General features: G+C 56.3%; 51 protein-coding genes. 34 read left to right on the top strand and 17 right to left on the bottom strand.

The genetic code is table 11. The features are described from left to right. The first annotated feature begins 14 nt into the window (after positions 1 to 14). Genes narH through narI form a run of 3 tightly spaced genes read left to right on the top strand, consistent with a single transcriptional unit; the run spans position 15 to position 2974 of the window. A complete protein-coding gene (narH, locus tag HMPREF9098_RS10025) occupies positions 15 to 1574 on the top strand; it encodes a nitrate reductase subunit beta (protein ID WP_040564451.1) in 1560 nt (519 codons plus the stop codon). Positions 1575 to 1588: 14 nt separating this feature from the next. Then, on the top strand, positions 1589 to 2263 hold the full coding sequence (gene narJ, locus HMPREF9098_RS10030; protein WP_003784483.1) for a nitrate reductase molybdenum cofactor assembly chaperone: 675 nt from the start codon (positions 1589 to 1591) through the stop codon (positions 2261 to 2263). Between the two features lie 24 nt (positions 2264 to 2287). Then, the gene (gene narI, locus HMPREF9098_RS10035; protein ID WP_003784484.1) at positions 2288 to 2974 is read left to right on the top strand and encodes a respiratory nitrate reductase subunit gamma; all 687 of its coding nucleotides are present in this window, start codon (positions 2288 to 2290) and stop codon (positions 2972 to 2974) included. A gap of 75 nt (positions 2975 to 3049) precedes the next feature. Here narI and HMPREF9098_RS11855 read toward each other — a convergent pair whose 3' ends face one another. The 3 genes from HMPREF9098_RS11855 to cueR all read right to left on the bottom strand — a co-directional run bounded on the left by HMPREF9098_RS11855 (position 3050) and on the right by cueR (position 6275). After that, complete coding sequence (locus tag HMPREF9098_RS11855) at positions 3050 to 3901, bottom strand: hypothetical protein (protein WP_003784486.1); 852 nt, start codon at positions 3899 to 3901, stop codon at positions 3050 to 3052. 185 nt (positions 3902 to 4086) lie between these two features. Further along, positions 4087 to 5772 carry a glutamine--tRNA ligase/YqeY domain fusion protein gene (locus HMPREF9098_RS10045; protein ID WP_003784488.1) on the bottom strand — a complete coding sequence of 562 codons (1686 nt, stop codon included), beginning with the start codon at positions 5770 to 5772 and terminating at the stop codon, positions 4087 to 4089. Positions 5773 to 5882: 110 nt separating this feature from the next. Further along, positions 5883 to 6275 (bottom strand): Cu(I)-responsive transcriptional regulator, encoded by a 393-nt coding sequence (gene cueR / locus HMPREF9098_RS10050; protein WP_003784489.1) that lies wholly within the window; start codon positions 6273 to 6275, stop codon positions 5883 to 5885. Positions 6276 to 6393: 118 nt separating this feature from the next. Between cueR and HMPREF9098_RS10055 the strand changes: the two genes are divergently transcribed. From HMPREF9098_RS10055 to HMPREF9098_RS11580, 11 genes are all read left to right on the top strand, one after another. After that, positions 6394 to 6606, top strand: a complete 213-nt coding sequence (locus HMPREF9098_RS10055; RefSeq protein ID WP_003784491.1) for a heavy-metal-associated domain-containing protein — start codon at positions 6394 to 6396, stop codon at positions 6604 to 6606. A 90-nt stretch (positions 6607 to 6696) separates the two neighbouring features. After that, positions 6697 to 7218, top strand: a complete 522-nt coding sequence (locus HMPREF9098_RS10060; RefSeq protein ID WP_003784492.1) for a hypothetical protein — start codon at positions 6697 to 6699, stop codon at positions 7216 to 7218. 129 nt (positions 7219 to 7347) lie between these two features. Then, positions 7348 to 9486, top strand: coding sequence for a heavy metal translocating P-type ATPase (locus tag HMPREF9098_RS10065; protein WP_003784493.1), 2139 nt, complete (start codon positions 7348 to 7350; stop codon positions 9484 to 9486). A 110-nt stretch (positions 9487 to 9596) separates the two neighbouring features. Further along, positions 9597 to 9980 (top strand): hypothetical protein, encoded by a 384-nt coding sequence (locus tag HMPREF9098_RS10070; RefSeq protein ID WP_003784496.1) that lies wholly within the window; start codon positions 9597 to 9599, stop codon positions 9978 to 9980. 24 nt (positions 9981 to 10004) lie between these two features. Continuing rightward, a complete protein-coding gene (locus tag HMPREF9098_RS10075; RefSeq protein ID WP_003784498.1) occupies positions 10005 to 10616 on the top strand; it encodes a hypothetical protein in 612 nt (203 codons plus the stop codon). A gap of 176 nt (positions 10617 to 10792) precedes the next feature. After that, positions 10793 to 11671: a metal ABC transporter permease gene (locus HMPREF9098_RS10080; RefSeq protein ID WP_040564954.1), complete on the top strand. Its 879-nt coding sequence runs from the start codon at positions 10793 to 10795 to the stop codon at positions 11669 to 11671. A gap of 391 nt (positions 11672 to 12062) precedes the next feature. Then, entirely contained in the window at positions 12063 to 13469 is a 1407-nt protein-coding gene (leuC, locus tag HMPREF9098_RS10090) for a 3-isopropylmalate dehydratase large subunit (RefSeq protein ID WP_003784504.1), read from the top strand. Between the two features lie 144 nt (positions 13470 to 13613). Continuing rightward, positions 13614 to 14255: a hypothetical protein gene (locus tag HMPREF9098_RS10095; RefSeq protein WP_003784505.1), complete on the top strand. Its 642-nt coding sequence runs from the start codon at positions 13614 to 13616 to the stop codon at positions 14253 to 14255. Positions 14256 to 14298: 43 nt separating this feature from the next. Then, on the top strand, positions 14299 to 14610 hold the full coding sequence (locus HMPREF9098_RS10100; RefSeq protein WP_003784507.1) for a hypothetical protein: 312 nt from the start codon (positions 14299 to 14301) through the stop codon (positions 14608 to 14610). A gap of 147 nt (positions 14611 to 14757) precedes the next feature. Next, the gene (locus tag HMPREF9098_RS10105) at positions 14758 to 15240 is read left to right on the top strand and encodes a GAD-like domain-containing protein (RefSeq protein ID WP_003784509.1); all 483 of its coding nucleotides are present in this window, start codon (positions 14758 to 14760) and stop codon (positions 15238 to 15240) included. Further along, complete coding sequence (locus tag HMPREF9098_RS11580; protein ID WP_115324742.1) at positions 15141 to 15401, top strand: T6SS immunity protein Tdi1 domain-containing protein; 261 nt, start codon at positions 15141 to 15143, stop codon at positions 15399 to 15401. Before HMPREF9098_RS10105 ends, HMPREF9098_RS11580 begins: the two co-directional genes overlap by 100 nt. Positions 15402 to 15580: 179 nt before the next feature. Here HMPREF9098_RS11580 and HMPREF9098_RS10110 read toward each other — a convergent pair whose 3' ends face one another. The 4 genes from HMPREF9098_RS10110 to mltB form a co-directional block, all read right to left on the bottom strand. After that, positions 15581 to 19465: a translocation/assembly module TamB domain-containing protein gene (locus HMPREF9098_RS10110; RefSeq protein ID WP_003784512.1), complete on the bottom strand. Its 3885-nt coding sequence runs from the start codon at positions 19463 to 19465 to the stop codon at positions 15581 to 15583. Positions 19466 to 19486: 21 nt separating this feature from the next. Beyond that, positions 19487 to 21325 (bottom strand): autotransporter assembly complex protein TamA, encoded by a 1839-nt coding sequence (locus HMPREF9098_RS10115; RefSeq protein WP_003784513.1) that lies wholly within the window; start codon positions 21323 to 21325, stop codon positions 19487 to 19489. 375 nt (positions 21326 to 21700) lie between these two features. Further along, on the bottom strand, positions 21701 to 23860 hold the full coding sequence (locus HMPREF9098_RS10125) for a primosomal protein N' (RefSeq protein ID WP_040564452.1): 2160 nt from the start codon (positions 23858 to 23860) through the stop codon (positions 21701 to 21703). A 242-nt stretch (positions 23861 to 24102) separates the two neighbouring features. Continuing rightward, entirely contained in the window at positions 24103 to 25200 is a 1098-nt protein-coding gene (gene mltB / locus HMPREF9098_RS10130) for a lytic murein transglycosylase B (protein WP_003784516.1), read from the bottom strand. Between the two features lie 236 nt (positions 25201 to 25436). Between mltB and gshA the strand changes: the two genes are divergently transcribed. The 3 genes from gshA (at position 25437) to HMPREF9098_RS10145 (ending at position 28772) form a co-directional block, all read left to right on the top strand. Then, positions 25437 to 26783: a glutamate--cysteine ligase gene (gshA, locus tag HMPREF9098_RS10135; protein WP_040564454.1), complete on the top strand. Its 1347-nt coding sequence runs from the start codon at positions 25437 to 25439 to the stop codon at positions 26781 to 26783. 193 nt (positions 26784 to 26976) lie between these two features. Continuing rightward, on the top strand, positions 26977 to 27900 hold the full coding sequence (locus tag HMPREF9098_RS10140) for an SEL1-like repeat protein (protein WP_003784518.1): 924 nt from the start codon (positions 26977 to 26979) through the stop codon (positions 27898 to 27900). Beyond that, on the top strand, positions 27897 to 28772 hold the full coding sequence (locus HMPREF9098_RS10145; RefSeq protein WP_003784519.1) for a prephenate dehydrogenase: 876 nt from the start codon (positions 27897 to 27899) through the stop codon (positions 28770 to 28772). Before HMPREF9098_RS10140 ends, HMPREF9098_RS10145 begins: the two co-directional genes overlap by 4 nt. Before the next feature lie 64 nt (positions 28773 to 28836). Here the strand turns inward: HMPREF9098_RS10145 and lnt are convergent, their stop codons facing one another. Then, positions 28837 to 30402 (bottom strand): apolipoprotein N-acyltransferase, encoded by a 1566-nt coding sequence (gene lnt, locus HMPREF9098_RS10150; RefSeq protein ID WP_115324741.1) that lies wholly within the window; start codon positions 30400 to 30402, stop codon positions 28837 to 28839. A gap of 381 nt (positions 30403 to 30783) precedes the next feature. Here lnt and pyk point away from each other — a divergent pair, with 381 nt between their 5' ends. Then, positions 30784 to 32256 (top strand): pyruvate kinase, encoded by a 1473-nt coding sequence (gene pyk, locus HMPREF9098_RS10155; protein WP_003784522.1) that lies wholly within the window; start codon positions 30784 to 30786, stop codon positions 32254 to 32256. 390 nt (positions 32257 to 32646) lie between these two features. Here pyk and lpxK read toward each other — a convergent pair whose 3' ends face one another. The 5 genes from lpxK to rsmB all read right to left on the bottom strand — a co-directional run bounded on the left by lpxK (position 32647) and on the right by rsmB (position 39112). Next, on the bottom strand, positions 32647 to 33690 hold the full coding sequence (gene lpxK, locus HMPREF9098_RS10160; protein WP_040564957.1) for a tetraacyldisaccharide 4'-kinase: 1044 nt from the start codon (positions 33688 to 33690) through the stop codon (positions 32647 to 32649). Positions 33691 to 33744: 54 nt separating this feature from the next. Continuing rightward, on the bottom strand, positions 33745 to 35031 hold the full coding sequence (locus HMPREF9098_RS10165; RefSeq protein ID WP_003784528.1) for a sigma-54-dependent transcriptional regulator: 1287 nt from the start codon (positions 35029 to 35031) through the stop codon (positions 33745 to 33747). Next, positions 35028 to 37169 (bottom strand): sensor histidine kinase, encoded by a 2142-nt coding sequence (locus HMPREF9098_RS10170; protein WP_040564959.1) that lies wholly within the window; start codon positions 37167 to 37169, stop codon positions 35028 to 35030. Before HMPREF9098_RS10170 ends, HMPREF9098_RS10165 begins: the two co-directional genes overlap by 4 nt. Positions 37170 to 37260: 91 nt before the next feature. Beyond that, on the bottom strand, positions 37261 to 37878 hold the full coding sequence (locus HMPREF9098_RS10175; RefSeq protein WP_003784530.1) for a DUF4390 domain-containing protein: 618 nt from the start codon (positions 37876 to 37878) through the stop codon (positions 37261 to 37263). Continuing rightward, positions 37847 to 39112, bottom strand: a complete 1266-nt coding sequence (gene rsmB, locus HMPREF9098_RS10180) for a 16S rRNA (cytosine(967)-C(5))-methyltransferase RsmB (protein ID WP_003784531.1) — start codon at positions 39110 to 39112, stop codon at positions 37847 to 37849. The genes HMPREF9098_RS10175 and rsmB overlap by 32 nt, the downstream gene beginning before the upstream one ends. A gap of 168 nt (positions 39113 to 39280) precedes the next feature. On the opposite strand from rsmB, the gene HMPREF9098_RS10185 reads away from it, so the two are divergent. The 7 genes from HMPREF9098_RS10185 (at position 39281) to HMPREF9098_RS10215 (ending at position 46810) form a co-directional block, all read left to right on the top strand. Beyond that, complete coding sequence (locus HMPREF9098_RS10185; RefSeq protein ID WP_003784532.1) at positions 39281 to 39469, top strand: DUF3460 family protein; 189 nt, start codon at positions 39281 to 39283, stop codon at positions 39467 to 39469. Positions 39470 to 39487: 18 nt separating this feature from the next. Continuing rightward, a complete protein-coding gene (locus HMPREF9098_RS10190) occupies positions 39488 to 40156 on the top strand; it encodes an O-methyltransferase (protein WP_003784533.1) in 669 nt (222 codons plus the stop codon). Between the two features lie 150 nt (positions 40157 to 40306). Further along, complete coding sequence (tilS, locus tag HMPREF9098_RS10195; protein ID WP_003784534.1) at positions 40307 to 41605, top strand: tRNA lysidine(34) synthetase TilS; 1299 nt, start codon at positions 40307 to 40309, stop codon at positions 41603 to 41605. A 102-nt stretch (positions 41606 to 41707) separates the two neighbouring features. After that, on the top strand, positions 41708 to 42322 hold the full coding sequence (locus tag HMPREF9098_RS10200) for a hypothetical protein (protein ID WP_003784535.1): 615 nt from the start codon (positions 41708 to 41710) through the stop codon (positions 42320 to 42322). A gap of 53 nt (positions 42323 to 42375) precedes the next feature. Then, on the top strand, positions 42376 to 44997 hold the full coding sequence (alaS, locus tag HMPREF9098_RS10205; protein ID WP_003784536.1) for an alanine--tRNA ligase: 2622 nt from the start codon (positions 42376 to 42378) through the stop codon (positions 44995 to 44997). A gap of 103 nt (positions 44998 to 45100) precedes the next feature. Then, positions 45101 to 45451 carry a VOC family protein gene (locus tag HMPREF9098_RS10210; protein ID WP_003784537.1) on the top strand — a complete coding sequence of 117 codons (351 nt, stop codon included), beginning with the start codon at positions 45101 to 45103 and terminating at the stop codon, positions 45449 to 45451. A gap of 537 nt (positions 45452 to 45988) precedes the next feature. After that, positions 45989 to 46810, top strand: a complete 822-nt coding sequence (locus tag HMPREF9098_RS10215; protein ID WP_003784539.1) for a CPBP family intramembrane glutamic endopeptidase — start codon at positions 45989 to 45991, stop codon at positions 46808 to 46810. A gap of 257 nt (positions 46811 to 47067) precedes the next feature. Here HMPREF9098_RS10215 and HMPREF9098_RS10225 read toward each other — a convergent pair whose 3' ends face one another. After that, entirely contained in the window at positions 47068 to 48303 is a 1236-nt protein-coding gene (locus HMPREF9098_RS10225; RefSeq protein WP_003784542.1) for an esterase-like activity of phytase family protein, read from the bottom strand. 226 nt (positions 48304 to 48529) lie between these two features. Between HMPREF9098_RS10225 and HMPREF9098_RS10230 the strand changes: the two genes are divergently transcribed. From HMPREF9098_RS10230 to HMPREF9098_RS10260, 8 genes are all read left to right on the top strand, one after another. Continuing rightward, entirely contained in the window at positions 48530 to 49135 is a 606-nt protein-coding gene (locus HMPREF9098_RS10230) for a class I SAM-dependent methyltransferase (protein WP_003784543.1), read from the top strand. A gap of 285 nt (positions 49136 to 49420) precedes the next feature. Then, positions 49421 to 50428: a ubiquinone anaerobic biosynthesis protein UbiU gene (ubiU, locus tag HMPREF9098_RS10235; protein ID WP_040564456.1), complete on the top strand. Its 1008-nt coding sequence runs from the start codon at positions 49421 to 49423 to the stop codon at positions 50426 to 50428. A gap of 12 nt (positions 50429 to 50440) precedes the next feature. Next, complete coding sequence (locus HMPREF9098_RS10240) at positions 50441 to 51358, top strand: U32 family peptidase (protein WP_003784547.1); 918 nt, start codon at positions 50441 to 50443, stop codon at positions 51356 to 51358. Continuing rightward, a complete protein-coding gene (ubiT, locus tag HMPREF9098_RS10245) occupies positions 51345 to 51785 on the top strand; it encodes a ubiquinone anaerobic biosynthesis accessory factor UbiT (protein ID WP_003756427.1) in 441 nt (146 codons plus the stop codon). Before HMPREF9098_RS10240 ends, ubiT begins: the two co-directional genes overlap by 14 nt. Before the next feature lie 73 nt (positions 51786 to 51858). Further along, the gene (locus HMPREF9098_RS12345) at positions 51859 to 51981 is read left to right on the top strand and encodes a hypothetical protein (RefSeq protein ID WP_257004632.1); all 123 of its coding nucleotides are present in this window, start codon (positions 51859 to 51861) and stop codon (positions 51979 to 51981) included. A 77-nt stretch (positions 51982 to 52058) separates the two neighbouring features. After that, positions 52059 to 52709, top strand: a complete 651-nt coding sequence (locus tag HMPREF9098_RS10250; RefSeq protein ID WP_040564459.1) for a DUF533 domain-containing protein — start codon at positions 52059 to 52061, stop codon at positions 52707 to 52709. A gap of 67 nt (positions 52710 to 52776) precedes the next feature. Then, a complete protein-coding gene (locus HMPREF9098_RS10255) occupies positions 52777 to 53193 on the top strand; it encodes an RNA-binding S4 domain-containing protein (protein ID WP_003784553.1) in 417 nt (138 codons plus the stop codon). 129 nt (positions 53194 to 53322) lie between these two features. Next, entirely contained in the window at positions 53323 to 54207 is an 885-nt protein-coding gene (locus HMPREF9098_RS10260; protein WP_040564964.1) for a DMT family transporter, read from the top strand. Between the two features lie 56 nt (positions 54208 to 54263). Here the strand turns inward: HMPREF9098_RS10260 and HMPREF9098_RS11865 are convergent, their stop codons facing one another. From HMPREF9098_RS11865 to def, 3 genes are all read right to left on the bottom strand, one after another. After that, a complete protein-coding gene (locus HMPREF9098_RS11865; protein ID WP_155803291.1) occupies positions 54264 to 54422 on the bottom strand; it encodes a hypothetical protein in 159 nt (52 codons plus the stop codon). Next, on the bottom strand, positions 54412 to 55350 hold the full coding sequence (fmt, locus tag HMPREF9098_RS10265; RefSeq protein WP_040564462.1) for a methionyl-tRNA formyltransferase: 939 nt from the start codon (positions 55348 to 55350) through the stop codon (positions 54412 to 54414). The genes HMPREF9098_RS11865 and fmt overlap by 11 nt, the downstream gene beginning before the upstream one ends. Before the next feature lie 94 nt (positions 55351 to 55444). Continuing rightward, positions 55445 to 55948 carry a peptide deformylase gene (def, locus tag HMPREF9098_RS10270; protein WP_003784557.1) on the bottom strand — a complete coding sequence of 168 codons (504 nt, stop codon included), beginning with the start codon at positions 55946 to 55948 and terminating at the stop codon, positions 55445 to 55447. 159 nt (positions 55949 to 56107) lie between these two features. Here def and HMPREF9098_RS12350 point away from each other — a divergent pair. Continuing rightward, the coding region (locus HMPREF9098_RS12350) for a LysM peptidoglycan-binding domain-containing protein (RefSeq protein ID WP_040564464.1) at positions 56108 to 56331 on the top strand (224 nt) is incomplete at its 3' end.

The raw sequence follows: 56331 nt of genomic DNA on the forward strand, positions 1-56331 counted from the left end.
TCAAGGAACACATTATGAAAATCAGAGCGCAAGTCGGCATGGTGTTGAACCTGGACAAATGTATCGGTTGCCACACCTGCTCCGTTACCTGCAAAAACGTGTGGACTTCACGCGACGGTGTGGAATACGCATGGTTCAACAACGTAGAAACCAAGCCCGGCATCGGCTTCCCGAAAAACTGGGAAGACCAAGAAAAATGGAACGGCGGCTGGGTGCGCAAATCGGACGGCAAGCTCGTGCCCAAACAAGGCGGCAAGCTGAAAATCCTGTCCAATATTTTCGCCAACCCCAACATGCCGAAAATCGACGACTACTACGAGCCGTTCACCTACGATTACGAACACCTGCAAAACGCGCCCAAAATGAAAACGCCGCCCACCGCGCGTCCCATTTCCGTGATTACCGGCAAAAAAATGGACAAAGTGGAATGGGGTCCGAACTGGGAAGACGACTTGGCGGGCGAATTTGAAAAACGCGGCAAAGACGTGTTGTTCGAAGGCATTCAAAAAGAAATGCACGCCGCATTCGAGCAGACCTTCATGATGTATCTGCCCCGCCTGTGCGAACACTGCCTGAATCCGACCTGCGTGGCTTCCTGCCCGTCCGGCAGTATCTATAAACGCGAAGACGACGGCATTGTGTTGATTGACCAAGACAAATGCCGCGGCTGGCGTATGTGCGTGTCCGGCTGCCCATACAAAAAAATCTATTACAACTGGACCAGCGGCAAAGCCGAAAAATGCACGTTCTGCTATCCGCGTATCGAAGTGGGCGAGCCGACCGTCTGCTCCGAAACCTGCGTGGGCCGTATCCGCTATTTGGGCGTGCTGCTTTATGATGCCGACAAAATCGAAGCGGCGGCCAGCGTGGAAAACCCGCAAGACCTGTATGAAGCGCAACTGGGCCTGTTCCTGAATCCGAACGATCCTGAAATCGAAAAAGAAGCCTTGAAACAAGGAATCAGCCAAAGCTGGCTGGACGCGGCCAAACGCTCGCCCGTGTATAAAATGGCGATGGAATGGAAAGTGGCCTTCCCGCTGCATCCCGAATACCGCACCATGCCGATGGTTTGGTACATTCCGCCCCTTTCACCCATTCAGTCCGCCATCGAACGCGGCTTGGTCGGCGAAAACGGCATTATCCCGAGCGTGGACGAAATGCGTATTCCGTTGCGCTATTTGGCCAACCTGCTGACGGCAGGCAAAGTAGAGCCCATTAAAGCCGCGCTGGAACGTATGATTGCCATGCGCCGTTACAAACGCGGACAAGTGGTACACGGCGAAACGCTGGAACAAACGCTGGACGGCACAGGTTTGACACCGGCACAAGTGGAAGAAATGTATCAAGTGATGGCGATTGCCAACTACGAAGACCGCTTTGTGATTCCGACCAGCCACCGCGAAATGGTGGAAAACACGTTTGACGAAAAAGGCGCATGCGGCTTTACCTTCGGCAACGGCTGCTCCGGCGGTTCTTCCGAAGAAAGCCTGTTCGGCAAACGCAAAGGCACGCCGATTGTGTTCTTCGACCGCCGCAAAGACATTGAAGAAAACCGTGAAAACGGTGTGCGTTAATCGGGTGGCAGACTATGGAAATCAAACCTTTAACCTATAAATGGTTGTCGGCATTGATGTGTTATCCCGAAAGCGACTTGCTCGAAGCCCTGCCAGAGTTGCAGGCTGCTTTGAGCGAGCTGCCCGAGTTGAGAAACAATCCGCACCGTGCTGGTTTGGACAAATTCCTCGACCATTTGGCCAGCCACACCTTGCGCGAATTGCAGGAAGACTATGTGCTGGTGTTTGACCGTAGCCGCCATCATGCGCTGTATATCTTTGAACACGTGTATGGTGAAGACCGCGACCGCGGCAGCGCAATGGTGGATTTGCTGGAAGAATACCGCCGATACGGCTACGAATTGGGCGATGACGAATTGCCCGATTACCTGCCTGCGCTGTTGGAGTTCTTCTCACACATTCCCGCCGATGAAGCGCAGAAATTGCTGGGCGATGCCGTTCATGTGGTGGCGCACATTGCCAAAAAACTGGAATTGTACGGTTCGCCTTATGCCGCGCTGCTGAATGCAGTGGTGGCATTGAGTCCGGTGGAACCGCAGCCGCTGATTGAACCGCCGGTGCGCGACATGGACGAAGCCATGGAAACGTTCGGGCCCGACAATCAAGGATTGGAGCCGTTGTTGAAACCCAAAATGGGCGGCCTGCAAACCGTTCAATTCTATCCGACGGGTAACCGTCCCAATGCCTGACATTGGATTTTGGAGAGTGAAATTATGAATACCTTAAATCAATTCTTTTTCGGCATTTATCCGTATATCTGCTTGTCCGTCTTTTTCCTGGGCAGCCTGATGCGTTTTGAGCGCGAGCAGTATTCCTGGAAAAGCGATTCCAGCCAGCTGCTGTATGAAGGCCAGCTGCGCCTTGGCAATATCTTGTTCCACGTGGGCGTGCTGGCGGTGTTCTTCGGCCACTTGTTCGGTTTGCTGACCCCTTTGGCGTTTTGGGAATTTCTGGGCATTTCGCACGGTGCGAAACAGATTTTCGCCATGACGATGGGCGGCATTTTCGGTTCGATGGCGATGGTGGGTTTGGTGATGTTGATGAACCGCCGCTTTAAAATCGACCGTATCAACCTGAACAGCACTTGGCGCGACAAACTCGTGTTGGTGTGGATTTTCATCACATTGGCTTTGGGCTTGTCCACCATTTTCGTCAGCATGGGGCACTTGGACGGCCACGAAATGGTGAAACTGATGAAATGGGCGCAACACATCGTTACCTTCCGCGGCGCGGCGGCAGAATATTTGGAAGACGTGAGCATCCTGTTCAAAATGCACATTTTCATGGGCATGACCTTCTTCTTAATCTTCCCGTTTACACGGATGGTGCACGTTTGGAGCGGTTTTGGCGCATTGAGCTATATTCCGCGCGCATGGCAGCTGGTTCGCCGCCGCCGTTAATACCAATGAACGCATAGCCCGATAAAAAAGCAGCCTGCACTTTTTTGATGAACGTGCAGGCTGCTTTTTTGCTGTTTAACGCGGCTTGGGCGGGTTTTCAGCCAATAATTTGTCTAACCATTGTGCGGCGGTAGCTGCAGGCAGCGGATTTGGCGAGAAGCAGGCATCGCTTTGGTCGCGTCGTTTGTTTTCTTCGCTGACATAGTCATACACATCGGTTTCCAGCTTGGCCTGCCAGCCGTTACTGCTTCTGTGCACGGAAAAATACGTTACGGTGCTGAATTTGTCTTTACTGTATGTACAGCGGCCGAAGTTTTGCGGCTGGTCGGTATAAAAAGTGAAATCCGCCAGTTCGCCGCTTCGGTTGAGCCTGAGTATTTTCGGCACGCTGAAAGCGGTATTGTTCAATTCGACCACCCAGTCGCCGCCTTCCTTCATCACGGTGCGGTTGCCGAGTTCCCGTGCCTTGCCGTTAAAACGCATGGTGATGTTTTGCGCATCGCAGCCTGCAAACACGGCGTTGCGGCCGCTCCAATCGGGCGAATCGACGTAAATATGATAGGCGTTGCCGCTATATTGGCGGTTGCATTGGATGAAGCGCGGCGCGTTTTTGGGCGGGGTGGCGGTGAACAGCGAGATTTTGCCGGAATAAAAAGAGAGCGAATCGGTGTGGTAGCCGCCCCAAACCATGTTTTTGGGGAAGTAAATGCTGTGAATTTTTTCCGTTTGCAACACTTGTTGCCAGTCGGTTTTGGGTGCGTTGCGGTCGGTGTCGTAATGGATGCGGCTGCCGGCGGGGATGGTCAGCCCTTTGTGTTCGACATCGTGCGGCAGGGTAACGACTTCGGGCAACGGCTGGATAACCAGGGCGTTTGCGCCGATGGGCAGCGCGGCGGCCAGCAAAAGGGCGGATTGTGTGGTTTTCATGGGTTTCCTTGTTGTGAAAATATAGTGGATTAAAATAAAAATGAGACAAGGCGGCGAGCCGCAAGGCGTACAAGTAGTACGTCAAGGCGAGCCAACGCCGTATCATTGCGATTTTAATTCACTATAAAAGTGCAGGCTGCTTTTGAATGCCGTTTTCACATTCCCAAAAGCAGCCTGCACCTGATTTATGCGGCTTTCTGCCAAGTATCTTTCAAGCCCACCGTTTTATTGAACACGGGCTTGTCTGCCGCGTGGTCTTTGCGGTCGGTGACGAAATAGCCGATGCGCTCGAACTGCCAATGGCTTTCGGGCGGCAGGTTTTGCACGGCGGATTCGGCGTATGCGGTGATTTCGCGCACGGATTCGGGGTTCAGGAAATCGGTGAAGGGCAGGTATTCGCCGTCGTCGCCGCGCACCGCATCAGGACGTTCCACGGTGAACAGGCGGTCATACAGGCGCACGGTAATCGGGGCGGCGTGTTCGGCGGACACCCAATGGATCACGCCTTTCACTTTGCGGCCTTCGGGGTTTTTACCCAGCGTGTCGTGGTCGATGCTGCATTTCAGTTCCACCACGTTGCCTGCCGCGTCTTTCACCACTTCGTCGCATCGGATGACATAGCCGTGGCGCAGGCGCACTTCGCCGCCCGGCGTTAAGCGTTTGAAGCCTTTGGGCGGATTTTCGGCAAAGTCGTCGCGCTCAATGTAAATGGTTGGCGAAACAGGTACTTCGCGGCTACCCATTTCTTCGTGGTTCGGGTGGAACGCCGCGCTGCGGCTTTGCGTTTTGCCTGCTTCGAAATTGGTCAGGGTAACTTTCAGCGGGTCGAGCACCGCCATCAGGCGTGGCGCAGAGTTTTCCAGCTCTTCCCGAATCGCGCCTTCCAGCACGCTCATGTCCACAATGTTTTCCGATTTGGAAATGCCGACACGTTTGGCAAACAGGCGCAGGCCTTCGGGTGTGTAGCCGCGGCGGCGCATACCGGAAATGGTGGGCATACGCGGGTCATCCCAACCGCTGACGTGCCCTTCCGTTACCAGTTGGTTCAGCTTGCGTTTGGAGGTGATGGAATACAGCAGTTCCAGTCGCGAAAACTCGTATTGGCGCGGTTTGCCGGTAACGGGCGTGTTTTCCACCACCCAGTCATACAGCGGACGGTGCGATTCAAATTCCAGTGTGCAGAGCGAATGGGTAATGTTTTCAATGGCATCCGACAGGGCGTGCGTGTAGTCGTACATCGGGTAAATGCACCATTTGTCGCCCGTGTTGTGGTGGTGGGCGCGGCGGATGCGGTAAATCACGGGGTCGCGCAGATTGATGTTGCCCGATGCCATATCGATTTTCAGGCGCAGGGTTTTGCTGCCGTCGGGGAATGCGCCGTCACGCATTTTGTAAAACAAATCCAGGTTTTCTTCCACGCTGCGGTCGCGGTAGGGGCTGTTTTTGCCGGGTTCGGTGAGCGTGCCGCGGTATTCGCGCATTTCTTCGGGCGTTAAGTCGTCCACATAGGCTTTGCCTTCTTTGATAAGGCCGACGGCGTAGTCGAAAAGCTGGTCGAAATAATCGGAGGCGTAACGCGGTTCGCCGCTCCATTCGAAGCCGAGCCAGCGCACGTCTTCTTTAATGGAATCAACGTATTCTTGGTTTTCTTTTTCGGGATTGGTGTCGTCGAAACGCAGGTTGCATTGGCCGTCGTAAATATAGGCCAGGCCGAAGTTCAGGCAGATGGATTTGGCGTGGCCGATGTGCAGGTAGCCGTTGGGCTCGGGCGGGAAGCGGGTTTGGATGGCGGTGTGTTTGCCGCTTTTGAGGTCTTCTTCGATGATGGTGCGGATGAAATGGTTGTCGGCAAATTGGTCTTTGGTCAGCATAATGTTTCCAATGGGTGGTATTTCAATATAAAAACGGGGTGCAGGCTGCTTTGGGCAATGGCGGTGCAAGGGGGTGATTTTACCTGAAACCAGGCAGCCTGCACATGGGGTTACGGTTGTGCCAAGGCTTCTAAAATGCAGCATTCGGCCTGTTCGTCGCCGGCGCATTGCGCGTGCCATGTTTGCAGTGTGGCCAGCATGGCTTGCAGCGATTGGATTTTCTGCTCCAATTCGGCAATGTGCTGCGCGGTGAGGGTTTTGACATCGTGGCTGCGGCGGTCGGGGTTGTCTTGCAGGGCGAGCAGTTGCGCGGTTTGGGCAAGCGAAAAGCCGACATCGCGCGCGTGGCGGATGAAGTGCAGCCGCTGCAAATCGTTGTCGCCGTAATCGCGGTAGCCTGCGGCGGTGCGGGCGGCTTGGGGCAGCAGGCCTTGTTTTTCGTAATCGCGGATTTGTTTGGCGGACAGGCCGGTTTGCCGCGCGGCTTGGCTGATGTTCATCATGATTTCCTAATATGGATGGCGTGCCGGTGCAGGGTCGGCAAAAAAGCATTTGACTTTCACACCGGGTAAAGGTTTATAGTATCCCCTGTTTTCAACCCCTAAATCAAGGACAATCAAAATGGCAACAGTAACCCTGAACATTGACGGCATGACCTGCGGCGGCTGCGTGAAAAGCGTGACCAAAGTGTTGAACGGCTTGGACGGCGTGCGCAGCGCCACTGTGAGCCTGGAAAACAAAAACGCGCAAGTGGAATTTGACGAGGGCAAAATCCAAATCGCGCAGCTGGTGGAAGCGGTGGAAGACGCAGGTTTTGATGCCTGTGCCGCTTGAAAATGACTGAAATCCTTTGCAGGCTGCTTGTGGTGTCATGTGCAGGCTGCCTGCACACCCATTTATTATCATCATGCATTCATTACCATCATGCGTTTCTTAACCCACTTTATCCTGACCCTGTCTTCATGGGCCGCCCATTGCGCCTTTTTCGTGTGCTGCTTTATCGCTGCGTATTATGCGGTCGAATTCGGCCTCATGGAGCGTTACGGGCAGGGCGATACCGTTTCGCCCACGTTTTATGTTTTGATTCAAGATGAACACGGCATCCGTCCGACACGGTTGGAAAACTGGCGGAATACGCAAACCTTGGTGCGGCAGGAGCGACGTTTTTTCCGCGAGGACGGGCAGGGCGGCTACCGTTTGCGCCTAATCGCCCCCGATACCTACGAACTGTTCACCGATCTCGACACGGCAATGATCACGCAAACGTATCGGCTCACACCCGATAACCGTGTGATACCGTTAAGCTGGCGCGGTTTCAATGCCATTAGTTTTATTTTGATTTTGCCTGTGGGGCTGGTGTTTTTCACGCTCGGCAAATGGCTGGCGCGCCGAATGGTACACCGTTGGAAAAGGCGCGCCGTGCCGAAAGGGGCAGAAGCCGCGTAATCCTTTCAGGCAGCCTGCACTTCGCTATTTCTTAAAGTGCAGGCTGCTTTTTCATCCGCCAATCCCTTGACATTAACCGTACGTCAACGTTTATCCTGACGCTTATCCGATTTAATATGGAGTAATATCATGGCTATCCGACACATTAACTTCAACATTCAAGGCATGACCTGCCAAGCCTGCGCGAACCGCATTGAAAAAGTGCTGAACAAAAAAGATTTTGTGCAGAGCTGCGCAGTGAACTTTGCCGGCGAAACGGCGCAAATCGAGTTTGACGACACGAAAACCGATGCGGCAGGGCTGATGGAAATTATTGAGAAAACCGGCTATCAGGCCACCGTGCAGACATCATTGCAGCCTGCACAAGACAACGAAACGCATTGGCGCGTGTGGGTGCTGCTGGCTTTGTCCGTGCCGTTTTGGGTGGGCATGGCGGGCATGCTGTTCGGTTCGCACGCGCTGATGCCGCCGTTGTGGCTGCAAATTGCAATTGCCACGGTGGTGCAGGCCTATTTCGCGCTGCCGTTTTACCGCGGCGCAGCGGCCAGCATCCGCGGCGGTTTGGCCAACATGGACGTGCTGGTGTCGGTCGGCACGCTGGCGATTTACCTTTATTCGCTGGGCATGGTGTTGACGCACCGTTCGGCACACCATGTGTATTTCGAGGCGGGCGTGATGGTGCTGGCGTTTGTGTCGCTGGGCAAATATCTGGAAGCGAAAACCAAACGCGGCAGCCTGAACGCGCTCGGTTCGCTGCTGCAACTCACGCCGCGCGAAGTGTCCGTATTCAAAAACAATGCCTGGCAAACCGTGCCGCTGGGCCAAATCCAAATCGGCGACACGCTGCGTTGCGTGCAGGGCGGCCGGATTGCGGCGGACGGCACGGTGCTGGCGGGCGAAGGCTGGGCGGACGAAAGCCATCTCACGGGCGAAAGCCAGCCGGTACATAAAACGATTGGCAGCAAAGTGCTGGCGGGCGCGATTCTTTCCGGCAGCGTGGATTACCGCGCCGAGCAGCTTGGCAGCGATACGTTGCTGGGCGATATGGTGAGCGCGCTGGCCGACGCGCAAGGCAGCAAAGCCCCGATTGCGCGGCTGGCGGACAAAGTGGCGTCGGTGTTCGTGCCGTCCGTGTTGGGCATTGCGCTGCTGACTTTTGTGGCCAACGGATTCGCGCTGGGCGATTGGACCACCGCGCTTGTCCGTGCCGTGGCCGTGCTGGTGGTGGCCTGCCCCTGTGCTTTGGGCTTGGCGACACCGGCGGCGATTATGGCCGGCATGGGACAGGCGGTGCGGCACGGCGTGTGGTTTAAAAACGCCGCCGCGCTGGAAGCCGCTGGTTCGGTGGATACGGTGGTGCTGGACAAAACTGGCACGCTGACGGCAGGCAAGCCCGACATCGCCGCCGTGTGGACGGCCGAAGGCTTTACCGAAGAGCAGTTGTTTGAAATGGCAGCCGCCGTGGAACAGCACGCCGCGCATCCGTTGGCGAATGCCGTGGTGCAGGCTGCTTTGGCACGCGGCATCGCACCGCGCCCCGTTGAGAACGTGAATACCGTGGCCGGCGAAGGCATCAGCGCCAGCGTTGCAGATTGGGGCGAAGTGAAGGTGGGCAAGCCCGAATTTTGCGGGTGCAGGCTGCCTGAAGGCATGGACAATATTTGGTCGATTGCCAGCATTGCCGCCGTGTCGCTCAACGGGCAGGCCGTCGGCGCATTTGCCCTGGCCGACCCGCTCAAACCCGACAGCAAGGCCGCCATCGAACGGCTGGCCGACCACCGCATTGCCGTGCATATTTTGAGCGGCGATCATCCCGCCACCGTCGCCTATATTGCCGCGCAACTCGGATTGCCCGCCGAAAACGCCCACGGCAACCAGTCGCCGCGCCAAAAAGCCGAATTCATCCGCCAATTACAGCAGCAGGGCGCCAAAGTCGGCATGGCGGGCGACGGCATCAATGACGCACCCGCCCTTGCGCTGGCCGATTCGGGTTTCGCCGTGCGCGGCAACACCGACATCGCCGAACAAAGCGCCGATGCCGTGTTGGTGCGCCCGTCGGTCAATCGGCTGGCAGACGGCCTGATGATTGCCCGCGCCACCTTGCGCGCCATCCGCCAAAACCTGTTTTTCGCTTTTATTTACAACGCTCTGGGTATCCCGTTTGCCGCCGTGGGGCTGCTCACACCCGTGCTGGCGGGGGCGATGATGGCAATGAGTTCCGTGTCCGTTCTGGCGAATGCGCTGCGGCTGAAACGGATGAAATTTTAAAAGCAGCCTGCACTTTGAAAAACGGAGTGCAGGCTGCTTTCGGTCATTAGGAATGGGTAGTTAGGATACGTTAATGGGTAACTCGGCAGAATCAGGAACGGAGAGGTAATATGAACATCTATCATCTGGACGCGACTATATTGAAATCGAGTGAGCATAGGGACAAATGGCTAGCGGGAGATTTTCATGATTGCATGGCGCATTTAAAAAAACATTTGACTTATCGCCCCGATTGGGATGAGGGCGAAAATTGGTGCAGGTTTTACCTTCACGATAAATTGGCTGGCATGCTTTGCGCCAAGATTCCGTTTATGATATCCAATTCAGGCGCGGCCCTTGAATTTTTGCCCTCTTATCTTGAAGTTATCATGGTGGATGATTTTGATAATGATAAAATCATATTGTCCAAACTCCTTCAAGATTTCATAGAACCCATGTCGCCGGAATTGGAATGCCCTGCTTTTATACAGGATTTTTATGTGGCTACCGTATAAATTAAGCGGCATATAGGAAACCGTATGACCATATTGCAAAAACTCATCAACGCCATGTTGCAACGCATCAAAGCCGTACCCGTTCCCCAACAGGAGCTGGACGATTTTTTGGCGCAAAACCAAATACAACTCAGCCCCGAGCATTACCGCTTTTTATTGGATTACGGCAACAGCCCTTTTTTAACCAATGAAATGGCCTGCCTAAACTTTGATTATTTCAAAGGGTATTACTATGAATTAGAGTATGAGTTTTTAGAGGGGCTGATATTGCCGCCGAATAGCGGTTATTTGGGCACGGATTTCCTTTCGGAAGCAATTTGCTTGAATTATGAAGACCATAAAGTTTATTGTTACGATGCAGGCGAGACTTTTGGTGCCTATTACGGCGGTTTGTCGGAATTGTTGTTCTACTATTTGTTCCGGGAAACTTATCGAACCGAGTGCTTTGATATTGTCAAATACCGTATCCCAATTTCAGACATAGAGCAGTTCAAGCAAGAATATTTGGATTATGAAATTAAGGATATATTCATTTATAATCATTTTTTCTTTAAAGACGGACGGCTAATTACTTGCGGTAATAGATTTGATGGATACGATATTTATGCAGGCGGCGTATTAGACCAGTTGGCATAATTCTCTTTCGTGTAAATACAATCCAAAAAGCAGCTTGCACTTCATTTTCCAAAGTGCAGGCTGCTTTTGTATCGTCCGTGCCCGAATCATGCCGCTGCAAATTCCCCTGTTATGTTGTAACAAAATAGGGCAAAAACGTTATAATGCACGGTTTGTGTTCCTGTGTGCCGCACGCCATGACTTTCCACGAATTATTCATCGAACCCTTTACCGAATTTTCCTTTATGCGTTACGCGCTGGCATCGGTGGTGTTTTTGGCATTGTCTGCCGCGCCGGTGGGCGTGTTTTTGGTGATGCGCCGCATGAGCCTGATTGGCGATGCTTTGAGCCACGCGGTGCTGCCGGGCGCGGCGGTGGGCTATATGGTGGCGGGACTGAGCCTGCCGGCCATGGGGCTGGGCGGCTTTGCGGCCGGCGTGCTGATGGCATTTTTTGCCGGGTTGGTCAGCCGCTTCACTGAATTGAAGGAAGATGCGAATTTCGCCGCGTTTTATTTGAGCAGCCTGGCGATTGGCGTGATTTTGGTCAGCTTGGGCGGCAACAGCGTGGAATTGCTGCATTTGCTGTTCGGCTCGGTGCTGGCGGTGGATTTGCTGTCGCTGCAACTGATGGGCGCGGTGGCCAGCTGCACGATTGTGGCGCTGGCGGTGATGTTCCGCCCGCTGATGCTGGAAAGCATCGACCCTTTGTTTTTGCGCGCGGTGAACGGCAGGGGCGGGCTGTGGCATGTGGCATTCCTGATTTTGGTGGTGATGAACTTGGTGGCGGGCTTTCAGGCGCTGGGCACGCTGATGTCGGTCGGCCTGATGATGCTGCCCGCCATTTCGGCACGGCTTTGGGTGGAACGGATGGGCGCGCTGATGGCATTGGCGGCGGCGGGCGCGCTGGTGTGCGGTTATGCCGGCCTGCTGCTGTCATACCACCATCCGGCCGGCCTGCCATCCGGTCCGACCATCATCCTGTTTTGCGGCATTTGGTATGTGTTTTCCGTGCTGTTCGGCGCAAACAGCGGCATTTTGGTGAAATTGCTCCGCAAAAAGCATTTGAAGGTTTGACGGACAATGCAAAAGCAGCCTGCACCCATATTCCCAAAGTGCAGGCTGCTTTTTTTGTTCGGGGTCTTGATTCGGGTTGCCTATTTTTTCAGCATGGATAAAAAATCATTGCATATCAAATCCATCATTGGGTTATGCACAGTTTTTCCCAAGCGTTGTGCGGCGGATATCGGGGCAGTGAGGAAAGAAGATTTGCTGAATAATCATGTATCTTTTAAACTGGCAGGCGGCCACACAAAGTGCAGGCTGCTTTGCGTGTCAATTTAGACAAATAGTCTAAAAAAATAATGAGAATATTGAAAACAGCCAAGCAAATATTGCACGAAATGTCCAATAAGTCTAAAATCCAATTTTTATACGTTTAACCAATATATTAAGAAAGACGCAAACCATGAGCGCACAAACCCTCTACGACAAACTCTGGAACAGCCACATCGTCCGCGAAGAAGAAGACGGCACGGTGCTGCTGTATATCGACCGCCATCTGGTGCACGAAGTGACCAGCCCGCAGGCGTTTGAAGGCCTGAAAATGGCCGGCCGCAAGCTGTGGCGCATCGACAGCGTGGTCTCCACCGCCGACCACAACACGCCCACCGACCATTGGGACGAAGGCATCAAAGACCCGATTTCCAAGCTGCAAGTGGACACTTTGGACAAAAACATCAAAGAATTCGGCGCGCTAGCGTATTTCCCGTTTAAAGACAAAGGCCAAGGCATCGTGCACGTGATGGGCCCCGAGCAGGGTGCGACGCTGCCCGGCATGACTGTCGTCTGCGGCGACTCGCACACCAGTACCCACGGCGCGTTCGGCGCGCTGGCGCACGGCATCGGCACCAGCGAAGTGGAACACACCATGGCCACCCAGTGCATCACCGCCAAAAAGTCCAAATCCATGCTGATTGAAGTTTCAGGTAGCCTGAAACCGGGCGTAACCGCCAAAGACATCGCACTGTATATCATCGGCCAAATCGGCACGGCGGGCGGCACGGGCTATGCCATCGAATTTGGCGGCGAAGCCATCCGCAGCCTCTCCATGGAAGGCCGCATGACCCTGTGCAACATGGCGATTGAAGCCGGCGCGCGTAGCGGCTTGGTGGCCGTGGACGACACCACAATCAACTACATTCAAGGCCGCAAATTCGCCCCCAAAGGCGCGGATTGGGACAAAGCTGTGGCCTACTGGCGCACGCTGGTGTCCGATGACGGCGCGAAATTCGACAAAACGTACAGATTCCGCGCCGAAGACATCGAGCCGCAGGTAACATGGGGCACGTCGCCCGAAATGGTGCTGGGCGTGGACGGCAAAGTGCCGAACCCCGCCGACGAAGCCGACGCGGTGAAACGCGCGGGCATGGAACGCGCCTTGGAATACATGGGCTTGGCCGCCGGCACGCCGCTGAACGAAATCCCCGTGGACGTGGTGTTCATCGGCTCGTGCACCAACAGCCGCATCGAAGATTTGCGCGAAGCCGCCGCCGTGGCCAAAGGCCGCAAAAAGGCCGACAACGTGAACCGCGTGCTGGTCGTGCCCGGCTCCGGCTTGGTGAAAGAGCAGGCGGAAAAAGAAGGCTTGGACAAAATCTTCACCGACGCGGGCTTCGAATGGCGCGAACCCGGCTGCTCCATGTGCCTGGCCATGAACGCCGACCGCCTCGCACCGAAAGAGCGCTGCGCCTCCACCTCCAACCGCAACTTTGAAGGACGGCAGGGCAACGGCGGCCGCACCCACCTCGTCAGCCCGGCGATGGCGGCGGCGGCGGCGGTGGTCGGGCATTTTGTGGACGTGCGCGAGTTGTAATCTGTAAAAAGGAAGTGCAGGCTGCTTTGAAGTGCTTTTCGGCGTTTCAGGCAGCCTGCATTTACAGCGGTTTACACCCATCCGTTCAAGCGGGCATTGATGTTGCCCCTTCTTTAATAAACCTACCCGCGAAAGGAAACCGCCATGGGATTGGATATGCGCCCGTTGAACAAGCCGAAAGCAGGCCAAGAACAACGCTTTTACGAACTTTACCGCCTGATAACGTCAGACAATCTTCCGCCCGATCAATATGATGCGCTGTTGGAAGAATGGTTCGGCCTCGGCATACCCAGCTACGAAACCATCAACGCGCCGCAAGTAGGCAAAGACGCTCAGGCAGATGCCTGGCTGCGCGAACAATACGATGCCGACGACAGCCCGGACAAACCGCCGTTTGACGAAGTTTATGAAGATTATCGGGGCTATTACGTCATCGAACTGGCGCCCGAACGGGACAGCGTGCCGGTATACCGCGCCTTCGGGCAGGACGAAAACGTATTCCGCGGCCAGTTTTTGGCTGACTGCCAAGAGTTGATCGGCGAAGATTTGCTCAACGAAGCATGGTCGAACCACCTGGCCGAAGAAGCCGTGGACTATGCCCAACGCCTGATTGCCGCCGTTGCCCCCGCCGCGCGGCAGCACGGCTTGGAATATCTGAAAGACCAATACGAAGCGCCCGAAGCCGAGCCAGAAAGCTTGGAAAGCCAACTGCACATCGTCTATTCTTTGGCGCGCTGGCTGATGTTTTACGGCAGCCGCGGGCACGGTTACGAAGCCGATTTCTAACCCGCCCGCCGCAGGGGCTGCCTGAAAATAAAGGAGCGGGGCAATGGACAAACCCGTGCTGAAAAACGACATTATGGCCGACGGCTCGCGCCTGTTCCTGCAACTGCCGCAAACCTGCCCGCCATCACGCCTGCTGTGGCGGATTATCCGTTTCGGCGGGCTGCCCACCGCCTTTCGCCCAGATTTGGTTACAGATGAAACGTGGATGGATTTCCGCTATAAAGGCTGGAAATTCAGTATTCACAATCCGTATGGCGAATATTGGTTCTTTGCCGAAAACAGCGAATGCCCCGAAAACATATTGCACTGTTTGGCGGAATATTTTGCCCGCCTGTCCGGCCAAGACAGCGGTTGATACGGCGGCATCCGTTTTAGCTCCGCAGAAACTCGGCTTCCTTCGGAAACCTCGGTTTCAGGTAGGCTGAAAACTGAAGTGCAGGCTGCTTTGTTGTTGTTCGAAACACGCAAAAAGCAGCCTGCACCCGTTTTATAGGAACACAATATGACCTACACCCCCGATGAAGACTTTGCCGATTTTTTGACAAAATTCGGCCAACCGTTTGCCGCCAAGGCCGCAGAAGAAGCCGTGCTGCAAAAGTATCGCGGCATCCTGCCCGACCAGCTTTTGACCTATTGGCGGCAATACGGTTTCTGCGGTTTTGCAGACGGCCTGTTTTGGATAACCAATCCCGATGATTACGAAGACATCCTGCCCGACTGGCTGCCCGAAGCCGAACAGGTGCGGCACAAGCACTACGTTATCGCCCGCACGGGCTGGGGCGAGCTGCTGGTTTGGGAGCCGGCCTACGGGCACAAATACACCATCAATCCGCATTTCGGTTTTGTCGGTATGGAAGAGGATGTTTCCAGGGAAATCGCCAAAGGATGCGGCGATCAAGAAATGCGCTTGTTTTTTCCCTGCAAAAACCGAAATATTTTGACAGGGCAGACCATAAAAACCGCCCGTTGTTCCAACGCGCCGTGAAAAAACTCGGTGCATTGGCGGATGATGAAATGTTTTATTTCAGTCCCGCACTCGTCATTGGCGACCATAACAATTTGGCGCATGTGGAAAAGGGCAACCTGTTCGCGCAACTGGATATCTTGCGCGGCTTGGTGGAATTGCAGGTACTTGACCCGATTTAATAAACGAATCCGAGAGAAACAGGGTGCAGGCTGCTTTATTGTTGTCCGAAACACGCAAAAGCAGCCTGCAATCAATTTTATGGATCAACCGTAAAAGATTTATCCTATTCCCAACCAAAAGCAGCCTGCACTCCAATTTTGAAAAGTGCAGGCTGCTTTTTTTGCCGAATCTTTGGCGGTTAGTCGAAGCGGCGGATGTATTTCACTTCCACGCCGGACGAATTCGTGCCCATTTTGGCGATGATTTGGAACGAACGCGCCAGTTGGTAAATCAGCTTCACGGTTTGGCTTGATGTCTGCAAACCCGCTTCGTAGCTCAGCGACAGGTTGTGGGTGAGCTGTTTGCCGAAGGTGAGCACCTGCTGCGCGGGGTTCATTTCGCCGGTGGCGGCATTGCGCGTCTGCTCGCTGGTCAGGCCGAAGTTGTCGAGCAGGCCGGTGCGGTCGGCCACTTTGCCGGCCAAAAATGCGCTGGCGGCGGTGGCCAAGGCCGCATTGTCGCCGCTGTTGCCGCTGCTGGCGCGGTTCAGAATCAACCAGGACAATTTGTCTTTTTCGCTCATCGGCTCGTTGGTGACCAGGCGGATGCGCGGCTCGTTCAGGTTGCCCAGCACTTCCACACCTGCGCCGACGGGTGAATTGCGCCGCTCCGCACGGATGTTCAGGTTGGGCTGGCTGATGGGGCCGACAAACGAAATAATGCCTTTTTTCACCACCAAATCCTGACCGTAGGCTTTGTATTGGCCGCGGACCACGTGCACGCTGCCCACGGCCTGAATATCGCTGGTGGTGGACGATTTGAGCGCGAGCTGGCCGCCCAGCGTTACTTTCAGCCCTTCGCCGCTGAAATGGAATTTGTTGTTCAAATCAAAGACCAGATTCAGATTAAACGGCATGGGTTTGGCAGCTTCGGGTTTGGCTTCGCCCAAAACGACCACGTCGTCGTCCAGCGTGGGCGCATTGCTTTCTTGAAAGCCGAAGCGGCCTTCGTCGGTGACCAGTTTGCCGTCCAAAGTGAAGCCGTTGTTGCCGTACAGCACTTTGGTGGTGCCGGACAGGGTGAGCTGGCGGTTCACTTGGTCGAGCACGGGATAGCGTTCGAACACCACTTGCGCATCGACATTCGGCGTGCTGTTGGCGAGCGTGGCGCTGCCGGTAAGCGTTACCGTACCGTTTTTGCGCGCGAATTGCAGGCTGTCCACCAGCCAGCGGTCGCCGTCCAGATGCGATTTGAGCGTGCCGTTGTCGAGGATGATGCCGATTTGGCGGTGGCGGTAGCTCAAATTGTCGCCGGTCAGCGTGCCGCCGAGCTTCGGCTGGTTCACTTGACCGCCGATGGTGACGTTTGCGTGCAGGCGGCCGGTGACCGTTTGGCCGATGGGCATCACGTTGCGCAGCGAATCCAGGTTTTCGTTGGTCAGTTGCAGGCTGCCTGACACGGGTGCAGTCAGCAGGTTGCCCTGCCCGAACGAGCGCAGGATGTTGTATTGCCCCTGCAATTTGCCGTAGCGCGTGCCGGCCTGCACTTGGTTTTGAATGCCGCGGCCGTCCAGCGTGGTGTTCAGCACGAAGCCGCTCAGGTTCAGGGCTTGTTTGCGGGCGGTGGGCAGAATCACGTCGCCGCTGAGCTGTTTTAGCTGCAAAAAACCGCGCGGGCTGTGGCTGTATGACATATCCCAGTTGGCGGCAATCACCAAATCGTGCTCCACCGGCGGTTTGTAGAAATTGTGCAGTTGCGCCAAATGCAGCTGGTTGGCCGAGCCTTTGGTGTTCAGGCCGGATTGCGTGTCCCACGAAAATTGTTGCAGCTGCAATGTGCCGCCCAATGCCTGCCAGTTGGCGGCGCTGAGCACCACACGCTTGGCGCCGGCTTCCAGCTTCATGGCGTTTTGCAGGCGCAGTTGCAGCGCGCCGCCCACGTCCAGCGTGCTGACCGTGCCGTGCCATTGCTGCGCATCGTTCAGGCCGCCGGCTGCCGCAATATTCAGCGTGAGCGGTTTTTTGTCGATGTGCAGGCTGCTTTGCGCTTTGATTTGGTGTTGGCGCAGCGTGCCGTTCAGTTGCACGTCCGCCTGTTGGATTTGCGTGCCGCCGGCGCTGATGCCGTTGCCTTTGAGCGATACGTTCAGCGGACGGCTGGCATCGGGCGAGGCCTGCACGGTGAAATCGATATTTTGCGCTTTCACGGCATCGCCCACGGCAAATTGCCGTGCCTGTCCGGCGAGCTTGGCTTCCATTTGCGTGAAGCCGTCGGCGGTGCTGGTCAGCGAGCCTTTGGCGGTGAGCAGCCCTTGCAGTCCGAAGCCGAACAAATGCAGGTTCGGCGCGTGGATGTCCAAGGCCAGCGTGTCGCCGCGTTTGCCGAACGCGCCTTGCGTGCGGATGTGGTTACTGCCCAGTTGGATGTCGGTGTTTGCCTGGCTCAAATGTTGGTTTTCATAACGGATATCGCCTTTTCCGGACAAGGGCGCGCCCGATACGGTGGACGGCGAAAAGTGCAGGCTGCTTTGGAAGGATTGTTTGGCCAATTCGCCGCCGGCGGTGATTTTGCCGTTGATGTTGCCTTCGGGCAGGCCGGGATAGAGTTTGGCGGGATTGAAGCCTTGGCTTTCCGCCGTGGCGGAGAGTTTTTGGCTTTGGAACAGTTGCAGGCTGCCTGCAATCTTGAGTTTGCCGCCCTGGTTGGGCAGGATTTCGCCGTTTTCAATCAGCAGCGTGCGTTGCCCTTTGGCGGTGTCGGTGGCGATTTTGAGCGTGCCCGTGCTTTGGGCGCGCTCGGTTTTCAGCTGCCACGCAATATTCGGCTCGGTGAATGTGCCTTTGGCGTGCAGGCTACCGTTGAGCGTGCCTTGGATGGGGGTGGACAGCGTTGCCGCGTCGGCCGCCGTGAGCTGTTCGATTTTGGCTTGCAGGTTCAGCGTTTGTTTTTGCGCGTAAATGCCGCCGTTTAGCGTGATTTGGCCGTCTTTCATCAGCTGCGCGCGAAGGTCGGGAATTTCGATGGCGCCCGAATCGTTGATGTGGAAGGTGCCGGCAAGGGTGCGCACGGGAATGCCGCTTTGGTTGGCCGCTTGCGGTTTTTCGTTGCGCAAATCCAGCGAGCCGTCCAGCGCCATGTCTTTGTCTTTATCCAGATTCGGATGCACGCGCAGGTTGAACACCAAATCGGCCTGCGGCAGGTTCGGCATGAACGCGCGCGGGTTGATGTTTTGGCCTTGGATATCGACGTGTTCGATAAGCTGGCCCAGATGTTCGGCAAACGGGCGGATTTGGGTGCTGGCATGTAGGCCGACGCCGTTGCCCGTCAAATCGGTTTTCAGTTGGATTTGTTGCAGGCTGCCTGACGCGTTCAATGTGTTGTCCACCGCAATGCCGTCCAGCTCGCCTTTGGACAGCAGCTTGCCGTTCAGGGCAAAGGGCGACTGGGTTTGCAGGCTGGCCTGCCCTTTGGTGGCCGCCCAATAATTATCCAGCGCCTGCACGTCCAGCAAATGCTGCCGGTGGTCGTAATGGTAGGCCGCGCGGATGCGGTTCAGGATTTCGGTTTTGTTCTGCGTGATTTTGCCCACTTCAATCTGCTGCACGTCAATCTGCACGGGCAGGCTGATGCTTTGTGGCAGTTCGGGTGCAGGCTGCTTTGGTTTGGGCGGCGTGGGCTTGGTGGCAATGTGCAAATCGCCCAGCGCCAGCTTCTGCACCAGCAGGTGCCGCTGCCACAAGGCTTGCGGCTGCCATGCCAATTCCACGTGGCTGAATTTCAAATCCGCGCTTTCGGTCTGCACGCTGACCTGGTCGGCGGCAAAGCCGTGCCACACGCTGCCGGAGAGCGATTCGGTTTCAATCTGCACATTGGAAAAACGCGGCACCTGCTTCAAGGCGAAGCGCAGGCCGTCGGTGGTGGTCAAAAGCCAGACCACGCCTGCGCCCAAGCCTGTAACCAGCGTGAGCGAGCCGAACAGCGTGTATTTCAGCCAGCGGTAACGCGGACGCTTCGGCGGAACGGGTGCAGGCTGCTTTTGGCTTTCGTTTTCAGGCAGGGGGAGTGTGGAAGCGGAATCGGTCATAACGGAAATAATGCGGGAAAATTAAAAGCGGGTGCCGAGGCTGATGTGCCAGCGGATTTTGCGGTCGTGGTGGCCGTAGGCGATATCGAACGAGAACGGGGCGACCGGGCTGAACCAGCGCACGCCCAAACCCGTGCCGTGGCGCGGCGTGATGGTTTGGAAGGTTTGCGCCGTACCGCCGATGTCGTGGAAGACGGCCAGCGCGAAATCGTTTTTAATCGGGTATTGGTATTCCAGGCTGGCCACGAACATGGCGCGTTCCGGCAGGACCACGGAGCTGCCGGGCAGACGGCGGCCGATGCTGTCCAATTCGTAACCGCGCACGGACGATGCGCCGCCGGTACGGAACATGAGCGTGGAAGGCACGCCGTTGGTATTGAAATTGCCTTTGCTATAAACATAACCCAGTTCGCCGCGCACCACGAAAGTGCCCAACGCTTTGTTTTCCGGCGTGAAATAATAACCCGCGCTGCCTTTGACGCGCGCCATAAAGGAAGACGACATCAGGCGGCCCAGCGTGGTACCGATTTTGCCGTCGAAATAATAGCCGTTGGCGGGGCGCAGCGTGGTTTCGATGCTCTGTTTGCGCCATGATGCGGTGAGCATGGTGGCATAGCGGCGGTCCAGCTTGAGGTTTTGTTCGGGGATTCTGCCGTCTTCGGCAATAAATTCAATGCCGTATCGCGCGTCGATGCCGCTGCGGTCACGCACGCGCCAAATGCCGCTGGTCACGGAGCGTGTTTCCAGTTTTTGCGTGGTGTTGCGCTTGTAGGCCAGATTGCTCGTCCAATAATAGCCCGAGCTTTGGCGCGGCTGGCTGATGCCGACGCTGAAATTGGTCTGATAGCGGTCCATGGCGAACGAGGTGGAGCCGACATAGCCGCGGTTGAACAGGTTGTAGTGTTCGTAGCCCAGCGAGCCGCCCAGCCCGTATTCGGAATCGAAGCTCAAACCGGCTTCGATTTTTTGGCGTGGCAGTTCGATGACGGAGACTTTCACGGGCACGCGGTCGCCCTGCCGTTCGTCAAAAGCAGCCTGCACCGATGCGCCGGAATAATGGCTGTTGTTTTCTAGGGCTTGCTGGTAATCCAGCAGTTTGTCCAAATCGTACACGTCGCCCGGTTTGAATTGCGCCAAGCCTTCAACAACAGAAACGGGGTAACGCCGGTTGCCTTCGATTTGGAAATCGCCGAAGTAAATCGGCTGCTGGCTGTTGATTTGTACCGACAAATCGGCGCGGTGCGTTTGCGGATTGACGGTGGCTTGGGTTTGGGTGAGGGTGGCCAGCGGGTATTTGCGGCGGGTCACGGCGCTCAAGGCCGCCGTTTTGCTGGCCGACCAGTGTTCTTGACGGAAGGGCGTGCCCACGGGCAGCTGCCACGAACGCAGGGCGTTTTTATAGTAAGTGCCCAATTCGCGGTCTTTCAGGATGTCGCCCAAAATGGCCACATTGACTTGGTCGATGCGGGTGCGTTCGCCGGCGGCCACTTTCACCAACCAGCCTGCACCTTGGCGGCTCACGGAAACTTGCGCGTTGAAATAGCCTTCGGTTTTGAGCAGGTTTTGCGCTTCTTTCGGGGTGTCTTCGGCAAGGAAGTTGATTTGTTCGTCGTCCAGTTCTTCCCGACGCTGGTGGTCGATAATCGGCAGGTATTTTTCCAGAAGTTCCTGCAGTTCTTGATTATCGACTTGAACGGTGACGGGGTATTTGGGTTTGAGCGGTTTGTCCGATTCGGCGGTTTTGGCTGGGCCTTTGGTCGGTTCTTCGGCGGCCTGTGCGTCTTCTGCCCATGCGGCGGTGTGGGCGAACAGGCTCAGTGAACAGAGACAGGCGATGAGGCGGAGGCGGTGTTGTGCCATAAGGGTGCGTCTTAATGTGGGTGTTGTAAGGTTCCATGCAGCCTGCATGGGCAGCCAGCGGGAAAGCGGTATTGTAAGGGCTATGGGGGAACTTGCCAAATGCTGCGGTGTAAAAATCAGGGTGCAGGCTGCTTTTGCTACGGGCAGCCGCCCAAGCGCGGGTATGGCGGCGCAACGCCATGTTCACCGTTCCGATACGGCGGCCGCCATTTATAGTGAATTAAAATCGCAATGATACGGCGTTGGCTCGCCTTGACGTACTACTTGTACGCCTTGCGGCTCGCCGCCTTGTCTCATTTTTATTTTAATCCACTATAAAAAGCAGCCTGCACATGGGGTACGGAAGGTGCAGGCTGCTTTTGGGATGGGGCAGGCTCACATGTCCACGCAGTCCACATCGATATGCCAACGGATGCGGTGGTTGCGGGTTTGCTGTGCGTAATGCGCCCACAGGTGCAGGGCTTGGTGCAGGGCGTTGCGGTCGGTGCTTTCCACGAACACCTGCGCCCGTTCGCGTGCCGCCAGCCGCGCCATCGCCATCGGCACGGCGCCGAATTGGTAAACGTGTTCGGGCAGGTGCGCCGCCACGGTATCGCGCAGGCGGTTGAGCCATTCGGTGGCTTCCGACAGTTGGGGCGCATCGGCGCGGACGGCGGCCTGAAAACCGAACGGCGGCAGGTTCAGCAGTTCGCGCTGTGCCGATTCGTGGTTGGCAAAGAGGGCGTAATCCTGCGCTTTCACGGCGGCGAACACTGGATTGTCGGGCAGGCGCGTCTGAATCAACACGCGGCCTGCATGTTCGGCACGGCCTGCACGGCCTGCCACCTGCATCAGTTCGGCAAACAGGTGTTCGGGCGCGCGGAAATCACTGCTGAACAGCGCGCCGTCGGCATTCAGCACCACCACCAGGTTCAGCCGTGCGAAATCGTGCCCTTTGGCGAGCATTTGCGTGCCGACCAGGATATCGATTTGGCGGTTGTCGATTTGCGCATACAAATCCGCCCAGTCGTTTTTTCGGCCGGTGCTGTCTCTGTCCACGCGGGCAATGCGTGCTTGCGGCAGCAGGCTGCGCAGGGTTTCTTCCGCCCGCTGCGTGCCTTGTCCGACGGCGGTCAAATCCTGATTGCCGCATTCGCTGCATGCGTGCGGGATGGGCTGGCGGAAATCGCAATGGTGGCAGCGCAGTTGGCGGGCGCGCTGGTGCAGCACCATTTTGGCGGAGCAGTGCGGGCAGCCGAACGTGTGGCCGCAGTCGCCGCAAAACAGGGCGGGGGCGAATCCGCGGCGGTTCAGATACACCAACGACATGCCGCCGCGTTGCAGGTTGTCTTTCAGCAGCGACAGGGCTTGCGGCGAAAAGCCGTTTTCCAGCGGCAGGCGGCCGGTGTCGAGCAGGGTGATTTCGGGCAGTTTGGCGGCGGGATTGGCGCGGTGCGGCAGCGAAAGCAGGGTATATACGCCGGTTTTGGCTTTGTGCCAGCTTTCCAGGCTCGGCGTGGCGCTGCCCAGCACGATGGGGCAGCCGCTTTGTTTGGCGCGCCACACGGCCAGGTTGCGGGCGTTGTAACGCAAATCGCTGTCTTGCTTGAATGAGTCGTCGTGTTCTTCGTCCACAATCAGCAGCCCCAAATCGGCCATGGGCGTGAACACCGACAGCCGCGTGCCGACAATCAGCTTGGCGTGTCCGAGCAGGGCGCGCAGGTAGTCTTGGCTGCGCTGTGCGGCGGCGGTCTGGCTGTGCAGGACGGCGGTGGGGACGTTGGGAAAGCGTTGGGCGATGCGGTGCAACAGTTGCGGCGTTAAGTTGATTTCGGGCAGCAGAAACAGCACTTGCCGCCCTTCGGCCAGCACTTTGGCCATCACGTCGAAATACACTTCGGTTTTGCCGCTGCCGGTGATGCCGTGCAACAGGAATACGCCGAACCGCCCCAAGGATTGGGCGATAGTATCGGCGGCGCGGCGTTGTTCGTCATTCAGCGTGTGGGAGGACGGGGGGATGGGTGCAGGCTGCTTTTCGTGTTGGGCAATCCAGCCGTGTTCGGTGTATTTTTGCAGCAGCGTGGCAGCCTGCGCGTGGATGTGTTTCAAGGCGGCCATGTCGGCGCCGCCGTGTTGCAATGCCTGCCAGAAGGCGGCCTGCTTGGTGTGCCGTGCCGGCGGTGCAGGCTGCTTTTTGCCTTCTTCGGACAGCGCGTACACAATGGGCGGCGCAGGCAGCGCGGCGGATTTGTGCTCTTTCAGCGCGGAGGGCAGCGCGGTGAAGGCGGTTTGCCCGACAGGATAATGGTAATAACGCGCGGCAAAGCCCACCAGTTCGCGCCAGGCATCGGGCAGCAGGCCTTCGTCCAGCACGGCTTCGATGGGCAGGATTTTGTCGGGCGCAATATCGGGCTGTACGCCGGTTGCCCATACAATGCCGACCTGTTTCTGCCCGCGCAGCGAAACCAGCACGCGGCTGCCGGGGGGCAGGGCGGTGTCGTGGGTGTAGGTGAGCGGCGGCAGGGGGGAGTTGAGGGCGATGTGGTGGTAAATCATGATGACGCTGGGGTGCAGGCTGCTTTCTGTATTGTATAGTGGATTAAAATTGCAATGATACGTCGTTGGCTCGCCTTGACGTACTACTTGTACGCCTTGCGGCTCGCCGCCTTGTCTCATTTTTATTTTAATCCACTATAAAAGCAGCCTGCACTTTGTGGGACGCAAAGGCGGCTGCTCAAAGGCAGGGATAAGGGATGTGCAGGCTGCTTTTGATTCGGGCAACCTGTCGGCGGCACGGATTAGAAATTGCCGCCGATACCGCGCGCGATTTGCTGCACGGCGGTTACGTACATGCGGCTGTGATTGTATTGCCACACCACATAAAAATTGTGCAGGCCCAAATAATATTCAAACTGCCCCGGTGCGGTTTCCAAACGGAACAGGAAGGCTTTCTCGATGTCGGCCACCGGTTCTGCAGGCGTGACGCCCCATTGGCGCAGCTGCCCCACGGTGTAGTTCAGCGCGGTCTTTTCGTCCACCAGCGCCTGAATTTTGGGCGATTCGGCCACCTGTGCAGGGACGAGCATCTTGCCGCCCGTCTGCCAGCCGTGCTGTTTCATATAATTGGCCACCGAAGCGGCGGTGTCGGGAATGTTGTTCCAAATGTCGCGCCGTCCGTCGCCGTCGAAATCCACCGCCCATTTGCGGAAGCTGGACGGCATGAACTGCGGCAGCCCCATCGCGCCGGCAAAGCTGCCGACAAAGCCCATCGGGTCGCGTTTTTCTTCCTGTGCCAGGCGCAAAAATTCGCCCAATTCTTTTTGGAACAGCTCGCCGCGGCGCGGGTAATCGAACGCCAGCGTGGCCAGCGATTCCGCCACGGGGATGTTGCCCTTGTTCGCGCCGTAATTGGTTTCAATGCCCAAAATGGCGACAATCAGCGGTGCAGGCACGCCGTAACGCGCGGCGGCTTGGTCGATGACGGCGCGGTGCGTCTGATAAAAACGGCGACCGCCGCTGATTTTCTGGCTGCCGGCATTGCCCGTGCGGAATTCATACCACGGGCGGCTGGTGCCGGGGCGGTTCATGATCGGGATAATGTTGCCGCGGTAACCCACGCGCGAAAAGAAATCCTGCAAATACTGCATATCCAAACCGTTGGTTTGGTGTTGGTAACGGATAAACGTCTGCACATTCGGATTGGCCAAATAGCCCGTTTGCGCGACAGACGGTGCAGGCTGGTTGAAAAACGGCGGCGCGGCGTTCGGCTGCCGTTGCTGCTGCCACACGGTCAGAATCGGGTCGTCCATATCGGCAGGGCGGCCGGTGGGCGTGAGCTGCTGCGAACACGCCATCAGCAGCGTCAGAATCGACAGGGAGACATAGCGCATATTCATGGTTTATCCTTGAAAAATAAAACAATATCGTGATGCAGTTTAACACAGTTTTGCATTGCCCGTCAGGCGCGGAAACGTTAAGCTGCTGTGCGGTTAAGGTTTTTATCCTGTTTTGCCGCCTGATTTTTGCGTTCAAAAGCAGCCTGCACAAAGCCGGCGTGCCGTTCGTGTATCGGAAGCAAATCGAATTCGTTATAATACGCATCTCAAATGAATCATCAAAACGGAGTCCACTCATGCAGCTGCCCGAAATTTCTCCTGAATATGCACACTACCTCAACGAATTCGAAGCCGTTATCCTGCAACAACACAGCAAAATCGAAGCCTGGTTCCGCCACCAGTGGAAGCAGCACACCCCGCCGTTTTACGGCTCGGTCGATATCCGCAACGCAGGCTACAAAATGGCCAGCATCGACATGAACCTCTTTCCCGGCGGCTTCAACAACCTGAACCCGAACTTCATCCCGCTGGCCACCATTGCCGCGCAAGACGCAGTGGAACGCGCCTGCGAGTTCGCCAAATCCGTGCTGCTGATTCCCGAAAACCACACGCGCAACACGTTTTATCTGCAAAATGTCTATGCGCTGGCGGAGATTTTGCGCAACGCAGGCTTTGAAGTCCGCATCGGCTCGTTCAATCCCGAATTGACGGAAGCCACCGAATTTACCACCGCATTGGGCAACACATTGCTGATTGAGCCGTTGCAGCGCACCCGCGACCGCGTGCATTTGGCAGACGGTTTTTCGCCCTGCTTTGTGCTGCTGAACAACGATTTGTCGGGTGGCGTTCCCGAAATCTTGCAAAACATTGCCCAAACCGTGCTGCCGCCGCTGCACGCCGGTTGGACAACGCGCCGCAAAACGCACCATTTTGCCGCATACAACCAAGTGGCTGCCGAATTCGCGCAACTTTTGGGCATTGACGAATGGCAAATCAACCCGTATTTCGAGCAAATCGGCGGTTTGAATTTTCAGGAACGCGAAGGTGAGGACGCTTTGGCGGCGGCGGTGGAGCGCGTGTTGGCGAAAATCCAGGCCAAATATGACGAAAAAGGCATTAAAGACAAACCGTTTGTGATTGTGAAGGCCGACGCGGGCACTTACGGCATGGGCGTGATGAGTGTGAAATCGGCTGATGAAGTGCGCAGCCTGAACCGCAAAAACCGCAATAAAATGGCGAAAGTCAAAGAAGGCTTGGAAGTGAGCGAAGTGATTGTCCAGGAAGGGATTTACACTTACGAAACGCTGAATGGCGCAGTGTCCGAGCCGGTGGTGTATATGATGGACAGGTTTGTCATCGGCGGCTTTTTCCGCGTGCACGAAGGCCGTGCGAACGACGAAAACCTGAATGCGGGCGGCATGGTGTTTGTGCCGCTGAACCAAAGCATTCCTTCAGCCGGCAGCGCCAACGACGAGGAAACCGAGCAAAACTGCAAGCGCGTGTTCGAGCAATGGGAAGAGCTGGGCATGGCGCGTCCGAATCTGGAAAAACCCGATTGCCCGAGCAACCGCCTGTATGTGTACGGCGTGATGGCGCGGCTGTCGCTTTTGGCGGCGGCGTTGGAATTGGAGAACGCTGCATAATTTTTGAAACCCCGAATTTGGCCGAATAGGAAAGAATGTGCCGAAGACGGGGTTTTCAAAGGTTGGCCGACGGGATTTATGGCATAATGCGATAGATTGAAATGAATAATATTCTCTAAATTTTATCAAAAGCAATCCCTGTTTGGGCACGGCCAAACGTCTTTTTCTAATTGTTTCAAAATGGTTTTTTATCATGAGTAACGCACCGACCGAAGCACACATCCAAGACTGTGTCCGCCAGATGACGGACAACAAAACGATTACCCATTCCGAACGCACGCAAGGCTATGCACAGCTGCGTTTGGCGGACTTTTCGGCGGTGTTGAACGAGTGGGCGCTGCCGCACGACAACAGCCAGCCGCTGCCGAACGTGCATCAGGCGTTGTTGGACAAACACGGTGTGGACGAGCAAAAAGCGCAGCAAATCGTGGCATTTGTGCAACAGCAGGCCAAGCAGGGCAATTATACGGCGCTGCTGTATTGGACCTACTGTCTGGCGCGAGGTTTAGGCATGGCGCAGCAGCCGCAAAAAGCGGCGCAGTTGGTGAAGCAGCTGTCGGTGCGCGGCGACGAACGCGCTTCGCGCTGGTTGGGCGAAATGCTGGCGGCGGCACCTTTGGCGGCGGGCGAAATGCTGGGCGACGAAATGAAAGCAGCCTGCACTTCGTTTCAGGCGCAGTATCCCGAATATGACGAACAACAGGTGCAGGCTGCCTGCGAACACTATATGCAGCAGCCCGCCGCCGTGAAACACATTGCCAAACAATGGCTGGAAACCGCCGTGCAGCAGGGCAGCCCCATCGCCGCGCAACGCATCCGCGGCCTGACGGCATTGGGGCTGTTGTCGGCGGCACCCGTGCCCAAACGCCTGCAAACCATGGAGGCTTATCTGACCAGCCAGCTGACTCAAGTCCAATCCATGCTGCATTCGGTGGACGACCCTGATATTCTGGTGCTGCCGGACAATATCCGCCTGCCGCAATATGAAGAGGAAGGCGAAGACCAAGTGTGGCGTAAACCGTTGATATACGGCGCGGTCGCATTGGTTGTCGCATTTTTGTTTACCGTATTGATGAAATCGTTCTTTTCGACACCGCCCACGCCGCCGCTGCCATGAACGCGCTGGGAAAAATCGTACTGATTGGCGTGGGGCTGATTGGCGGCTCGCTGATGCTGGATTTGAAACGTCGGCGGCAAGTGGGCACGGTGGTGGGCATCGACATCAATGCCGACAATCTGGCGCGTGCCTTGGAACGGCGCGTGATTGACGAAGCGCACACCGAAATCACCGCCGACAATATCGCCCAAGCCGATTTGGTGGTTTTGGCAACGCCCGTGGCCACCCTGCCGTCATTGTGCAGGCTGCTTTTGCCGCATTTGCCGCCGCACACGGTGGTGAGCGATGTGGGCAGCACCAAGCAGTCTGCCTTGGCGGCTTTTGCGCAATATCTGCCGCAGCATTTTCCGCGCTGCGTTGCCGCCCATCCCATTGCCGGTTCGGACAGGAGCGGCGCGCTGGCAGCACAGTTCGGCCTGTATCAAGGCAAAAAACTGATTGTCTGCCCGCACGAGAGGCAAGATGCAGGCAGCCTGCACTTGGTGGAAAACGTGTGGCGCAGTGTGGGCGCGGAAATCCATACGATGGACGCGGCCGAGCACGACGCGATTTTTGCCGCCGTGTCGCATTTTCCGCATTTGCTGGCGTTCAGTTACGTCCACCAAATGCTCGACCACCCGCAGGGCGCGCGTTATTTGGATTTTGCTGGCAGCGGTTTTCGCGATTTCACGCGCATTGCCGGCAGCCATCCGAAAATGTGGCAGGATATTCTGCTGGCGAATCGGGACAGCCTTTTGGCGATGATTGACGCGCAACAGGCGCAGTTGGACAGGCTGCGGCATTTTTTGCAGCAGGAAGACGCGCAGCGGTTGGGCGATTATCTGGCGCAGGCGAGCGGGCTGCGTGCGGATTGGGAGAAAAAGCAGAAATAGGCATGGGCATGCAAAAAGCAGCCTGCACTTGAATTTTGGCGAGTGCAGGCTGCTTTTTTTGCGTTTATGCTTGGGCGGCATGCGGTTTGCGGCGCGTTTTCCAGCCGATAAGCGCCAGCAACAATATCACCAGCAGCCCGGCCAGCGGATACGAGCCGCCCAGCCGCATATACGGCGTTTCGCCCGTGCGCCCCTGCACCGTGCCTTCCAGCACGCCCGCCACATCGGTCGGAGCAATGGAAACGATGTTGCCCTGCGGCGAGACGATGGCGGTGGCGCCGCGGTTGGTGGCGCGAATCATGTAGCGCCCCATTTCCAGCGCACGCGCCTGCGACTGCTGCAACTGCTGCCACATGGCGTTCGAGCCGGCGAACCACGCCATATTGCTGCTGTTGGCGAGCAGGGTGGACTGTTTGGCGGGGGCAATCAAATCGTCGCCGAAGCCGTCTTCATAGCAGATATTGAAGGCGACTTTTTCGCCCGCCATGTTCAGCGGGGCTTGGTTCGCGCCGCCGCGCTGGAAATCGGCCAGCGGCATATTCATGAGCCGGTACAACGGGTTGGTGATGATGGGCAGCGGTTTGTATTCGCCGAAAGGCACCAAATGGTTTTTGGCATACATTTGCTGTGCAGGCTGCTTTTGCGTGTTGGGCAGCGTGACAACGGCGTTCAGGTAATTGCGGCCGTCTTCCGTGAACGCGGGCACGCCCACCGCCAGTTCGCTACCGTTGCGCTCCGCCGCTTGGGCAAACTGCGTCAGGATTTCAGGCTCGATATTCTGCAAAAATTGCGGGAATGCGGTTTCGGGCAGCACCACGATTTGCGCGTGCGTTTGTTTGACGAGGTCGTAATAGAGCTGATAGGTCGGGAGGTAGCGCGATTCGTCAAATTTCAGCTGCTGCTCAATATTGCCCTGCACCGCGGCCACGGAAACCGGCCTGCCCGTGTTTTGCGTGAATTCCTGCGTGCGCAAAAAGCAGCCTGCACCCACCATCAGGGCAATGATGCAGGCTGCTTTCGCCCGTTCTTTCCAGCCTTCCGTGTCCACCAAAAGCACCAGCCAGGCCGCCAAAGCCGCCGTGGCCCAGGTGACCGCGTGAATGCCGGCAATCGGCGCAAAACCCGCCAGCGGGCTGTGTTCCGCGATTTGCGAATAGCCCAGCGCCCCCCAGCCGAAACCGAAGCCCGGCACCAGTTGCTCGCGCGCAAATTCCGCCAGCGTCCACAACATCGGCAGCACCACGCCCACACGCAGCGTGCGCGAACCGCTGAACCTACGCCACAAGGCAAACGCCAGTGCGGGATACAGCGCCAACACCGCCGGCATTAGGAACGTGAGCGGCACGGCAAACACATTGTCCAAACCCGACACATCGTGCATGGCCGTGTGAATCCACCAAAACTGGCTGCTGTAGGCCACCAGCCAGAACAAATAGGCCGACAGCACCATGTGCTTCGGTTTCAGTTCCGCCAGCCGAATCAGCGCGCCGAACAAAAGCGGCATCAGCCAAAAATGGTAATAAGGCGCGAAGGCCAGCGGCGTGGCGGCGGCAATCAAAGCCAGTGCCAGCGCGTAAAAAAACGGAATGTGCCACAGGCGTTCCAGCCGGGCGTGGAGACGGGAAAACATAAGCAAATAAAGAGAAGCGGCAAAACGCTGCATTATAAAGTGAAAACAGGCGCTCGGGCGGAAAAAGCAGCCTGCACAGGGAATCGGGAAGGTGCAGGCTGCTTTTTGCAGGGCGAAAGCCGTGTTTTATAGTGGATTAAAATAAAAATGAGACAAGGCGGCGAGCCGTAAGGCGTACAAGTAGTACGTCAAGGCGGGCCAACGCCGTATCGTTGCAATTTTAATCCACTATAACGGTTCGCATGGCGTTGCGCCGCCGCCCCCGCGCTTTGGCGAGCAAACCGAACAAGCAGCCTGCACCCCGCCGCCATCGCCCGCAGTACCCAAATTTGCTATAATTCGCAGCATTATCCAAACTTTAACGACCGCAAGGACAGCAACATGACAGCAACACAGCGCGATTTGAACCGCATCCGCCACAACACCAAAATCGTGGCTACACTCGGCCCCGGCAGCAACGATGTGGCTTTGCTGCGCGACATGATTTTGATTGGCGCACTGAACGTGGTGCGCTTCAATTTCAGCCACGGCACGCCCGAATTCCATGAAAACAATGCCAAAATCGTTCGCGAAGCCGCGCGGCAGGCAGGGCGCGAAGTGGCGATTATGGCCGATTTGCAAGGCCCGAAAATCCGCGTTTCCAAGCTGGCGGGCGGCAGTATCCAAGTCAATGCCGGCGAAGCCCTGCTGTTTGACGCCGCACTGGAAGGCGAAGGCACGCGCGAACGTGTGGGGCTGGATTACCGCGAATTGCCGAACGATGTCCGCGCCGGCGACGTGCTGCTGTTGGACGACGGCCTGCTCACCGTGACCGTGCAAAAAGTGGAAGGCAGCGAAATCCACACCGTGGCGAACAACAGCCACGTACTCAAAAGCAACAAAGGCATCAACAAACAAGGCGGCGGATTGTCGGCCGGCGCGTTCACCGAAAAAGATTTCCGCGATTTGAAAACGGCCATCGGCATCGGCTGCGATTATCTGGCCGTGAGTTTTGTGAAAAATGCGGAAGACATGAAAATCGCCCGAGATGCCGTAGCGGCGGAATGTGACAAAATATGTCAGAAAATCAGGCCGGGCCTGGTGGCGAAAATAGAACGCATTGAAGCCATTGAGAATTTGGATGACATTATTGAGGCATCCGACGGCATTATGGTGGCGCGCGGCGATTTAGCGGTGGAAGTGGGCAATGCCGCCGTGCCCGCGCTGCAAAAACGCATGATACGCCGCGCCCGCGAAATGCGCCGTTTCAGCATCACTGCCACGCAGATGATGGAAAGCATGATTGAAAACCCCGTGCCCACGCGCGCCGAAGTCAGCGATGTGGCCAACGCGGTGCTGGATGGCACGGACGCGGTCATGTGTTCGGCGGAAACGGCGGTGGGCAAATATCCGTTTGAAACCGTGCGCCAAATGGCGTTGATTTGCGCGGCGGCGGAAAAAGAGCAGGATTTGCTGGTGGGCGTGTCGGACACGATGGAAGAAACGCGCCGTATCGACCATGCCATTGCCAGCGCGGCGGTGCATATCGCGCGGCACACCAATGCCAAAGCGATTGTGGCGCTGACCGAAAGCGGCACCACCGCGTTCCAAGTCAGCCGTTACGGCATCCAAATCCCGATTTACGCGCTCACGCCCAGCCAGCAGGCGCAACGTCGCATGGCCATGTACCGCGGCGTGCGGCCTTTGAAATTGGCCACCAGCGTGGAGCACGATAAAGCGTTTGACGAGGTGGAAGCCTTGCTGCTGGAGCGCGAAGTGCTAAAAGTGGGCGACCAATACATCATCACCAGCGGCACGCACATGCGTGAAAGCGGCGGCACGAATTCGCTGCAAGTGATGACGGTGGCGGCATAAACCGAATCGGCCGCAAAAAAGCAGCCTGCACTTTGGAAAACGAAGTGCAGGCTGCTTTTTCATGTGTTTTTTCAATACGATAAATTTCCGCATTCGCACGGTTTCATGGCGTTGCGCCGCCATACCCACGCTCGAGGCAGCTGCCCGAGACGCAGATTGCCGCCACACCGAAAAAGCAGCCTGCACCCCCACCATATTCAAGTGCCGGCAACCGCACACTCACTCCCTTTCCCCGTGCGAGAGGGCAAAACCCGCCGCCGTTCAGAACAGAAATTCGTGCCGCCCGAAGAAACCCTCACCCTAACCCTCTCCCACGGGAGAGGGGATGGATTTGTTGCGAACTCAAAAAAAGCAGCCTGCACCTTGAATATTTGAAGTGCAGGCTGCTTTTTATGCAGGAGAATCCGCGTGGTGGAAAACCGCACGGCACACCCATTCTGCCAAATCAGGCTCGATATGCGTTTGCAGCGGCAGCACATACACCGAATCCGGCACATCGGCAGGATTCAGCTTCACCGCGTCTTTCTCGGTAACGAACACATAATCGGCGGCGGGCAAGTCTTGTGCGGACAAAGGTGCGTGGTCGGGCAGGGCAACGGTGTGTTGCAGCGTGAAACCCAAATCGGCCAGCGAACGGAAAAAGCGTTCGGGGCGGGCAATGCCGGCCAAAGCGGCGCACGAGGCATTCGGGTGCAGGCTGCCTGGTGCCAGCGTCCGTTCCGGATGGCGCAGGCAATAGGGCAGCGAGGGCGTGCTGCGGCTGCTGAACACGGGCAGCGTGCTTTGCCAAGCCGCTTTGGCGCGGTCGATATCGTGCAGGCTGCTTTGGCTCAATACTACGGCATCCACCTGCTGCAAACGCGAAAGCGGTTCGCGTAGGCAGCCGTTGGGCAATACATCGAGCGCGCGGCCGATATGCACCGCCGGAAACACGGCGATTTCCAAATCGCGGTGCAGCGCGTAATGCTGCAAACCGTCGTCTGCCACCATCAGCTGAATATCGGGAAACTGCTGCAACAAGGCGCAGCCTGCCGCAAAACGGTCGGCGCCCACCGCCATCGGCGCGTGCGTTTGGCGGTACAGCAGCAAAGGCTCGTCGCCCGCCACCGCCGCCGAACTTTCGGGGCGCAAGATGTGGACGGCCTGCGATGACCGCCCGTAGCCGCGGCTGATGATGCCGACACGCACGCCGCGTTGCTGCAACGCATTCACCAGCGCGCCCGTAATCGGCGTTTTGCCCGTGCCGCCCACATGAATATTGCCGACAATGACCACGGGCACGGGCAGTCGGCGGATTTTCTCGGGATGTTTGCGATATGACAAGCGCCGCTGCCGCGCCAAACAAGCAAACAGGCGCGATAACGGCGACAAAAGAATACGCCCCAATACGGAGGGCTGCTGCCAATGTCGTTCTAAAAATGCGTGGAATTTCATTTTCATAGTGAGTGCAGGCTGCTTTTGTATCGGGGCGGACGAGGGAACGGTTGATTATTCGCTATTGGCATTGCTGCGGCGCGTGAACGTGATGCCGAGCTGTTTGAGTTTGCGGTACAGGTGCGTGCGCTCCAAGCCCACTTTCTGCGCCACGCGGCTCATGTTGTGGTTTTCCTGCTGAATGTGGAATTCGAAATAACGGCGTTCCAATTCTTCGCGCAATTCGCGCAAAGGCAGGTTGAAGTTGAAGCCGCCTTTGATTTCCTGTTCGGTATCGTTTTCTTCAAACTGGTTCAGCATCCGCACCACATCGCCGTCGTGGATTTCGTGGTTTTTGCAGTTCATGGCTAGACTTTTGACCACGTTGCGCAGCTGCTCGATATTGCCCGGCCATTCGTATTGGCGCAGGCGGTTGAAGGCGGACGATGTGAATTTCACGTCCAAAGGTTCGGGTAGGGAGTTGGACAATTCGCGTAGAATCTGGCCGGCCAAAAAGGGGATGTCTTCGCTTTGGTGGCGCAGGGAAGGCAGATGGATGACCGAGCCGGACAAAAGGCACGACAGGCGCGTATCGGCATTGTGGTTCAGCCATTCGTTCACGGGGCGGCTGCTGGTGCAGATGATGCGGACGTTGCAGCGTTCTGCCTTGCTCAATAGGAAGCCGATGCTTTGCTGGATGGATTTGTCGTATTGTGCCATATCGCCCAAATACAGGATGCCGCCCGATGCCTTTTCCAGCAAATCCATCGGCAAATCGACCAAGTGCTCGGGGCGGCGCACTTCCACCCACGGCATATTCGGTTTTTGGAACATTTTGGCCACGGTTTCAAAAGGGCAGCCTGCTTCGCCGATGAGCAAAATATGCCCGTTGTGGCGCGTGGCGTGTTCCAGTTGTTTGTTCAGTTCTTTGATAACGCTGCTGTTGCCCAGATTGTTGCCGATGAGCACCGACTGTGCCTGCGTTTCGCCATGTTTGAGGGCGCGCTCCACCGTTTGCAGCAGTTTTTGCAGCGGAATGGGTTTTTCCAGAAAATCCAATGCGCCGATTTTGGTCGCTTCCACGGCGGTGTCGATGCTGCCGTGTCCGCTCATCATCACCACGGGCATGGTGAGCAGGCCGCTGGTTGCCCATTCTTTCAGCAGGGTAATGCCGTCGCTGTCCGGCATCCAAATATCCAGCAAAACCAGGGAAGGGCGCAGCTGAATGCGCATTTTGCGCGCTTCTTCGGCATTTTCCGCGCAGGCAACGGTATAGCCTTCGTCTTCCAGTGTTTCTTGCAATACTTCACGAATACCGATTTCGTCATCAACAATTAAAATTTCTGTATGTTTGTTGGTCATAGCGGTTTATCTGGGTTTTCTGGGGAATGGTTTTGGGCGGGCGCGAAATAAAGATGGATGTCCGCACCGCCTTCGACACGATTGGCGATCGTAATGCGTCCGTTGTGTTCTTCCACAATTTTTTTTACCACGGGCAGCCCCAGGCCTGTGCCGTTGGGTTTGTCGGTGATGTAAGGTTCGAAGGCGTTGGACAGCATTTCTTTGCTGAAGCCCGTGCCGTTGTTCTGCACGTTCAAGTGCAGGCTGCCTTCTGCCGCTTCCGTGTAAATCCAAACGTGCGGTGCTGCATCGCTTTGCGCTGCTTCGGCGGCGTTTTTGAACAGGTTGTGCAACACTTGGCGTATGGCAGTGGTGTCGGCATTGAGCATTAAAGGCATCTGGCTTAAATGTGCTTCGAACACGCAGGGAGAACTTTCGTATAAGACCAATACTTCGGCAATAATGTCGTTGAAATTGATGGGCTTAAACTTCATCGCGGCAGGCGCGCGGGCGTAATTCCGAAAGGCTTCCACCATTTCTTTAAGGGCCGCCACCTGCTTAACGATAGTGTTGGTGGATTTTTCCAAAATTTGCGCATCGTCTGTTGCTAATTTACCACGCAATTTCCATGCCAATCTTTCGGCAGACAGTTGAATCGGGGTGAGCGGATTGCGGATTTCGTGCGCCAAACGCTTGGCCACCTCGCCCCAGGCGGCTTCTTTTTGGGCGCGGACGAGGGCGGTAATGTCGTCAAATACCAACACTAAGCCGTGGCCGTTTTCTTCGGGCAAGCGCACGGCTTTGCCCAGCAAAATGCGGCTTTCGTCTTGGGCTAAATAGGTGGTTTCGACAGCTTCGCGGCTGTGTTCGGTTTCGGCCAGCGTTTTGAAGACTTGGCTCAATGCGGAGTGTTGTGGCGACTGGTGCGCCCAATCCTGCGGTTTCTGCCCCAAAAGTGCGGCCAGGTTGCAGCCCAAAATGGTTTCGGCGCTTTGGTTGTAGGTGTTCAGGCAGCCTGCATTGTCCAGCGTTACCACGCCGTTGCTCAAACTTTCCAGCACGCGTTCCAGATAATGCCGCACTGCTTCTTGTTCGTAGCGGTGGCGTTCGTCGGCGGTTTTGGCGATGGCCAGTTGTTCGCTCATGTGGTTGAAGAGCTGGGTCAGCCGGCCCAGTTCGTCTTTTTGGGTGACTGCAATGTGCTGGTTGAAATTGCCTTGGGCGATGGCGCGGGCGGCGTTGGAAAGCTGCACAATCGGGCTGACGAAGCGTTGGGCGAAATATAGGGCGGCGGCCAATGCCAGCAGCACGGCCAAAAGGGTGGCGATGCAGAGGGTGATTAAAAAGAAGGTTTGCAGGCCTTTTTGGGCGAAATTGAGTTCGGCGTATTTGGCGCGGGCGGATTCGATGAGCTGTGCGTCTTGGGCAATGGCTTCGGGAATACGGTGGCGGAAGAAGAGGGCGTATTGCGCCTGATCGGATTGCGTGAGCAGCAGCCAGCCGCTGGCGTATAAGGTGTTGTCGAGGCTTTCGATGTGGTAGTGCTTTTCGGTTTGGCGGATTTGTTGCAGGCTGCTTTCGTCCAGTTCGGGCGCGGGGAAATGTTGCGGATTGTATTGTGCGGCGGGTGTTTTGGTGCGCAGGTTCCACACGGCCAGTTGGGCGAAATCGGCTTGGCCTGCCTGTTGCAGGGCGGAATCGAGGTTTTGCGGCAATGTGCTGCCTTCTAACAGTTTGGTGCGGACGGTATCTGCCTGCGCCAAGCTGTTTTGCGCGGCGTGCTGCAAGGCGGTCTGGCTCAATTTCAGGCTGCGCTCCAGCGCTTCTTTGGTGTCGTCGCCGAACCACGAATTGATACTGTGGGCGATGAATTGTGCCGATACGCCCAGCAGAAACAGCGCGGGCAACACGGCGACAAAGGTAAACATGCGGCTGAGTTTGCGGGCGATTTGCGAGCCGAAAATCTGGTGGTTTTTGTCGCGCAGAATCAGCCAGATATAGCGCGATACCACGATGAACAGGGTAAGCGCCAACACGGCCGCCGCACCGGCAATCCACCAGAAATAAGGGGCGAAACGGCTTTGGCTGTCGGTGGAAAAAGTGAGCAGGTAGAGCACGGCGAAGGCGGCGATGCCGCAGAAAATCAGGAAACGGCGCATGATGGGCGAATGTGGGGAATAAGGTTTTGAGGCATTGGCGGTTAGGGCGGCCAATGCGTGTTGCAGGTGAAACGGAAGTGCAGGCTGCTTTTTAACGGTGGATGTTCAAATCCCGCCAGCCCGAATCCAGTGACCAGTTGCGCGATGTCAGCGCGTTGATTTGGAAGGGTTTGGGCAGCTTGGTGGTGCTCAGGCTCAGGCGTACGTTCACTTTCACTTCGTATTGCGGCGTGTCGGAGAGCGTGCCGGCTTCCAAAACCGACCAGTTGGCAATGGCGCCGACGGCCTTGAGCGCGGTGGACAGGCTGCTGTATTCGGAAGAATACGTGCCGACCGTTACCCGGTAGCGGCTGGTGAGCGGATGGTAGGACAGGCGGTAATTGACGGTGTTGTTGTCGCTGACCAGATGGCTGAGTTTGAAGCGGTACGATGCCAGCGTGGGGCGTTCCAGTTGGTAGGTGAGCGCGAAATCCAGCGACACGCCTTGTTTAAGCGCGTCTTCCAGTTGTTCGGGCAATTCGGTAACAAAGCGCGTGCTGATGGATAATTGCCCGTTGTTCAGGATTTTGCCGTCCAGGCGCGTGCTGCGAATGCTTTCCGCGTGTGCGGCGGGCACGGCCAGCAGCGGCAGCAGGCAGCAGAAAACGCCCAGCCAACGAAAGCAGCCTGCACTTTTCTTATGCGCTTTGGGATTTGGAGATGAGGGCATAATAAAATCCGTCCTGTTTGTCGTTGGGTAAAAGGGTTTGTTCTTGTTGCAGTTGCGCGTCGGGGTGGCGTTGCAGGAAATTTTGACATTGCCGCCCGTTTTCTTCGTGAAACAGGGAGCAGGTGGCCAACAGCATCCGGCCGCCGGGTTTGAGCGTCTGCCACAGGCGGTCGAGCAGGATTTCCTGCTGCCGTGCGGTTTTGGCGGCATCGTTCGGGCGGCGCAGCCATTTGATGTCGGGATTGCGCTTGATGGTGCCGGATGCGGTGCAGGGCACGTCGGCCAAAATGGCGTCGAACGGTTGGCCGTCCCACCAGTCGTCCAGATTTTGGGCGGCGGCGCAATGCAGCTGCGCGTGCAGGCCGAGCCGTGTCAGGTTGTCTTGTACGCGCTGTAAACGGACGGGGTCGATGTCCAATGCGGTGAGGGCGCAGTCGGCCATTTCCAAAATATGCCCCGTTTTGCCGCCGGGCGCGGCGCAGGCATCCAAAATGCGTTCGTTGTTTTGCGGTTGCAGCAGGTAGGCAGCCTGCTGTGCGCCCCAATCCTGCACGGAAACGTGACCTTCGGCAAACTGCGGCAGCTGCTGAACGGGCACGGCTTCGTTCAGGCGGACGGCGTAGTCGTCCAGTATTTTGGCTTCGATGCCGGCCTGCTGCAACAGCGCGGCATAGCGTTCTGCGTTGCCGTACCGTCGGTTCACGCGCAGGGTGAGCGGCGGGTGCATTTGGAAGGCGGCGGCAATGTTGTGCCAGTGTTTTGGATATTGCTGCTGCAGGCTGCTTTTGAGCCAGGCGGGCAGGTTGTATTTGGCGGTGTCGTCAAACCGTGCAGCTTTGTTCAGGCCTTCGCGTTCGCGCAGGAAGCGGCGCAGTATTGCGTTGGCGAAGGAACGGTATTGCCCGCGCCCGATTTTGCCGATGTGGCGCACGGTTTCGTTCACCACGGCATACGGTGCGTTGCGCGTGTGGTTTAATTGGTACAGCGCCACCAGCAGATGGGCATAAAGCAAGGGATTATCGACAGGTTTGTTCAACAGGCGGTTCAGCATGAAGTGCAGGCTGCCGTAAAAGCGCTGGCAGCCGTAGGCCAAATCCTGCAACATGCCTTTGTCTTGCGCGCTTAACGCAGGTTCGCCGGCCAATACGCGGCCCAGCTCGTCCGACAGGTTCTGCCCGCCGTGCACTGCGGTGAAAATTTGCGCTGCCAGAAATTGAACGTGCGATAAAGACATGGGTTTTCCGGAAATCAAGTTAATCGTTGCTGAATTTTAACCGAAAAACGCATTTCAGGCAGCCTGCACCTGCGACGGGGCATGGTGCCGGCGTGTCGCACAAACCATGCAATCTGCTATATAATCACGCTTTTACCGCTTTTATCGTTGCACAGCAAGGAGCGCGCCATGTACGACAAATATCAATCCGATACCACAAAATTCCTGAACGATTATTTGCAGCAGCACCCCGAAGAAGCCGAGCGCCGTTTGAAAAACCGCGCCCTGCTTTGGGATGTGGAGCTGAACGCCGAAGAGCAGGAAGCCTTCAAAGCCGCCGCCGTGGCCAAAAAACCTTATACCTACCAACCCGATTAAGCCAAAAGCAGCCTGCACATGACGGTTCAATCGACAGAGTTCACGCCCGAATTGCGCCAATACCTGCGGCAAATGGGCACGCCCGAGCCCGACATTCTGGCCGACATCCGCCGCCAAACCGAAACGCACCGTTTGGGCAAAATGGCGATTGCCGCCGAGCAGGCCGCATTGCTGACCTGGCTGGCCAAACTCACGGGCGTGCGCCGTTATTTGGAAATCGGCGTGTTCACCGGCTACAGCAGCACCGCCATGGCGCTTGCCCTGCCCGAAGACGCAGAGCTGACCTGCTGCGACATCAACGTGACCTTCACCGACCAAGCGCGGCGGCATTGGCAGGCGGCGGGCGTGGCACACAAAATCACCCTGCATTTGCAGCCTGCACTCATCACCATGGACGAACTGATTGCCCAAGGGCAGGGCGGCAGCTACGACATGGCACTGATTGATGCCGACAAACCACCCACGCCGCATTATTTCGAACGCGTGCTGCAACTGGTACGCCCCGGCGGCATCATCGCCATCGACAACCTTCTGCTGGGCGGCCGCGTGGTGCAGGCTGCCGCCGAAAAAAGCCCCGAAAGTCACCGCATATTGCAAGCATTCAACGCACGGCTGCCGCACGACGAACGCATCGAAACGCTCACATTGCCGCTGGGCGACGGCTTAACGTTGGTTCGGAAAAAATAGTCCGAAAAGCAGCCTGCACTTTATCAGCACGGGTGCAGGCTGCTTTTTCATTGCCCAACACCGCCGCCGCACGGTTTTCATGGCGTCTTGCCGCCATACCCACGCTTCGGTTGCCGCCGCCCCGCCGTTCCTTTACGCCCACGCCCAATCATGCCAACCCCAAATACCGACCAATTCCTGCAACGATTTGCCGCGCAAGTTCCCGATTTGCGCGGCAAACGCATTTGTGTCGGATTGAGCGGCGGCGCGGATTCCGTGGTGCTGCTGCACGCGCTGGCCGCCCTGCGCGATACCTTTGGCCTGGCCGATTTGTCTGCCGTGCATGTGCACCACGGGCTGAATGCCGCCGCCGACGATTGGCAGCAGTTCTGCCGCGATTATGCACAGCGGCTGGGCGTGGGCTTTTCGGCGGCGCAAGTGCAGGTGGATGCCGGGAAATTGGGTATCGAAGCGGCGGCCAGAACAGCGCGATATGCCGTGTTTGCCGAACAAAACGCCGATTTTGTCGCGTTGGCGCACCATCGGGACGACCAAATCGAAACCTTTTTTCTGGCGGCATTGCGCGGCGGCGGTTTGCGTGCGCTTTCCGCCATGCCCGAACAGCGCGCGCTGACGGAAAAAACCGTGTTGTGGCGGCCGCTTTTGGCGTTTTCACGCGCGGAAATCGAACAATATGCACAGGACAACGCGCTGATGTTTGTGCATGACGACAGCAACGAAAATCCGGCGTTTCTGCGCAACTGGCTGCGCGGCCGCTGGCTGCCCGATTTGGCGGCGCGGCTGCCGCATTATGCGGAACATTTGCACAGCAGCATTGCCTTGTTGCAGGAAGAACGCGCGCTGCTGGAAGAAGTGGCGGCGCAGGATTGGCAGGCGGTGCGGTGTGCGCAGGGGTTGCATCAGGCGCGTTGGCAGGCGTTCAGTCCGGCGCGGCAACGGCAGCTTTTGCACACGTTCGCGCGGCAATACGGCTTGGGTGCGCCCACCGCAGGCAGCCTGCACCTTTGGGCGGACTGGCTGCGGCAGGCCGAGCGGGGCGAATGGCGTTTGCCGCGTGGCCGGGCTGTGTTGTCGCATGGCGTTTTGTTTGCCGTGCCGCAGGATTTTGCGTTGTCTTGGCCGTGGGCGGGGCAGCCCGTGCAAGGCAGCCTGCACCTTGCCGCACAACAGGCCGGATTGGCATGGCAGGGCAGTGCGCCGCAGGGTGCAGGCTGCTTTCGTGCCGCGCGGCACGATGACGAACTGCTCACCAATATCGGCCATAAAAACGTGTTCCGACTGTTGCAGGAAAAGCGCGTGCCGGCGTTTGTGCGGCCGTTTTGGGCGGTGGCGTGTGACGAAAACGGTCGGTGCATTGCCGTGGCCAACCTGCGCAGCGCGCCCGAATTGGGGCAGGCGCGTTTGATTGCGCCCGATTTGTTGCCGTATCTGCCGCAGGCGGCGGCATAATCCGCTGTTTTATCAGGACGGCGCATAGGCAAAACGGCAAAATTGCCGTAGAATTTGCCCATTTTTGGGTGATTAACGTATTGAACAGACGGGATAGGAATTATGAAAAAACTACTGCCTTTACTGAGTGTTGCCTTGCTGACCGCGTGTTCGCCGGGCAATGATGCCGCCGAGCCGAAAGCCGCCAGCCCTGCGGCCGCTGCTTCCGCCCCTGTGGTGCAGGCTGCTTCTGCTCCTGCCGCCGCATCTGCCGAAGCGCAAACGGCTTCTGCCGCAGAAGATAATTGGACGCCGCCGGCCGCCGCATCCGAGCCGAAAGCGCAAGCCGAGCAACTGAACGATTTACTGGGGCAGTTCAAAGACGAAGCCGCCCAGCGCACGGAAGCCTACCGCCAAAAAAATATGCAGCCTTCTTATGAGGAAAGCATTGCGCTGGTACGCGAAGAAGTGGCCGCCGTCCGCCTTGCCGCGCAGCATTTGAACAAATTGCAGCTGTCCGACAGCGAAGTGGCCGCCGCCCGCGACGCGCAAGCCAAACTGATGATTCTGCTGGCCGAAAGCAGCGAAGAGCAACTGAAATCGGTAATGAGCAGCGCGCCCGAATCGGAAGCGGATTTACCCGACCCTGCCAAGCTGGATGCCATCGAGCAAACGCAGCAGGAAGCTGAACAATCATTGAAACGCCTGTTGCGCAAATACCGTATCCGCGCCAAATAAGCCAAAAGCAGCCTGCACTTTCTTTTTTAAATACAACCAACGAAATCAATATTATGAAAACCTCCGAACTACGCCAAAAATTCCTCAAATTCTTCGAATCCAAAGGCCACACCATCGTCCGCTCTTCCAGCCTCGTGCCGCACGACGACCCGACGCTGCTGTTTACCAACGCCGGTATGAACCAGTTTAAAGACGTGTTTCTCGGCTTCGACAAACGCCCATACAAGCGCGCCACCACCGCGCAAAAATGCGTCCGCGCAGGCGGCAAACACAACGACTTGGAAAACGTCGGCTACACCGCCCGCCACCACACCTTCTTCGAAATGATGGGCAACTTTTCCTTCGGCGACTACTTCAAACGCGACGCGATCCACTTCGCTTGGGAATTCCTCACTTCCCCCGAATGGCTGAACATCCCCAAAGAAAAACTCTTGGCGACCGTGTATGCCGAAGACGACGAAGCCTATAACATCTGGCTGAACGAAATCGGTATGCCTGCCGAGCGCATTGTCCGCATCGGCGACAACAAAGGCGCGAAATACGCGTCCGACAACTTCTGGCAAATGGGCGACACCGGCCCCTGCGGCCCGTGTTCCGAAATTTTCTACGACCACGGCGAAGAAATCTGGGGCGGCATTCCGGGCAGCCCTGAAGAAGACGGCGACCGCTGGATTGAAATTTGGAACTGTGTGTTCATGCAGTTCAACCGCGACGAGCAAGGCAATATGAATCCGCTGCCCAAACCGTCCGTCGATACCGGCATGGGCTTGGAGCGCATGGCGGCCGTGATGCAGCATGTTCACAGCAACTACGAAATCGACCTGTTCCAAGACCTGCTCAAAGCCGTTGCCCGCGAAACCGGCGCGCCGTTCAGCATGGACGAACCGAGCCTGAAAGTCGTTGCCGACCACATCCGTTCCTGCTCCTTCCTGATTGCCGACGGCGTGATGCCTTCCAACGAAGGCCGCGGCTATGTACTGCGCCGCATCATCCGCCGCGCCGTGCGCCACGGTTACAAACTCGGTCAGAAACAGGCGTTTTTCTACAAACTCGTGCCCGATTTGGTGAAAGCAATGGGCGATGCGTATCCTGAGTTGAAAGAGAAACAAGCCCAAATCGAAGAAGCCCTGAAAAACGAAGAAAGCCGCTTCGCCCAAACTTTGGAAACCGGCATGGCTTTGCTGGAAAACGCCTTGACCAAAGGCAGCAACAAATTAGACGGCGAAATCATCTTCAAACTCTACGACACCTACGGTTTCCCATACGATTTGACTGCCGACATCTGCCGCGAACGCAATATCGATTTGGACGAAGAAGGCTTCAACCGCGAAATGGAAGCCCAGCGCGCCCGCGCCCGCGCCGCGCAAAACTTCAAAGCCAACGCCCAGCTTGACTACACAGGCGCGGACACCGAGTTCACCGGCTACGAAAAACGCAGCCAGGAAACCAAAATCATCGCCTTATACAAAGGCAGCGAAGCCGTGGACGAACTCCAAGCAGGCGAAGCAGGCGTAGTCGTTTTGGAACAAACCCCGTTCTACGCCGAAAGCGGCGGACAAGTCGGCGACGTAGGCTTTATCGTATCGGGCGAAAACCGCTTCCGCGTTGAAGATACGCAGAAAATCAAAGCTGCCGTACACGGACAATTCGGCGCAGTCGTATCAGGCCGTCTGAAAGTGGGCGATGCCGTATCTGCCGAAATCGACAACGACATCCGCAACAGCATCATGCGCAACCACAGCGTTACCCACCTGATGCACAAAGCCCTGCGCGACGTTTTGGGCACGCACGTCGAACAAAAAGGCAGCCTGCAAAACGCCGAGCTGACCCGCTTCGACATCTCCCACCCGCAAGGCATCAGCGCGGAAGAAATCGCCGAAGTCGAACGCCGCGTCAACGCCGCGATTATCGCCAACGTACCCGTCAAAGTCGAAACCATGTCCATTGAAGACGCGCAAAAATCCGGCGCCATGATGCTCTTTGGCGAAAAATACGGCGACTTCGTCCGCGTCATCACCATGGGCGACTACTCCACCGAACTGTGCGGCGGCACCCACGTCGCCCGCACCGGCGACATCGGCTTCTTCAAAATCATCAGCGAAGGCGGCATCGCCGCAGGCATCCGCCGCGTAGAAGCCATCACAGGCCAAGCCGCGCTGGCATGGGCGCAAAACCAAGAAAGCCTGATGAAAAACATCATCGCCGAAGTCAAAGCCCAAACCGAAAAAGACGTACTCGCCAAAATCCAAGCCAACGCCGCCAACGCCAAAGCCTTGGAAAAAGAGTTGGCAAAAGCCAAAGCCGAACTCGCCGTCCACGCAGGCGCCAAACTCTTGGACAACGCCAAAGACTTGGGCGCAGCCAAACTCGTCGCCGCCCAAATCGACGCCGATGCCGCCGCCCTGCGCGAAATCGTTACCGACTTGACCGGCAAATCTGACAACGCCGTGATTCTTTTGGCAGCAGTAAACGACGGCAAAGTCTCCCTGTGCGCCGGCGTATCCAAGCCGCTGACAAACAAAGTGAAAGCCGGTGATTTGATCAAATTCGCAGCCGAACAAATCGGCGGCAAAGGCGGCGGCAGACCGGATTTGGCACAGGCGGGGGGAACGGATGCTTCCCAAGTCGGCGCGATGCTGGATTCGGCAGAAAGCTGGGTTAGAGAGAAACTGTAATTAGAAAAGTGCAGGCTGCCTGAAAGTGGGTTTTCAGGTAGCCTAAAACTTATATTGAATATTTATGTCTGATTATTCAGCCGTTTTAAAATAAGGATCGAGCATGGGCGTTAAACGCATTGTAGCTAATATAAACGCAACCCAACCCGCCGCAGCAAAGGCTTTCTACCATGACCTGCTTGGATTGGAATTGCTGATGGATCATGGGTGGATACAGACCTACGGACAGGATACGACCATGTCTGTGCAGGTCAGTTTTGCCAGTGAAGGCGGTTCTGGCATGCCTGTGCCTGATTTGTCTATTGAGGTGGATAATCTGGACGAATTATTAGAGCGGATGCAGCATGCTGGTTTCACGCCTGAATATGGGCCTACTACTGAACCTTGGGGCGTGTGCCGCTTTTTTGTGCGCGATCCGTTTGGGCGATTGGTGAATATTTTGCAGCATGAATAAGCCAACCGCGTGCGTGGTTACGCCGCTGAATTTCTGTATTTTGACGATTACAACATCAGCATGGTTTCAGACGGCCTAAATGGCGTGAGTGTGGAAGAGTTGCTGTGATAACAAATTATTGATAAGCAAGCCGTAGCCTGCATTCCCACCAACCGCGTGCGTGGCTACGCCACACACCCTACCACTGCAGGCGACGCAAACCTTAAGATTAAGGTGTAGGGTGTGTGCGGCACGCACGCACGCGGTTTTCGTTGTTACCGAATGATTTCAAACCATACCATAATATGGCCGGCAGCAAGCGTTGGTTGGGTCATGGTCCAACGAAAATTTAATATTACTCGTAATCTCAAAGCTGCCTGAAAAATAATTTTCAGACGACCCTCCTCTATCGAAAGCAGCCTGCACTTTCAAAAATTGAAATGCAGGCTGCTTTTCATAATAATTAGAAAAAAACGCGCAATATTTTTATACTGTACATCATGTAGCAAACCGTACCTGCTCCCCTGCCAACTTATTTACGGAACGAACAGGAATAACATGCAGAACCCCTCTTCAAAAAAACCGACAGCCGGTTATTCGCATCCGTGGCAATACTTTCTGCTGGTGTACGCTTTGAGCGCACCGTTTTGGCTGCTGTCTTTGTTTCTCAAACACAGTCCTCTGCCTGATAATCTGCCGCTGACCGACATCGGCGCGGCACTCACTCCGACGGTTGCCGCGGCGTTGCTGCGTTATCGCGAGGGCGGAATGGCAGCGGTGCGCGGGCTGTTTGGTCGTGTGTTTGATTACGGGCGGATCAAGCATTCTGCCTATTTTTGGACGGCAATACTGATTTTTCCCCTGCTTTATCTGCTGACTTATGTCGCGATACGCCAAACAGGACAAACCATACCTGCCTTATCCGTATCGTTTGCGCCGCTTGCCGGTGCGTTCGTCATGTTCTTTATCGCGGCAGTTGCCGAGGAATTGGGCTATGCCGCCTACGCTACGGAAAGTCTGCAACGGCGTTTTACCCCGCTCGTTACAGCGCTGATTATCGGGGTGCCGTGGGCATTGTGGCATTTGCCGTCCATGATTGCCGTGGGGCAGTCTGCCGAACTGATCGCGTGGGGGCTGGCAGGGACGGTTGCTGTGAGGGTTATCTATATATGGCTGTATAACGGCAGCGGCGGTTCGGTGTTTGTATTGATTGCGTGCCACACGGTTGCCAATACCGCGCGTACAGGCTTTCCGGGTGGACGGGCGGTATATGAAAACGGCAACGGTATGATTCCATACGGAATCATCATCATTGCGGCGGTAATTGTGATGGTTTTTTGGTGTAAGGCAATGTGTTCATCTGATAGCCAGCAGGCGTAGGCTGTTTGGGAAAGGCTGCGAAGCCTGCACGAACAAGGCTGAATCAGCGGGGATATAAACGAAATCGCCGTAAAATCAATCACCAAAAGCAGCCTGCACTTTGAACAACAAGGTGCAGGCTGCTTTTTTATAGGCAAATTTTGTTTTCAGACGGCCTGCAAACGGGAGGCGGCAAAATGGAAAAGCAGCCTGCACCCGCCCGGCCGCTGGCGCATGAAAAGAGCCCGAAACCATGTTTGTTTCGGGCTGTTCGCACATTAACGGGCTTGGAGATTCAGCGGGATGCGGTACAAGTGTGTGGCATCCGTGCTGCCGTCCGGCAGGCGTTTCGGCACGATATATTTGTCGTCCTGCGAATCAATGCCGAAGTCGTCATCGTTGATAATCCACAGCGTTTTGCCATTGTCGGCAACCCACATGCCTTCAAATTTCTCGTGTGGGAAATCCATCTGTTTCTGCACGTCCACCACCAGCGTTTTGCTCACGGGATGGATGCCTGCGGCTTCCAGCTCTTCCCAAGAATTTTGTTCCAACGGTTTGCCGTTGACCAGCAGGCCGTTGTCGCCGTCATTTTTGTCGGAAACATCGGTGGCGCCGCGCAAATCAATCAGGTAAACGTGTTTGACGGTGGTGCCGTTGTGTTCGTTCACCAAGAAGCGGTTTTCGTCAATCGCGCGGATTTCGGAGTTTTTCCAATAATCGCCGCCTTGGCGGTACAGGTATTGTTTGCTTTGGCCGGTTTTCAAATCAAACGACAAAATACGCACCAGCGATTTGTTGCTCACTTCGCTTTTGCTCGGGTTATGCAGCGTGGACTGCATCATGCCGACCAGCTTGGTGTTGCTCGGCGTGGTGGTCAGGCCTTCCATGCCTCGGTTGGGGCGCAGGTGTCCCAGCACGGCGGGCAGGCGGCGGCCGGTGGTTTTCACGCCGCGCGGGCTCATGCGTTCCAGCTCGATGCCGTTTTTATTAAAGTGGACGATGTGCGGGCCGTATTCATCCGATACCCAGAAGGTGCCGTCCTTCATCACGGCCAAGCCTTCGCTGTCGATGCCGTTGATGTCGCGCTCAAGCGGGTGTTTGTCCGCATCCACCACTTGTTCTTTGGATGTGCCGTAGCCTGCGGGGTTGGGCAGGCCGGTGAGCGGTTTGCCCTGCGCGTTTTTCAGGGGGATGGTGCGCAGTTTTCTGATGCTGCCGTCGCGCTGGATTTCAAAATGGCCGATGCTGGGGGTGAAGCCGGGTTGCAGGAAGATTTTGATGTTTCCGCCACCGTCTGCGTTCGGACCGCGGTCGGTCAGGCCGTAGAAGCGTCTAGGGTTTTTCGGGTCGGCATCGATGGACGAGCCGTAACCTTTGTAAAACGGTACGGTTTCGCCGTTTTGTTGGTTCACGGTTTCGCCCAGTTTTTCAACGGGCATGGGGATGCCCTGCGCCAATGCGCTGCCGCCGACAATCAGTCCTGCCAAAACGGCGATTAGTTTTTGTTTCATTGCATTCCTTTAAAAAGGGTTAGGAAAGGTTAAATTTTATCCGAATTGAAGAGAAAAACAAACCTTATCTTTACATTTGTCCGGTGCAACTTTTAAAAAAGCAGCCTGCACGTTCAAAAATTGGAGTGCAGGCTGCTTTTCACGATGATTGGAAAAAAACGCGTACTATTTTTATACTGTATATCGTGCAAACACACGGTGAAACAAACTACCCGAAGGAACTCCCATGTTTAACACGCTCAAAAATATTTGGCGGGGACTCACGCAAAAAGGCAAAATCTTCCCGCATCAGTTGGCATTCACGCTGCTGATTCCTTTGCGCAACTGGGCGCTTTCTCCGCAACAAATTGTGCAACGGCTGCACCTTGCGCCGCACCACCGCATTTTGGAAGTAGGCTGCGGGGCGGGTTATTTCAGCCCGACACTGGCGCAATCGATTCCGCAAGGGCGATTGGTGGCGGCGGATATACAGCCGGAAATGTTGGCTTATGCTGAAAAACGTTTGCGTCGTCGGCATATCGGCAACGTCGATTATTATCTGTGCGATGGCACGCATTTTGATTTTCCCGATCAATCGTTTGACCGCATTGTGCTGATTACCGTGTTGGGCGAGGTGGCCAACCAAGCCGAGTATTTGGCAGAGTTCCGCAGGCTGCTTCGTCCTGACGGGCTGCTGTCGGTTTCCGAAACGGCAGGCGATCCCGACAAACCAAGCCGTGCAGAGTTACGCGATTTAATGCGGCAAAACGGGTTTGAGACGGCAGACGAATATGGCAGCGAACGCAATTTCACGTTGAATTTTAAAGCAAGCAGCCTTCCGCCTCCCGCCTAGATAAAAGTCGTCTGAAACAACAGGTTTCAGACGACTTTTATTGTAAAAATCTATAAATCTAATAGATAATAACTAATCTCAAATTATCAAAATGGAAAAGATAACGCGATGATTTGTCTTAAATTTAATATTGTTAAATTTTGTTAATAAAAATCTTCATTATCTAAACCTGATTTCACAATTGACTTAAATCATAATGTTTTGTGTTCAAGTCTCTAAAATACCGAAAAATCATACGGAATGTTGATTTTCGATAGTAAACCATTAAGAGTTAAGGAACGCAAAATGCCGAAAATTCCTGAGTTGGTTTGTCCCGCCGGTAACCTGCCCGCTTTGAAGACGGCGGTGGACAATGGCGCGGACACGGTTTATATGGGGCTGAAAGATGCGACGAATGCGCGCAATTTCCCAGGGCTGAATTTCGATATGAAATCGGCGCAGGAAGGGGTGGCTTACGCCCATGCGCGCGGCCGCAATGTGTTGATGGCCATCAATACTTTTGCCCAGGCGGGGCAAATCGAGCGGTGGCATCGGGCTGTCGATACGGCGGTGCAACTGGGGGCGGACGCGATAATCGTTGCCGACCCTGCGATTATGGCTTACGCCGCCGAGCGTCATCCTAATTTGAGGCTGCACATGTCGGTACAGGGGTCGGCGACCAATTACGAAGCCATCAATATGATGAAGGAACTGTTCGGAGTCCGCCGTGCCGTGCTGCCGCGCGTTTTGACTGTCGATCAGGTCAAGCATGTGATTGACAATACAGATGTGGAAATCGAAGTGTTCGGTTTCGGCAGCCTGTGCGTGATGGTGGAAGGCCGCTGCATCTTGTCGAGCTACGCCACGGGCGAATCGCCGAATATGCAGGGTGTGTGTTCGCCTGCCAAAGCCGTACGCTGGGAGCAGTTGCCCGACCGCATGAACGTGCGGTTGAACCAGGTATTGATTGACCAATACAAACCGGACGAACCGGCAGGTTATCCGACTCTGTGTAAAGGCCGTTTTGAAGTCAATGACGAAACCTATTACGCGCTGGAAGAACCGACCAGCCTGAATGTTTTGGAAATGCTGCCCGAACTCATCAAAATCGGCGTGTCCGCCATCAAAATCGAAGGCCGCCAGCGCAGCCCGATGTACACGGCGCAGGTAACCAAATCGCTGCGACAGGCTTTGGACGCCGCCGCTGCCGATCCGGCGCATTTCAAAGTCAATCCGGTGTGGAACAATGCGCTGAGCAAGGTTTCGGAAGGACATCAGACGACTTTGGGCGCATACAGCCGTCCATGGAAATAAGGGGGAGGAAAAATGAATCCGATGAAACTATCGCTGGGGCCGGTTTTGTTTTTCTGGCAGAAGGAAGCCCTGCTGGAATTTTACGCCGCCATGCTGGATGCGCCGGTGGATACCATTTATCTGGGCGAAGTGGTGTGTTCGCGCCGCCAGAAAATGCGTTTTGCCGACTGGGTCAGCCTGGCGGAAGATTTGGCGGAAAGCGGCAAGGAAATTATTCTGTCGTCGCAGGTGCTGTTGGAAAGCGAATCCGATTTGAAACGCCTGCGCAAAATCACAGGGCAGGACAAATTTAAAGTCGAAGCCAACGACATGGGCGCAGTCAAACTGGCGCGCGAACACGGCATTCCGTTTGTCGCCGGCGCCAGCCTGAACATTTACAACGAAAGCACGCTGGCGCTTTTCCAAAAACTGGGCGCATACCGCTGGATTGCGCCGTCCGAGTTGAGCCGCGACAAAGTTGCCGAAATTATCAAGGTTTCAGACGACATTGAAACGGAGTTGTTTGCTTGGGGAAAAATGCCTTTGGCGTACTCTTCACGCTGCTTTACCGCGCGGCATTACAACCTGAACAAAGACGGCTGCGAATTCCGCTGCTTGGATTACGAGCAAGGCATGGATATGAATACCCGCGAGGGCAAACCGTTTTTAACCATCAACGGCATCCAAACCATGTCTTACGGCTGCCAAAACCTGCTGCCGCACCATGAGGATTTGCGGCAAATCGGCGTGAACATGCTGCGCCTGTCGCCGCAAATGCACGGCATGGCGGAAATCGTCCGTATCCACCGCGACGTATTGGACGGCAAAACCGCCCTGGCAGACGCGCTGCCCGAACTGGAAAGACTGACCACCGGCACGCTGGTGGACGGCTATTGGCACGGCCAGCCCGGTATCGAAGCCGTGAAGGAGGAATATTATGGCGTTGCCTGAAATCGTATTGCCCGCATGGGCGGGAAAAATCGGCGGCAAACTGCCGGGCAGGCCGCCGCGCTTCGCTTTGGTTTTTGCCCTCAACACCATGCTCAAACGCGGATTGCTGCCCGCCGACATGAGCTTGTTTGACGGCCGAACCTTTGAAATCGACGTATTGGACGCGGGCATCAAGGTGCGTTTCACCGCCAATGCCGAAAAATTTATTGATGCGGACTTCTTCGGCACACCCGATTTGCGCCTTGCCGCCAACGGCATCGACTTTATGCGCATGATGATGCGCGAGGAAGACCCGGATACTTTGTTTTTCAACCGCAAACTGCAAATCGAAGGCGATACCGAGCTGGGGCTGATTACCAAAAACCTGCTCGACAGCGTGGACTGGCCGTTCGGCGATTGGTTTTTGAAACGGCAGTTGTCTGACTGAACGCGTGGGGATATGGGCTTTAAACGGCTATAAACCCTGTGCATTAAAAGCAGCCTGCACTTGTGAAATTAAAGTGCAGGCTGCTTTTGCCGTATTGATTCCGTATTGGGAAAGGCAGGCTGCGGACGAATATGGAAGCGAACGCAATTTCACTTTGAATTTCAAAGCAGCCTGCACTGGGGCGGCACGGGAATAAAACACCGTTTGGCTATGGTTTTCACGATAATTTTGTTACACTGCCACCATCAACCCACGGAAACAAGGAGGAATAAGATGAATTTCAACCAACTGATTAACCAAGTATTGGGCGCAGCGAAGCAATACGGCGACAAAGCGGCGCAAAGCGACACGCTTACCAAGCTGGGCGGCGGTGCGGCGGCGGCAGGTTTGCTGTCGATGTTCCTGAAAAAAGGCAAGGGGCAGCGAATCGCCCACGCGGGTTCCATGGCGGCATTGGGCGCGCTGGCGTATGCGGCGTATCAAAAATATCAGCAAAACCAGTCGGTCGGCAACGCGGCGCAGCAGGCAGCGGCCGCCGCACCTTTGGCATTGCCGGAAACCGCGTTTGCGGCGAACAACGACAGCGAAAACGCCGGCCGTGTGATTTTGCGTACGATGATTGCCGCTGCGGCGGCGGACGGTTCGATTGATGAAGCCGAACAAAGCCTTATCCTGCAAGAAGGCGGCGAAGATGCGGAAACGCGCCAATGGCTGGCGGCAGAAGCCGCACGTCCCGCACAGCCTGCCGAGATTGCCCGCGAAATCGGCGGCGACACGGCTTTGGCGGCGGAGGCTTATTTGGCCGCGCGTTTGGTGTGCGCCGATTTGTCGCGCAAGGAAATCGTGTTTTTGTCGCAGTTGTCGCAGGCGTTGCAGCTGGACGATAAGTTGGTGGACAGTTTGGAAAAACAGGCCGGTTTTTAAACGTTTGGAAAAAGCAGCCTGCACCCCGTTTTCCAAAGTGCAGGCTGCTTTTTGATATGGGTAAACAATGTCGAAACAACAACATGACAACGAAGAACGCGACGACGAAATGCGTTTGGACAAATGGCTTTGGGCGGCGCGGTTTTTCAAAACCCGTTCGCTGGCCAGCAAGCAGATAGAGCTGGGGCGCGTGTCGGTGAACGGTGCGAAGGCGAAAACCAGCAAATATATTTCGGTGGGCGATGTGGTGGATTTGACGCTCAATTCGCTGCCGTACAGGCTGACGGTGCGGCAGTTGAACCACCAGCGCCGCCCTGCGCCCGAGGCGCGTTTGCTGTATTGCGAGGACGAGGCGGTGGCCAAGCAGCGCGAACAGCAGAAATTGCTCGACCAAGCCAGCCGCATCACGGCGGCCTATCCGGACGGGCGGCCGACCAAGCGCGACAGGCGGCAGTTGGATAAGATGAAGCGGCAGGATTGGTAGTCGGGCGGGATTTTGGAAGGTGCAGGCTGCTTTTGAAGAGTGGGTATGACGGCGATACGCCATGAAAACCGTCTGATTATCAACAATAAATATGATGGACGTTTCACGGAAGGTTTCGGAAAGGGTGCGATGAATACGGAGCAGCAGAAAAAATACGCGCCGATGGGTTTGGTGGTCGGCTGCGTGGTGTTCGGGCTGGGCAGCGTAATTGTGGCGCATGTGCCGGTGGGCGCTTATGCGATTGCGTTTTGGCGGCTGACGGTGGCGGCGGTGATTTTTGTGGTGCTGTCGCGCTGGTCGGGGCAGCGTTTCCCGGCCAACCGCCGCGCGCAACGTTTTGCTTTGCTGGCGGGCGCGATGTTGGGTGCGGATTTGTCGCTGTGGCACGAGAGCATTTACGCGGTGGGGCCGGGCATTTCCACGCTGCTGAACAGTTTGCAGATTTTTTGGCTGTCGATGATTGGCGTGCTGTGGTTTAAGGAGCGGTTGTCGCTGCTGCAAACGGGTAGCCTGCTGCTGGCGGTGGCGGGCGTGGTGCTGATTGGCAGCCCCGAATTCCGGCACAACGGCAACGCGCTGTGGGGTTTTGTGTCGGGCGTGGTGTCTGGGTTGATGCTGTCGCTGTCGATGGTGTTTGTCCGCAAGGCGCACCAAGAGGTGCATGTGCCGATTTTCCCGATGATGTTCCATGTGAGTTTGGGCGGCATGGCGGCGCTGGTGTTGCCCATGTTGCTGTTCAATGGGCACAACTGGCTGCCGCAAACCTGGTCGGACGTGGGCTGGATTGTGGTCTATGGCGCGGTGATGCAGTGTTTCGCATGGGGCATGATTGCGTTTTCCATTCCGCTGCTGCCGCTCGGTTTGGCGGGCTTGCTGCTGCTGAGCGAGCCGGTGGCGGCCTTGGTCATCGATTTCCTGTTTTTGGACAAGGCGATTAGCGGCATCCAATGGCTGGGCGCGGTTTTGACGATGGTGGCGATTTATTTGGGCTCGCTGAAAAAAGGCGGCTCGTGAAGCAAAAAAAGCAGCCTGCACTTGTGGCAAATGAAGTGCAGGCTGCTTTTTCGTGTTCAAAATACCGGCGGCATTGCTTTGGCAGGCTGCATGGCGTTGCGCCGCCATACCCACGCCGAACGGCCGCCCGTTGTCCAAGCATCCGCACATTCAAAAGCAGCCTGCACCCCGAAAAACAAGGTGCAGGCTGCTTTTTCGTTTGATTTATTCGGCATCGGAAAATACCGCACCGATGTCCAAGGTACGCCCGGCCAAGAATGCCTGCGCGCTCATGCGCTTGCTGCCCGCAGGCTGCAACTGGGTAATGCAGAGCGCGTTTTCGCCGCACGCCACCACGATGCCGTCCGCATCGGCCGCCAAAATGCGCCCGGCCTCGCCCTGCCGTTCAACGGGGTGCGCCTGCCAGATTTTGAGCGGCTGACCCTGCCGCAGCGTCCAGGCGGCGGGAACGGGATTGAACGCACGGATTTTGCGCGCCACGGTGTCGGCCGGCTCCGTCCAGCGGATTTTGGCTCCTTCTTTGCTCAATTTTTGGGCATAAGTAACGCCTTCTTCCGACTGCGGCACGGCGTGCAGGCTGCCTGTTTGCCGTAATTGTTGCAAATCCGCGACAATGGCTTGCGCACCCAAATGCATCAATGCGTCGTGTACTTCGTTGGCCGTGTCGGTATCGGCAATGGCATAACGGTGCGTGCTGACCACCGCGCCCGTGTCCAGCCCCGCATCCATTTGCATAATGCACACGCCCGTTTCCTTATCGCCCGCTTCAATGGCGCGTTGAATCGGCGCGGCACCCCGCCAGCGCGGCAGCAGCGAGGCATGGATATTCAGGCAACCGTGGCGCGGCGCGTCCAGCACTTCTTGCGGCAGAATCAGCCCGTAGGCCGCCACCACCATCACATCGGCATCCGCCGAACGCAGCAGCGCCAAAGCCTCATCGTTGCCGCGCAGCTTGGCGGGTTGGGCAACGGTCAGCCCCAAATCCAACGCCGCCTGTTTCACGGGCGATGCCTGCTGCTGCATGCCGCGGCCTTTCGGGCGGTCGGGCTGGGTGAGGACGAGCGGGATGTCAAATCCGGCAGCGGCAATGGCACGCAGGGCGGCGGCGGCAAAATCGGGCGTTCCGGCAAAGATGACTTTCATAGATATCGGCTTTCTGAAGGGTTGGACAAGGTGCAGGCTGCTTTTTGCGTTTCCGGCAAACAAAAAGCAGCCTGCACTTTTTCTGCGCAAAGGGTTACAGGGTTTCGCGCTGGCGTTTTTTCAATTTCGATTTAATCCGCGACTGTTTGAGCGGCGACAAGTATTCCACAAACAATTTGCCGGCCAAATGGTCCAGTTCGTGCTGGATGCAGATAGCGAGCAAACCGTCCGCGTCCAAAGACTGCGGCTTGCCCTCCGTGTCCAGATATTCCACCGTAACCGTTTCGGCGCGGGACACCGTGTCATAAATGCCCGGCACCGACAGGCAGCCTTCCTCGAATGTGGTTTCGCCGTCTTTTTTGGTGATGGTCGGGTTAATCAGCGCCAAAAGTTGGTTGTGTTCCTCCGACAAATCAATCACGACCACGCGTTCGTGCACGTCCACCTGCGTTGCCGCCAAGCCGATGCCTTTTGCCGCATACATGGTTTCCGCCATATCGGCCACCAGGGTTCGGATGCGGTCGTCCACTTGTGCAACCGGTTTGGCAACAATGTGCAGCCGCTCGTTGGGGTGTGTCAAAATAGGTAATAAAGCCATAATTATTGTCTTTCTAATGCAAAAATTTTTTCAAGGTGTGGCGAAGTTGTCATTTTTCTTCACGAATATTGGCACAAAGCTAGCCCAAATGTTTTAAAATGCACTATTATTATGGTCATCCGTTAAATAATGTAATCTAAACTTAACCAGGGGATTCTGATGCATAAATCTATTATAACCTTGCTTTGCGCAGCCGGCATGATTATTTCATCGCCCGCATTGGCAGAAAACCTGCGCATCCGCCCGAATGCGCCCGCACGCTACACCGTCAAACCCGGCGACACATTGTGGGGCATTTCCGGCAAATATCTGTACCGCCCGTGGAAATGGCCGGCATTGTGGAATGTTAACCGCCGCCAAATCCGCAATCCGCATTTGATTTA

Origin of the sequence: Kingella denitrificans ATCC 33394, assembly GCF_000190695.1 — a bacterium.
Lineage (GTDB): Bacteria > Pseudomonadota > Gammaproteobacteria > Burkholderiales > Neisseriaceae > Kingella_A > Kingella_A denitrificans.

What these genes read in the sequence shown, in the direction of transcription:
- narH (WP_040564451.1), top strand. Translation starts at nt 15, where the DNA reads ATGAAAATCAGAGCGCAAGTCGGCATGGTGTTGAACCTGGACAAATGT.
- narJ (WP_003784483.1), top strand. Translation starts at nt 1,589, where the DNA reads ATGGAAATCAAACCTTTAACCTATAAATGGTTGTCGGCATTGATGTGT.
- narI (WP_003784484.1), top strand. Translation starts at nt 2,288, where the DNA reads ATGAATACCTTAAATCAATTCTTTTTCGGCATTTATCCGTATATCTGC.
- HMPREF9098_RS11855 (WP_003784486.1), bottom strand. Translation starts at nt 3,901, where the DNA reads ATGAAAACCACACAATCCGCCCTTTTGCTGGCCGCCGCGCTGCCCATC.
- HMPREF9098_RS10045 (WP_003784488.1), bottom strand. Translation starts at nt 5,772, where the DNA reads ATGCTGACCAAAGACCAATTTGCCGACAACCATTTCATCCGCACCATC.
- cueR (WP_003784489.1), bottom strand. Translation starts at nt 6,275, where the DNA reads ATGATGAACATCAGCCAAGCCGCGCGGCAAACCGGCCTGTCCGCCAAA.
- HMPREF9098_RS10055 (WP_003784491.1), top strand. Translation starts at nt 6,394, where the DNA reads ATGGCAACAGTAACCCTGAACATTGACGGCATGACCTGCGGCGGCTGC.
- HMPREF9098_RS10060 (WP_003784492.1), top strand. Translation starts at nt 6,697, where the DNA reads ATGCGTTTCTTAACCCACTTTATCCTGACCCTGTCTTCATGGGCCGCC.
- HMPREF9098_RS10065 (WP_003784493.1), top strand. Translation starts at nt 7,348, where the DNA reads ATGGCTATCCGACACATTAACTTCAACATTCAAGGCATGACCTGCCAA.
- HMPREF9098_RS10070 (WP_003784496.1), top strand. Translation starts at nt 9,597, where the DNA reads ATGAACATCTATCATCTGGACGCGACTATATTGAAATCGAGTGAGCAT.
- HMPREF9098_RS10075 (WP_003784498.1), top strand. Translation starts at nt 10,005, where the DNA reads ATGACCATATTGCAAAAACTCATCAACGCCATGTTGCAACGCATCAAA.
- HMPREF9098_RS10080 (WP_040564954.1), top strand. Translation starts at nt 10,793, where the DNA reads ATGACTTTCCACGAATTATTCATCGAACCCTTTACCGAATTTTCCTTT.
- leuC (WP_003784504.1), top strand. Translation starts at nt 12,063, where the DNA reads ATGAGCGCACAAACCCTCTACGACAAACTCTGGAACAGCCACATCGTC.
- HMPREF9098_RS10095 (WP_003784505.1), top strand. Translation starts at nt 13,614, where the DNA reads ATGGGATTGGATATGCGCCCGTTGAACAAGCCGAAAGCAGGCCAAGAA.
- HMPREF9098_RS10100 (WP_003784507.1), top strand. Translation starts at nt 14,299, where the DNA reads ATGGACAAACCCGTGCTGAAAAACGACATTATGGCCGACGGCTCGCGC.
- HMPREF9098_RS10105 (WP_003784509.1), top strand. Translation starts at nt 14,758, where the DNA reads ATGACCTACACCCCCGATGAAGACTTTGCCGATTTTTTGACAAAATTC.
- HMPREF9098_RS11580 (WP_115324742.1), top strand. Translation starts at nt 15,141, where the DNA reads ATGCGGCGATCAAGAAATGCGCTTGTTTTTTCCCTGCAAAAACCGAAA.
- HMPREF9098_RS10110 (WP_003784512.1), bottom strand. Translation starts at nt 19,465, where the DNA reads ATGACCGATTCCGCTTCCACACTCCCCCTGCCTGAAAACGAAAGCCAA.
- HMPREF9098_RS10115 (WP_003784513.1), bottom strand. Translation starts at nt 21,325, where the DNA reads ATGGCACAACACCGCCTCCGCCTCATCGCCTGTCTCTGTTCACTGAGC.
- HMPREF9098_RS10125 (WP_040564452.1), bottom strand. Translation starts at nt 23,860, where the DNA reads ATGATTTACCACCACATCGCCCTCAACTCCCCCCTGCCGCCGCTCACC.
- mltB (WP_003784516.1), bottom strand. Translation starts at nt 25,200, where the DNA reads ATGAATATGCGCTATGTCTCCCTGTCGATTCTGACGCTGCTGATGGCG.
- gshA (WP_040564454.1), top strand. Translation starts at nt 25,437, where the DNA reads ATGCAGCTGCCCGAAATTTCTCCTGAATATGCACACTACCTCAACGAA.
- HMPREF9098_RS10140 (WP_003784518.1), top strand. Translation starts at nt 26,977, where the DNA reads ATGAGTAACGCACCGACCGAAGCACACATCCAAGACTGTGTCCGCCAG.
- HMPREF9098_RS10145 (WP_003784519.1), top strand. Translation starts at nt 27,897, where the DNA reads ATGAACGCGCTGGGAAAAATCGTACTGATTGGCGTGGGGCTGATTGGC.
- lnt (WP_115324741.1), bottom strand. Translation starts at nt 30,402, where the DNA reads ATGTTTTCCCGTCTCCACGCCCGGCTGGAACGCCTGTGGCACATTCCG.
- pyk (WP_003784522.1), top strand. Translation starts at nt 30,784, where the DNA reads ATGACAGCAACACAGCGCGATTTGAACCGCATCCGCCACAACACCAAA.
- lpxK (WP_040564957.1), bottom strand. Translation starts at nt 33,690, where the DNA reads ATGAAATTCCACGCATTTTTAGAACGACATTGGCAGCAGCCCTCCGTA.
- HMPREF9098_RS10165 (WP_003784528.1), bottom strand. Translation starts at nt 35,031, where the DNA reads ATGACCAACAAACATACAGAAATTTTAATTGTTGATGACGAAATCGGT.
- HMPREF9098_RS10170 (WP_040564959.1), bottom strand. Translation starts at nt 37,169, where the DNA reads ATGCGCCGTTTCCTGATTTTCTGCGGCATCGCCGCCTTCGCCGTGCTC.
- HMPREF9098_RS10175 (WP_003784530.1), bottom strand. Translation starts at nt 37,878, where the DNA reads ATGCCCTCATCTCCAAATCCCAAAGCGCATAAGAAAAGTGCAGGCTGC.
- rsmB (WP_003784531.1), bottom strand. Translation starts at nt 39,112, where the DNA reads ATGTCTTTATCGCACGTTCAATTTCTGGCAGCGCAAATTTTCACCGCA.
- HMPREF9098_RS10185 (WP_003784532.1), top strand. Translation starts at nt 39,281, where the DNA reads ATGTACGACAAATATCAATCCGATACCACAAAATTCCTGAACGATTAT.
- HMPREF9098_RS10190 (WP_003784533.1), top strand. Translation starts at nt 39,488, where the DNA reads ATGACGGTTCAATCGACAGAGTTCACGCCCGAATTGCGCCAATACCTG.
- tilS (WP_003784534.1), top strand. Translation starts at nt 40,307, where the DNA reads ATGCCAACCCCAAATACCGACCAATTCCTGCAACGATTTGCCGCGCAA.
- HMPREF9098_RS10200 (WP_003784535.1), top strand. Translation starts at nt 41,708, where the DNA reads ATGAAAAAACTACTGCCTTTACTGAGTGTTGCCTTGCTGACCGCGTGT.
- alaS (WP_003784536.1), top strand. Translation starts at nt 42,376, where the DNA reads ATGAAAACCTCCGAACTACGCCAAAAATTCCTCAAATTCTTCGAATCC.
- HMPREF9098_RS10210 (WP_003784537.1), top strand. Translation starts at nt 45,101, where the DNA reads ATGGGCGTTAAACGCATTGTAGCTAATATAAACGCAACCCAACCCGCC.
- HMPREF9098_RS10215 (WP_003784539.1), top strand. Translation starts at nt 45,989, where the DNA reads ATGCAGAACCCCTCTTCAAAAAAACCGACAGCCGGTTATTCGCATCCG.
- HMPREF9098_RS10225 (WP_003784542.1), bottom strand. Translation starts at nt 48,303, where the DNA reads ATGAAACAAAAACTAATCGCCGTTTTGGCAGGACTGATTGTCGGCGGC.
- HMPREF9098_RS10230 (WP_003784543.1), top strand. Translation starts at nt 48,530, where the DNA reads ATGTTTAACACGCTCAAAAATATTTGGCGGGGACTCACGCAAAAAGGC.
- ubiU (WP_040564456.1), top strand. Translation starts at nt 49,421, where the DNA reads ATGCCGAAAATTCCTGAGTTGGTTTGTCCCGCCGGTAACCTGCCCGCT.
- HMPREF9098_RS10240 (WP_003784547.1), top strand. Translation starts at nt 50,441, where the DNA reads ATGAATCCGATGAAACTATCGCTGGGGCCGGTTTTGTTTTTCTGGCAG.
- ubiT (WP_003756427.1), top strand. Translation starts at nt 51,345, where the DNA reads ATGGCGTTGCCTGAAATCGTATTGCCCGCATGGGCGGGAAAAATCGGC.
- HMPREF9098_RS10250 (WP_040564459.1), top strand. Translation starts at nt 52,059, where the DNA reads ATGAATTTCAACCAACTGATTAACCAAGTATTGGGCGCAGCGAAGCAA.
- HMPREF9098_RS10255 (WP_003784553.1), top strand. Translation starts at nt 52,777, where the DNA reads ATGTCGAAACAACAACATGACAACGAAGAACGCGACGACGAAATGCGT.
- HMPREF9098_RS10260 (WP_040564964.1), top strand. Translation starts at nt 53,323, where the DNA reads ATGAATACGGAGCAGCAGAAAAAATACGCGCCGATGGGTTTGGTGGTC.
- HMPREF9098_RS11865 (WP_155803291.1), bottom strand. Translation starts at nt 54,422, where the DNA reads ATGCCGAATAAATCAAACGAAAAAGCAGCCTGCACCTTGTTTTTCGGG.
- fmt (WP_040564462.1), bottom strand. Translation starts at nt 55,350, where the DNA reads ATGAAAGTCATCTTTGCCGGAACGCCCGATTTTGCCGCCGCCGCCCTG.
- def (WP_003784557.1), bottom strand. Translation starts at nt 55,948, where the DNA reads ATGGCTTTATTACCTATTTTGACACACCCCAACGAGCGGCTGCACATT.